This is a genomic window from Nitrosomonas sp. Is37 (assembly GCF_033063275.1).
GTDB lineage: Bacteria > Pseudomonadota > Gammaproteobacteria > Burkholderiales > Nitrosomonadaceae > Nitrosomonas.
In genome coordinates, this window is record NZ_JAWJYP010000015.1 from 1 (window position 1) to 57,671 (window position 57,671).

Genomic DNA, 57,671 nt, shown 5'->3' on the forward strand with positions numbered 1-57,671 from the left:
CGTAAGTCTTATATGTTTGTGCATGTTCATTTACAGTATTCTCCAGAATACTGTAAACAACGCTAGAAATTCTTACACCTTAAGTAAAGTAGCTTGGCTCAAGCACTACGGAAACGCGTGTGCTTAATGATGACAATAGCCAGTAAAGGCAGGATAAAACCAATAATAGTTACTGTTATCAATAGCACACCCAATTCACTATAATCAGCTGGAACAGATATTTCACCTGAAACTGGATCACTCACTTCGCGTGTAACAATAAAAATCTGATTCATATATTTAGTACTCAGTTGAGAAGCTGATAATGCAAGATTAGTAAACGATGCCATGACGGCAAAGAAAGTCGCTTTAAGTTTATCTGGTGCGGAGTTAGCGATCCATGCTAGCATAGGAATCATTGCAATCTGACCCAGTGGTGATTCCAGTGCCGTATCTATTATGGCGATAAAACGTGCGTCTACTATTCCCCCTGTTAATGCAGCAGTCCATTCGTGCAAACCAAAGTACATACCAACGATGGGAAGAGATAGTAAGGTACCAGCAATAGTAAGCATGCCAATGATATAAGCCATAGAGCGTTCTGCCATAAAACGGCGAAATATAAACATTCCCGCCAATGTTAACGCGGCACCTATCAATGACAAGGTAGCCAGAAATTGCTGATCAAAGCCCAGTTGATCGATCATCCACCAGGTAGCGCCCGCTCCTGGAGTAGGTAGCGCACGAAATATAAATATCAGAATGGCTGTACCCACCAACTGATTACGCGCATCTGCATCAAGCTCACTGGAAAGGCGCCAGATCAGAAAAAGCACGATGGCCATTGATAAACAAAAAACAATTTCCTCAGCAGCAGAAGAACCACCGAGGCCGATACTTAAAGATACAATTGTAAACACTGCACCACCGCCCAATATCCACCAATTAACCGGAGGTGCTTCGGCATGAATAGTCAACAATGCTTCAGCTTCTTTGCGGCTAAGCCCCTGTACCACAAAGCGTCTCATATTTCGCTGTCGCAACCAGCTAGCAAAAAATACTCCGCAAACTGAGATAAATGGAATCACCAAGGCAAGTTGATAGACCAATAAGTAGGCAGCGGTTCTACCTTCTTCTGGCATAGTACCAACATCGTGCATCAAAATAACGTTAGCAATGGAAACAAGTACACTGCCGCCAATAATGGCCACTCGGCCAAGAGTTTGCATCGTGACATGCATTTGTTTGCGCTTTTCTGAAGACAAGGGCTCCCCATTCTCCTCTACACGCGGAACGGCTTCCACTGTCATGGCATCGGCCACTACATCTTGGAGAACATAGCCAATCGGAGCAAGTAAGGCTGCTGCTACATACCAACTCTCTACCGAGGCAACACTTTGCATGGTATCGGTATATCCAAGCAATCCGATCATGATGAGCAGACTTACCATAATCAAACTCGCTCCCAGATAGACCAGCAGGCTTTTCCAGCGCCATATCAAGTCGACAAGATGGCCAATCGGCATTTTGAGTGCCCATGGCAATGCCATCCAGAATCCCAGCGTTGCCAGAAACTCTGCAGAAAGACCTAACCGCTCTTTAACGTAAAATGTGCCAACAATTCCAGTCAAGCTAGAAACACCAGCAGCAACGTAAACCATTAATGGAGGTAAATACGAAAGCCGCATTTCGCGACCCAGTGCAAATATATTGCTATCGAACCAACGATATAGGGCAGCTAGTGCCCTTGGATGTGGTGGTATAACCTTCATTTAGATTACCCTGTTTCTTCTGATCTATTTCTTCGAAAATATGGCTTCAGACATTAAGATCCAACCTGAGAAGCTTGTATGAGCTATTGATCCAAGCATGCTATCCCGATCAAGTGGGGCGTTTACCCACTTTAACTTTAACTGACTTTTCCGAGTTATTACGCAATATCGTTAAGGCAACTGTTTTACCAGGTGTTAATGCAGCAACCAAGTTGAGCATTTCGGAAGAATCTGCAACTGCTTTTCCATTCACAGTAAGCAGGATATCTCCGGGTTTTATCCCTGCTTCATCAGCAGGACCATTTTTCAGCACACCGGCAATGAGTGCGCCTCCAGATTTTTTCAGCCTAAATGATTCTGCAAGTTCAGGTGTAATATCCTGCATACTCACACCTAGCCAACCACGTGTCACACCCCCAGCTTCGATAATTTGTTCCATGATCTGTTTAGCTGCATTGGCAGGGATAGCGAAGCCTATTCCCAGTGATCCACCGGTGCGAGAATAAATAGCAGTATTGATTCCGATCAAATTGCCAGCCACATCAGTAAGTGCTCCCCCTGAATTACCAGGGTTAATTGCCGCGTCGGTTTGAATAAAATTCTCAAAAGTATTAATTCCTACTTGGGACCGCCCTAATGCACCGATAATTCCCATGGTAACGGTCTGCCCAACGCCAAAAGGATTACCGATAGCGAGCACAATGTCGCCCACTCTTGCTTGCTCGGATTGACCAAAAGTGATGCTGGGTAAGTTATCCAGATCAATCTTTAGTACGGCCAAATCACTTTCCGGATCAGAACCGATGATGCGTGCCTTGGCATTTCTACCATCAACCAATGCAACTTGGATTTCACTCGCAGCCTCCACTACATGATGATTAGTCAGGATATAGCCTTCTGGACTAACTATCACGCCTGAGCCAAGACTGGAAGTACGCCTTGGTCTGGACTCAAAACGCTCACCAAAAAAACGCTGAAACATCGGATCATCCAGTAGCGGATGTGAAGGCATCCTGACTTCCTTACTGGTAAAAATATTGACAACCGAGGGCATTGCCATTTCTGCGGCAGCATTAAAGCTACCAGGCCGAGGTGTCACTTCAACGGACGCAGTCTCTTTGACCGTAGCCAACTTGCCACGTGGCGTCCACGGCAATAACTCAGGTCGGAGTGTGGAAACAACAAAGAAAATCGCCAGTAATACTGTGACCGATTGCGCAAAAATTAACCAAAGTTTATTCATATCAGCATATTAATCAGAGGTTACAATATAAACAGATATATAGTGATCAGGAACAAAAATGCAACAAGATGAGCTTGAAAATTATCTGAATCAATTACTGGATATTTCGCGCTTCCATGATTATTGCCCAAATGGACTGCAAGTGGAAGGGCGCGATCAAATTCATACTATAGTGAGTGGTGTTACAGCATCAATAGATCTGCTCCAAGCAGCTGTAGCCTTGCACGCTGACGCTGTCCTCGTGCACCATGGTTATTTTTGGCGTGGCGAAGATAGGACGCTACGCAGTATAAGACATCGACGCATAGCCTTATTGATGAAACACGAAATCAACCTTTTTGCCTATCATCTGCCTCTGGATGCTCACCCCGAATTAGGTAACAACACTCAATTAGGACAAAAGCTCGATTTTGTGACAATAAGTCACTTTGGAGAACAAAACATTGCTTCATACGGCCAGGTTATGCACGATATTTCTCTCAATGAGTTAGGTGAAAAAATATCACTAGCATTGGCACGCAAGCCATTAATTATTGGCGAACCAACCAAACAAATCCGCCGCATCGCCTGGTGCACCGGAGCTGCTCAAAGCTATTTCGAAGAAGCTGTCCAATTGGGTGTCGATGCATTCATTACAGGTGAAATTTCCGAACAAAATGTTCATGCTGCACGAGAATCCGGGGTCGCATTTATTTCTGCAGGACATCACGCAACTGAACGTTTTGGTGTGCAAGCGCTGGGAGAACATATTGCTCGGCAATTTGGCATCAGACACCACTTCATTGATTTAGATAATCCGGTATGATCAATACGTTTACAGTTTATAGAGAATTTCAATGCCAAAAGCATAGTAAAAATATGTCTAAGACCAGTCATTCTCCCTTCTTCTTGTCTTTGTCTTTTTTCTTAGGCAGAGTCCACCAGATGATAAAAATAAATAATCCCAATGCCAATGCCGCTTCAACTGCTAATATCCACATATCTCTCAGCTTGTTGTATAGTCAGAATTTATCTAAAAGTTATAACCTTAATTAAAATTCGATGCAAAACCAATCGATCTTACTTATTCTTGCACTCCTATTGTGGCCGCTAACAGCCTGCAAAACAGAGATCATTTCGCCGGCACCTGTACCTGCCAAAACACCATCTTCTTCAAATACAAGCGAGCCAGCCAAATCCGCTATTGTATCCCAAGTATCCCCAATATCTCCTAATATCAACCAGCTAAAAGCAGCTGATTGGTCTCAATTAAAAGAATGGGAACAAGACACACTTTTGCCAGCATGGACTGCTTTTTTACAAAGCTGCAATGCTTTAAATAAGCAACTATTGTGGCGAGAAACCTGTAAAAAAGCCAGCACAATCAAGCAACCTACTGATAACACCATCAAACACTTCTTTAAGCACCATTTTACCCCCTATCAGGTATTAAATTTGAATGGTAGTACTGAGGGATTGATTACCGGCTACTACGAGCCACTTCTTAAAGGCAGCCGCACCCCATCACAGCAGTATCGCTATCCACTTTATGCGCCACCTGATGAACTTCTTGTTATCGAGTTAGCTGATGTTTATCCAGAACTTAAGAATCTACAATTGCGTGGTCGTTTAGAAGGACGCAAGGTGGTACCGTATTACAGTCGTGCAGAAATTGAGAATGAACCGACATCACTGAAGGGACGCGAGCTTATATGGGTCAATGATCAAGTTGAATTATTCTTTCTCCAGATTCAAGGTTCTGGTCGTATTATTATGGAAAATGGAGAAATTCTCAGAGTGGGTTATGCCGATCAGAACGGCTACCCTTATCAATCGATCGGAAAACTACTGGCTCAACGCGGTGAACTTCCCTTAGAAAGAGCTTCCATGCAAGGAATCAAGCAGTGGGGGCAGCAAAACCCTGACAAACTAACTGAATTACTGCATCAAAATTCACGGTATATCTTTTTCCGGGAGCTTCCTAACAATCTGTCTGGTCCAATTGGTGCGTTGGGTGTACCGCTCACCGCGGGTAGAAGCCTGGCTGTCGATCCTCGCGCCATACCGCAAGGCGCTCCCGTTTTTCTCTCTACAACCTGGCCTAACAGTAACAAACCGCTCAATCGACTGATGGTAGCACAGGATACCGGCAGTGCTATAAAAGGTGGAGTACGCGCTGATTTCTTCTGGGGATTTGGCCCGGAAGCAGCAATCCAGGCCGGAAAGATGAAGCAAAAAGGAAAAATGTGGGTATTGTTACCCAAAAACTTCTCCTCACAAATTCAGGCTCAGAAATAAAGAAAGAATAAGTTATTTACTATAAGTTGTTTACTGTTTTTTATAACGAGAGTAGCAACTATATACTTTCATTCACTCTATTTTTTTACCGTGTCATTGAGTCTTTTCTCAATCTCTTCTGCAGGAATCATGCCTGATACAACTGATCCATCGGCGAAGATAAGCGTTGGTGTTCCGGTTATTTGATTTTTCTGTCCTGATTGAAGCAGTGTGTTCAACGGTGTTTCGCAGTCTTTCCCCGCTGGCACAATACCTCGTAGCATAAAATCATCCCAGGCCTTTAGCCGGTCAACCGAACACCAAATTGCCGTTGCTGTTTGCATTGAGTTTTTTAAGATAGGGTAAAGCAATGTGTAAATGGTGATATCCTTTACCTTGGCAAGCTCTGCTTCCAATTTTTTGCAATAAGGGCAATGTGGATCAGAATAAACGACCAGCGTCCGCTTGCCATCTCCCTTAACCGCCTTGATCCCCAATTCCAATGGTAAAGTATCAATTGCTATCCGTCGTGCATCTCTGAGCTGCTGCATGCGTTCACTAGTTAAACTCACTCGGGTTTTAGCATCGACTACATGCCCCACGAAAAAATATTCTGCCTTCTCGTCTGTGTAGAGTATCTCTCCTCCAATCACAACTTCATACAAACCCATATAGGGCGTTTTACGAAGACTTTCGATCTCGGTACCAGGGAAATGTGTTTGGATCGTTTTTTTAAGCTGCGTTTCATCAGCCAAGGCGTGATCGGAAATGAAGCCTAGCAGCAGAAACATAAAAAAGTGATGTAAACGCATGATTATCTTACTCCTGTTTAAAAAATTGGGATTTGGTATGCTCATTTAACTCAGTGCATGCTGCATCAGTCTGTTTTTTAATAATGGCAAGCGATTGGTAATTTCAAAACCCAAGTTCCGTAAACGAATCAATATCGGGTCTGTACTGCTAAACAATTTTTCCAGACCATCGGTTACAAATTCCATCGCTAAAATATCTTCCTTGCGTGCTCGCTCATAGCGACGGAGTAACATAAAATCGCCACAATCTGATTGCAAGCCTCGATTCATCAGAATGGCAGCCAATTCACGTGCATCACGCAGACCTAGATTGACGCCTTGCCCTGCTAGTGGGTGAATACCATGTGCAGCATCACCAATCAGCACCAACCGTGGTTTCACGAGTGTTTTGACATGCACAAAATTCAGCGGGAAACCAACTGGGTCAGTTACCAGCCGAAACTTTCCAAGCGTATGATTTGCAGCTTCCGCTACCTGACAGCATAATGCTTCATCAGATAGGTCGCGTAATTTGCTAGCCTGGGATTCATTCGCTGACCACACCATGGATACCTGTTTATTGGGCAATGGCAATAATGCTAAAACACCATCTCGCCGGAACCACTGATATGCAGTATTATAGTGAGAAATTTCAGCATCAAAATTGGCTACAATACCCACTTGGTGATAAGGATGCTGCGCCACCTCGATTTCCGCTTGTTTCCTTACCCAGGAATTAACCCCATCCGCTCCTACGATTAAAGCTGCTTGTAGCAAACTACCATCTGTCAGTTGCAAATCAACCCATGATTCATGCCACGAGAGCGAAACACATTGGGCTGGACAGAAAACTGTTACATTTTCATCAGCTACACTTGTAAGCGCATTCCATACGGCAGTTTGTAATTGCCGATTCTCAGCAATAAACGCCAGCTCAGACAAACTACTCTCATAGGCACTAAAATCAAGCCTCGCAGCACCGTCATCGCCGAATACCTTCATCTCGTAGACTGGTGTAATGCGTGCAGCTTCTACTTGCTGCCATAAGCCAAGCGTTTGAAGAAAAGCAGCACTACCTGGGCTGATAGCATAAATCCTACTATCCCAGCTTTTATCATTTGGCAATGGAGTAGGCAAGCGCGATTCGATCAGCGCTATTTTTAGGCCACTTCCCTTAAGTGCGACAACCAGGCTCGCACCCACCAAACCACCACCGATCACAACAATATCGAATTTCATAATTGGATTATACAGACGCTTTATCCTTGGGAATACAACAAATATGTAAACAAAATATCAAGTCAATCTTGACAGTATTCCCACTCCAAAGGCAAAATGTGCGTTTTATCTCACGGCGAATTAGCTCAGTGGTTAGAGCAGCGGAATCATAATCCGTTGGTCCGGGGTTCAAATCCCTGATTCGCCACCATTTCTTCACAGTTAACAAGGGTTAAGCGGTATAAATGTAATGTTTCGTAAATACCGCTGACGCAACTCTTCAACTAATACCCAGACTTACTAGCCCGATTTAGCTTAGCATTGACCATGCTAACACAGCAGAATTTCTACAAATAGTAAAAGCAGAATAGCTTCTATACGACAGCTTAGTTGGCGTGAGGTGTGCCAAGATTTATATTATTGACACATTGGTTCGTTAATTTCAGAAATCTCTAAAACAAGCCATCAGCTAGAATTGATGGAAGTAAAAATAATACGCAACTGTCACTCTGTCATCAGATCTGGCAGACTGGCTGCGTTCTGTAATCAGAAAGTCATGCAGGCTAAAAATAATTAACCATTAAATAGATATAACCAATGACAAAAATAGCTGCAATAAATAATGACAATTTTTTTCAGCACTTCTATCACCTCCTTAGTTAATTATTGACATAATTTCTAATATTCTAACAACAAACACCAACAACGCTTTATTTTTTGACTATGCGAGAGCGCGCATGCCTAATTGTTAGCAGCCAATCGTTAAATCAGATAATCAGATATAGAATCATCTTATTTACAAAGAAAGCTGATCCTGTTATCTAAAGTCAATTTATTTATCCTGTAACTGTACAATCAATTGAATCTACTTAGAGCACTTGCTACAGTCAGTAGCATGACATTGGTTTCACGCATCCTAGGATTCTTGCGTGACGCACTCATCGCTAGAATCTTTGGTGCAGGGATGGCAAGCGATGCTTTCTTTGTTGCATTTCGTATTCCTAATCTCTTACGTCGATTATTTGCAGAAGGCGCTTTTTCACAAGCATTTGTTCCTATTCTTGCCGAATATAAAAACTGCCGCACAGAAGATGAAACACGCGAGCTGATTGATCATGTTGCGACATTATTGGGAATCGCACTATTCATAGTAACGCTGATGGGAGTGTTGGCTGCACCGCTCATCATTTATGTCAGTGCCCCAGGATTCTCGGTTGATCAAGAAAAATTTGCGTTGACGATCGAATTATTGCGCATCACTTTTCCCTACATTTTATTTATTTCTTTTGTCGCGCTCGCAGGAGGGATACTTAACACCTATAGTAAATTCTCAGTGCCAGCATTTACCCCAGTTTTATTGAATTTATCATTTATCGGTTGCGCACTTTGGCTTGCACCTCTGCTCGATCCCCCTGTCCTTGCCCTTGCTTGGGCAGTATTTCTCGGGGGCATACTGCAACTTGCATTTCAAGTTCCGTTCCTGATACATCTTAAACGAATGCCCCGCTTTTATCTGAAATCAAAAGATACGGGCGCATGGCGTGTACTCAAACTAATGGGGCCAGCAGTTTTTGGTGTATCTATAGGACAGATCAGCATGTTGATCAACACCATTTTTGCTTCATTGCTAGTGACAGGTAGTGTTTCCTGGCTTTACTATGCTGATCGGTTAATGGAATTTCCGGCAGGCCTCTTAGGCGTCGCACTGGGAACCATCCTGCTGCCATCACTATCCCGCCACTACGCGAATCACAGTAACGAGAAATACTCGCACCTGCTGGACTGGGGTTTACGATTGACCTTCTTGTTGACACTACCAGCAGCCGTAGCACTGGCATTGCTCGCTACGCCGCTTATTGCCACGCTCTTTTATTATGGCGCTTTTACAGCTGAAGATGTATGGATGACTCGTCAAGCGCTTATTGCCTACAGCATCGGCTTACTTGGGCTAATTCTGGTAAAAGTGTTGGCCCCCGGCTTTTACGCACGGCAAAATATCAAAACTCCTGTCAAAATTGCTGTTATCACACTTATCGCGACTCAATTAATGAATCTTGCTTTTATCTTTCCTTTGCAGCATGCTGGACTGGCATTGGCTATCGGTCTAGGTGCCTGCCTTAATGCAGGATTACTCTACTATAAGCTGCGCCATCATGATATTTACCAGCCACAACCAGGCTGGATAGTGTTCTTACTGAAAATTTTAACAGCACTAATCGTAATGAGCAGCACTCTGTGGTTTGCGGCGGGTAGTGACCTATCCTGGTTGCAAAACACTGCAATGGAGCGCGCACTACACTTGACCCTAGTTGTCTTCCTTGGTGCTGTTGCCTATTTCGCTACCTTATGGACACTAGGTTTCCGTCTGCGTGATTTTGCTCGACAAGGAGAAGAATAATATCGATAGTTGATTATAAAGTTTAGGTATGAGGCAGCACGTTGCGCTTATCCCGCTCGATCAACGCATAGGCAGAATGATTATGAATAGATTCGAAATTCTCTGATTCCACTACATAGGCATCAATGCGATCATCATTATTCAGCACTTCGGCTACATCACGTACAATATCCTCGACAAATTTCGGATTGTCATAGGCTTTTTCAGTGACATATTTTTCATCTGGCCGCTTTAGCAGACCGTAAAGTTCACAGGAAGCATTATATTCAGCTATTTTAATAATATCTTCAATCCAGACAAAATTATTGGTACGTACCGAGACGGTTACATGAGAGCGCTGATTGTGTGCTCCATAATCTGAAATTTTCTTGGAACATGGGCAAAGACTGGTCACAGGAACAACCACCTTCATAGTGAATTCATAGTGATTCTGTTTGATTTCACCAATAAAGGTTACTTCATAATCTAACAAGCTTTGCACACCAGAGATGGGTGCCGATTTGTTAACGAAGTAAGGAAAGGTCATCTCAATATGTCCAGAATCGGACTCCAGCCTTATTACCATGGCACGCAAGATATCCTCAAATGATTCAACGGAAATCTCACGTTCGTGACTATTCAGTATCTCGACAAATCGCGACATGTGCGTACCCTTGAAATTATGGGGTAAATTGACATACATGTTGAATACTGCAACAGTATGCTGTACCCCACCATCTTTATCGGCTACTTTGACTGGATGACGAATGGTCTTAATACCCACTCTGTCAATTGCAATACGTCGGGTATCCAACGAACTTTGTACATCAGCAATCGGTAAATCAGTTTGTTTGTTCATAGTGATTCCTTCTGGAGAGATAGAGGCAACCTGCTTCGCTACTGAAAGTCCTCAAGAATGATAACGTATCAGGTCTGAAAGAACTATCTAAGACTGACCAGGCGCTTTTTGATCAGACCTTCCTTTACAAAGTTGGTTCTAAGCATTGAATCTATTAAAAAACATCAATAGAAATCAATAGTTAACTCAGGTAGAGTCATTGTAAATACTTTACCAGCTATTCGGATAATTTTGCTTGGATGGATCTAATGATGCCAATTTTGTCTAAGCCGCAATCAACCAGCATTTGCGCAGGATCACCCTGATCAAGAAAAAGATCCGGCAACCCTAGCTGAAGCAGCTTAACGACCATTTTTTTACTTGCCAGTGATTCGATCACAGCACTACCAGCACCACCCATAATGGTATTTTCTTCAATCGTGACCAGCAATTCATGGGTCGCTGCTAACTCTGCCACCAAATCTTCATCCAGCGGTTTGACAAACCGCATATTGGCAACGGTAGCATCCAATTCCTCCGCTGCTTCCAGGCAAGGAGTCAGCATGCTGCCAAAAGCAAGCAAAGCGATCTTGCTACCTTTACGGCGAATCTCTCCACGACCTAATGATAATGCTTGCATCTCCTTTTGTACCTTTACCCCAGCTCCTGAACCGCGTGGATATCGCACTGCTGTAGGAGTATTCATCTGGTAAGCGGTATAAAGCATTTGACGACATTCATTTTCATCAGCAGGTGCCATGATCGTCATATTTGGAATACAACGTAAATAACTCAAATCAAAGCTACCCGCATGAGTAGGCCCGTCGGCCCCTACCAGCCCTGCACGATCAATAGCAAAAACCACCGGTAAATTTTGAATAGCTACATCGTGAATCAACTGATCGTAAGCACGTTGTAAAAATGTTGAATAGATAGCGACAACCGGTTTTAACCCCTCACATGCCGCGCCAGCAGCAAAAGTCACCGCATGTTGCTCAGCAATTCCTACATCGAAGTAGCGATTTGGATATTCCTGGGAAAATCTGACCAAACCTGATCCTTCGCGCATAGCAGGCGTGACACCAATCAAACGTGGATCTATGGCAGCCATGTCACACAACCAATCACCAAAAATTTGTGCATACGTCGGCTTACCACCAGATTTGGAGACAATGCCTTGGACCGTATCAAATTTTCCAACACCATGATACAAAATCGGATCTTCTTCAGCTGGCTTGTAGCCAGCACCCTTGCGCGTAACAACATGCAGGAACTGGGGACCATCCAGATGTTTGATGTTGCTCAGCGTCGTAAGCAGCACATCCAGATCATGTCCATCAATTGGACCGATATAGTTGAAACCAAACTCTTCAAATAACGTACCAGGGGTCATCATTCCTTTTACATGCTCTTCGGCACGCCTAGCCAGCTCCAGAACAGGTGGCACTACGCCCAACACTTTCTCACCTGCACGACGAGCAGTTGCATAAAATCTACCCGACATCAGCTTGGCTAGATAATTATTGAGCGCCCCGACCGGAGGGGAAATAGACATATCATTATCGTTCAATATCACTAGCAAATTTGTATCCATTACGCCGGCATTATTCAGCGCTTCAAACGCCATGCCAGCACTCATCGCACCGTCACCAATCACAGCAATGGCACGCCGATTTATGTCTCCTAATTGTGCGGCCACTGCCATCCCTAAAGCAGCGCTGATAGATGTGCTCGAATGAGCCGTACCAAAAGCATCATAGACACTCTCATCCCGCCGCGGGAATCCGGCAATGCCCCCATGCATGCGCAATTTAGCCATTCCTTCACGTCTACCAGTCAATATCTTATGGGCGTAGGTTTGATGGCCTACGTCCCATACCAGTCGGTCAAAGGGCGTATTGAAGATATAATGCAACGCAATGGTTAATTCAACAGTACCGAGGTTCGACGACAAGTGCCCGCCAGTTTTTGCTACGGATTCAATCAGAAATTGACGTAGCTCATCAGCAAATTGTGGTAACTGTTTACGCTCTAGCTTTCTTAAATCAGCGGGAGTATTAATACGATCAAGTAGTGGGTACATGCAAACTTAAATAGAAATTTTAGCTGATTAAAAAGAAAAGAATCAGAATTAAAACTCACGTTGAACAATGAAATCTGTTACCTGCAACAATCGATCAGTAGATTTTCCCAGATGTTCAAGTGTCTGATAGGCATCATGCTGCAGCTCTTTAGCCAATTCACGGGCCTGCCTCACGCCTAAGATACTGACATAGGTTGGTTTGTTTTGCTCGGCATCCTTGCCTGCAGTTTTGCCTAATGCCGCAGTCGTTGCTTCGGCATCAAGCACATCGTCTACTACCTGAAACGCAAGACCAATACATTTAGCAAAATGATCCAAATGATTCAACTGTTCTTCGCTCAATTTATTACCACAATACGCTCCCAGCATCACTGCTGCACGTATAAGCGCCCCCGTTTTATGAATATGCATGAATTCAAGCTCCGGCAAAGTCAGCATCTTGCCTACACTTTCAAGATCAATCGCCTGCCCACCGGCCATTCCGCGTGATCCAGCTGCTTGGGCAAGTTTCTGGATCATTTCCAACTGCTTTTTCGGATTGTCTGTCAAACTGAATTCAGCCATTAACTGAAAAGCCAGGCTTTGCAGGCTATCCCCTACTAATAATGCAGTTGGTTCGTCATATTTCATATGACAAGTAGGTTTACCGCGTCGTAGCGTATCATCATCCATACAGGGCAGATCATCGTGAACTAACGAGTAGACATGAATCAGTTCTACTGCTGCAGCTACAACGATTACACGCGATTCTTCTGCTCCATTCAATTCTCCGGCAGCAAAAGAAAGTAATGGGCGAATCCTCTTCCCCCCTCCAAGCACCGCATAGCGCATCGCCTCATGTAAGCGCTCCGGCGCATGATTTTCCGCAGGAAGGTGATTTTGTAGGTAAGACTCTATTTGTAACTGACGGCTTTTAACCCAGCCCTGGAAATCAGCGTTCATCGGTACCCGATGTAGAAAAATCTTTCAGCATGTCCGCCTCAAGAACACGTATTTGTTGTTGCGCATTTTGTAACGTAGTCTGACAATAATGCAATAATTCTACTCCGCGCTTATAAGCTGAAAGCGAAGCTTCCAACGTCATTTGTCCTGCTTCCATTGCGGAAACAATGCTCTCCAGTTCAGTCGACGCTGCTTCAAAGCTTTCTGGCTGTGATGAGATTGCTGTCGTAACTACTTCGTTGGATTTATTTTTCATGCTTTCTTCTTTTACTTTTCCAGAAAGGCAAAGTAGAACACAGTTTGTAAGGTTTATTTTGCTTAAAAACAGACAAAATATCGTAATCACTATAACTCGGTCAATCCTATTTTAACCTTTCCTTGATCTCTTATGATAAAGATTTAATAAATACCCGATCAATGAGATTCTATCAACCTATTGGATAAACCATTCCCCCTAGCTTTCTTTGTATACTTATACTATAACTATATCCTTGTATATTTTGATTCAAATAGCGATTGTCGAGATACATCATATTGATCCATGCGCTATCCTATGGCAATATCGGTTACAATTTCACTTAATTAAGCAAAGCGCTTAGTTTTCAAAGCATTTAGTTTTTTGTATTTTTAATTTCTAATTTAACCACTACGTTTAAGTCGAGGAAATTTTGGATAATTATCTAGATCAAATTACCAAGTATTTCACTACAGTACCAATGTGGCCATTTGCATTACTTGGCGTAATCATCGTTATTGCCATTGGTGTCGAAATTATTAATCGCCGGCGACGAGCAGATACCGTAGATTATTATGACACTACTTTCAGAACAGAACTTGTTGGCTTATATCCTGTTCCCACGCACTGGCCAGAAGATCTCTCAGCTCATTTACGAACAAGATTACCTGTCATGCGAGATGCTTTTGATAGTCTGAAGGGTTTTATTCCTCAAGATCAGTTGCGTGATTACAACATCGCCTGGAATAAATTCTACGATTTTTGTCGTATGAATGGTGTGATTGATGAAAAGCAAGCTGGTACAACGCCGTTATCTGAAGCAGAGCAAGATTCAAAGCAAGTCTTCCATCAGCTCGTAACCGATCTGTTGGCCTATACCGATCAATTCAAACGGTAAAGGCAAAAAAATTTTCTGTAAACCTGGCTCCTGAACTAGGGAGGTTATTGAAAACAGACAAGCTTTAATGGCAAGCTTGCCGGTACTTGCTCCGGTTTTGTTTTTTCCATTCAAACATCACCCGACGTTATGAAAAATTGCCATACGCTCTCATTGTTCTTGCAATATTGTATGAGCCTGCCGATCAGCTTTATATCATGAATGAACAAATAGATCAGCAGAAAAATAACCCTATTTATGTGCATCCTGTCACATCCTATCGTGAGATGAGCACATTTATCGACGTTCCCTGGCGGATATACGCAAATGATCCCCTGTGGGTGCCCCCACTTCGCCTAGAACGACGCTTGCATTTTTCCAGATTTAACCCTTTTTTAGAGCATGCAAAGTGGCAAGCCTGGATTGCTTACAAAGGCAAAGAGGCTGTCGGTAGAATCAGTGCACAAGTGGACACGCTCCACAGACAACGTTATGGCGCAGACACAGGTCATTTTGGTTCGCTGGAATGCATTAACGATAGCAAGGTCTTTGCTAAGCTTATGCATACCGCTGAAATATGGCTTACTGAACAGGGCACATGTCATGTAAGTGGACCTTTTAATCTTTCCATCAATCAGGAGAGCGGTATTTTAGTAGAGGGCTTTGATACACCACCGGTTGTCATGATGCCGCATTCACCCAAATGGTATGGTCCATTGCTGGAACAGTGTGGCTACCAGCCTGCCAAAGATCTCCTCGCTTATAGGATTGCAGTTGATTTTGAACCACCGAGAATCATGCGGACGGTTATTCAGAAATTTTCAAAGCAAATCAAGCTGAGAACTCTACGCCGTGATAAATTTTCTGAAGAAATGGAAATACTGCGCGATATCTTTAATGATGCCTGGTCAGAAAATTGGGGATTTGTTCCTTTTACTCAACCGGAATTTGCAGAACTGGGCAGCAATCTGCGCTGGCTAGTCCCAAGTGAGTATATCCAGATTGCGGAAGTAGAAGATGTTCCTGTAGCGTTTATGGCTGCCCTCCCCAACCTTAATGAAATTTTTGCCCAACTCAATGGCAATTTGTTTCCGACAGGCTGGCTTCGTTTAATTAAGCAGCTAAAATCCAACACAGTTCGAACTGCCCGCATTCCGCTAATGGGTGTGCGCAAGCAATTTCATAATACTCCCCTTGGCATGGCGCTGGCTTTCATGGTGATCAATGCGCCGAGGCAAGCTGGGCTTGCCAGAGGAGTCAAAGAAGTCGAACTGTCCTGGATACTTGAAGATAACAAGGCTATGCGCAGTATACTCGAAAGTATTGGCTGCAAAGAGTATAAGCGATACCGACTTTATGAAAAAACACTCTAGTTGATCAACGCAAGTGCCCTAGCATTTAATTGCGACACTCTTGGCTTAGAGGCAGTACTGAGCTATCTGCTCAGCTATCTGATACTGCCAATTATTTCAGTTGAGAGGTTGTAAAAAAATCGTAGCGAGCACCTAAAGCGCGAGGCAGACGGAACGGAGATACGAGACATATCAAATAGATAGGCGAGGATCGAGTACCGCCCAACACAGCGATTTGGGTGCGCAGTAGATTTATTCACAACCTCTGAAATGGCGTTTGTGTTCAGACGATTACACTACTCTTTCCAGGAGCAGGAATTGATGCTGACAAAGTTGACGACTGGTTGCTGGTAGAATTCATTTAGAAAATAGCTAAATAACTGCCATGGTTGAATTGCTGGGTTATGCGATGCGACCCTTCATTCTAGCCAGATCAATACTTATTTTCGAATAAAAATAATCTGATTTAATGAAAATCATCGAGAAATACATCACACGGGAGTTGCTCTTCCCTTTTTTTACCGTACTTAGCATTCTTGTGGGGCTTTTCGTTAGCTTCAGTATCGCCCGGTTACTGGCTAGTGCAGTCACTGAAACACTCGGCATGGTCGCCATGCTTCAACTGGTGATGTTAAAAGCGATCATTGCTCTGGAAGTGCTGATTCCTATCTCATTCTATGTTTCTGTCATTTATGGATTGAGTAGAATGAACAAGGATCAAGAGATGAACATACTGCGTTCTGTCGGATTCAGCGATTATCGTATTCTCTTTACAGTATTAATGATCGCGATTCCTGTTGGAATTATCAGTGGTGTACTCTCACTTTATGCACGACCCTGGGCTTATGCTGAAACCTACATCCTCGATGCGCAAGCTGAAGTCGAACTGAATGCCAACCGTTTCCAGGCAGGACGTTTTTATGGCAGTGAAAAAAGCGGCCGCGTGATTTTTGTACAAGCCAAGGATAATTCTGGCACACGTATGGAAGAAGTATTTCACTTTGTCAAGAAAGAGGGTATCAGTGAGATTGTCGTAGCAAAAAAAGCCTTTCAACAACAACAAATATCACTGGAGCAGCGACCACATACCGAATTGTTTGATGGCTATATTTATCGTCTTGCCTACCCAAAAGATGAAGACAGTGTAATTCAATATGAAAAAATGACCTATTTCATTGAAAACGAGCAATCAAAGTGGCATCGGCGCAAAGCTGCGCCAACACGTATGCTGTGGGAATCTGAAAGAACTCAAGATATTGCAGAGCTTCAATGGCGGCTTTCTCGTCCAATTGCAACCATTCTGCTGGCTTTGATCGCTGTCTCGTTCACACGCCTTTCTCCTCGTCAAAACAAAAGCGACAAAACCTTTCTGATTGCTGCCATCGTGTTTGCTATTTACTATAATCTCAGCGGCTTGGCTCAAACGTGGGTAGAGCAAGGAGTAGTCGGTGCTATGCCGGGTATATGGTGGTTATATCTGCTGCTTTTTATTTTCGCTGGACTACTTCTACCTGGCTCAAGACAAAAACTGTTTAGAAGACAATGAAAACTGCCTCCCGTTATATCGCCAAACAGATAGTGATGGCTATGACCATCGCTACCCTAGTGTTATTACCGTTATTTAGTTTCTTCGATTTATTGGATCAACTTGATGATGTCGGCAGAGGCACCTATCAGACGAGAGATGCTTTTCTGTACGTTGCCATGCTGATGCCACGCCGGTTTATTCAGATTGCGCCCTTTATTGCTCTGCTCGGTACAGTTGGTGCGCTAGGTAAATTAGCTATTAATCTGGAATTAGTGACCTTACGTGTCGCAGGATTGTCACCCGTTCAGCTTAGCATAGTGCCTGTTGGCATTGGGGTGGTATTAATTCTGATCATCGCTGTGATGGAACAGTTCATCGCTCCGCAGCTTCAACAAAAAGCCATTGCACTCCGAGCCACTGCGCTGGAGAAAACGGCTGAGCTTGGAAAGGGGCTTGGGATCTGGACACGCGATGAGCATAATATTTTACGCATCGGTGAAATCCTGCCTGGAAACATAGCAATTGATGTCGAAATTATGCATTTTAATGAACAGGGCTTGCTTGCTACGCACACGTACGCAAAGTTTGCGGATATCCTCAATGATGAATTATGGAGATTAAACGATGTGACTGTCAGAACATTCACAGAGAAAAACACAGAGAAAAACATTGCACTAACTACTGCCAGCACCGTAGAGTGGCAATCCTTTCTTAAAGCAGAAGATATTGCCACATTGACCAAGCCCCCCGAAAGTCTTTCCCCGGTGGAGTTAATACGACATGCGGAATTTCTGCAAACAACCGGTCAGAAAGCCGATGCCTATCTCATGGCTATATGGCGCAAAATAAGTAGCGCACTCATGATCATTGCCATGATATTGCTTGGCATTCCTTTTATTTTCGGTTCGGTCCGTGAGGGGTTGGGAGGCAAACTGACTCTGGCTACTATCATCGGAGTGGGTGTTTATCTGCTCGATCAAATCATTGCTAACGCTGGCTTGTTACTGCATTTGAATCTGGTATTGACATCCTTCCTTCCCAGCCTAACCCTTATTGCTCTGACCATTCTGTGGTTGCGGCGAATTTATTAATTTTTTATCTCACTTAGATTTCAATCCTAGTTCATGTCGACAATTTATATTTATATCCATGGTGAAAGCGAAATCAGCCTCTGGGGACTGAGTGGGCGCGAACGGCTGCAACGTACAGCAGCATCCCTCAAACAAACCCATTTGACTGATAACCCTGCAGATATTCCAGACGATGCGCCTGCGCTGCTGCTACGCGCTGATCATCTGTATGATGCCAGAGTGATTTCTGCTTTAATCAATTTGCAAGAAGACATCGTACTATGTAACCAAAGCAGCATCGCTGTTGCCATCCGCACCGTAGGAAAAAACGTCCCCACCCTGATTGAAGCTTTACGCAGCGCATATACGCCAGCACTCTCCAGTATCAAGCAATACACTCTGAAAGATTTGCAGCTAGGTATCCAGCAAAACCTGAAGAAAAAAGAGCCCCCTTATATCCTGTCGATCAGCACAATCAATCGCAAAGCACTTGAATGGGAATTGTTTGCAGGCTCTTATAAAGGTGTGACTGATCTGGTCACCAAGTGGCTATGGCCAATACCTGCATTTTGGGCAACCCACCTCTGTGTGCGCTGGAAAATAACGCCTAATCAGGTGACGCTGTTCAGCTTGCTATTAGCAGTTTTTGCAGGGGTTGCTTTCTGGTATGGCTACTACGCAAGCGGCCTGATCATGGGGTGGCTCATGACTTTCCTGGATACCGTGGATGGTAAACTAGCACGTGTTACGCTTAGTTCAAGCCGGCTGGGCGATGTGCTGGATCATGGCTTGGATATCATTCACCCACCGTTATGGTACCTTGCCTGGGGTATCGGCTTGACGACAACCGCAGTCCCTCTGGCGAATCTGGAATTATTGGTCTGGCTGATGTTTGCGGGTTACATCGGCGGGCGTATCTGCGAAGGATTATTTGAATTCTGGCTTGCGCCCTTTGTAATGTTTATCTGGCAACGGATCGATTCGTTCAATCGCCTGATTACCGCACGACGCAATCCCAATTTAATTCTAATGACTGTCAGTTGGCTAGCTGACCGACCAGATATCGGATTCTTGCTGGTTGTTGGCTGGCATGGTTTATCGACGCTTTTTCTGGCCTGGCGAGTGCTCGTTGCCTGGCAAATCCGACGCCAGGAGGGATCATTAACATCATGGATGGAAGCAATCGACCCAGTACGCGACAGACAGCAACTGGCCGTCAGAGCGTTCACCCGCGTTCCGCTCGCCGAGAAAAATGGTAGCGCCGTTGCGAATTCATAGCTTGGAAACAGGAACAGCCCGTATTGGGTTGATTCTCAATCCGTTAGGCGGAAAGGCACGCAAACGCCATCACGTGATCAAACAGATACTGGCTGGAATGCCTGACATCCACCAATGGGAAGTCAGCAATGCCTCTGATTTCGACACTTCAGTGAAAGCGCTCATCCAGGCAAAGATTGACTGGTTGATCATCCTGGGAGGAGATGGGACCTTGCAGGGAATACTCAATCGTCTGTTTGCCTGGTTACCTTCTGAGCAATGGCCGGTTCTGACCATTATTCCGGGTGGAACCACCAATATGACTGCGCTGGATCTGGGCATCCGCGGCAAACCGGATCATATCCTGCGTCGCTTAAAGCATTATTTGCAGCAATCCGCTCCACATCCAGCCCCTGTTCTTGTTGAACGGCCGGTGCTATGCATCGAGCAAGCAGGACGAGAGAAAGTCTACGGTATGTTTTTCGGGCTGGGATTGATTGCACGGGGGGTTAAATTCTCCCGCAGCCCAATCAAACAAATAGGTATCACTGGCGATATTTTTACGACACTCATCGTATTACGATCTTTATTAGGCACCTTTCTGGGCAAACCGCATCCCGAATGGGCACCGGTGCAAATTGCGACTGTAAACGAAAGAGGCGAAAGGCACGAGGAAAACTACTTATTCGTACTGGTCAGTGCGCTGGAACAACTATTAATGGGCATTCGCCCTTATTGGGGACATGAACCTGCACCCCTACATGTGACCTTTGTCCGACAGCACAGCAAAAAATTCTGGTGCTCAATTTGGCCGCTGATTGCGGGTCGTGGTCATAGCCTCAAGAAAGAGCATGGCTATGTTAGTTACAATACCGAGGTGTTGGAATTATTGCTGGATGATGAATATATCGTGGACGGGGAGCTGTTTCATGCCTCGCGCCAACATGGACCTCTACACATCTCGGTCAGCGGACCCATCACTTTTCTCGTACTGTAACTAGGGCTAACGATGAAAAAAAACAAGTTATCTCTCACTGAGCAAGCACCCGCACCGCTAGTAGAAATTATCGCTTCACAGAATGCCCAAGCGGTATCGCCGGATTTTAGGCATCTGGTTGAGGCAATTAAACAACATTTTGCTGCCTCACTGGATGCAGTCATCCTGTATGGCTCCTGTCTGCACACCAGTAATCTGAGTGAGGGCATCGCCGATTTTTACGCCCTGGTCAATGACTACCACAGCGCTTACCCGGAACGCTATCTGGCTCATTTAAATGCCTGGCTGCCCCCCAATGTGTTTTATCTGGAAGTTACCCAGCAGGAGAAAACCTTCCGAGCCAAGTATGCAGTCATTTCAACCGCCGACTTCGAATACGGTAATCAATTCTGGTTTCATCCCTATTTGTGGGCGCGCTTTGCCCAACCGGCACGTTTACTTTATGTGCGTGATGACACTATCCGTCAGCGCGTCAATATGGCTATGGCGCAAGCAGTAGTAAAATTTCTGAAATCCGGCCTGTTAGCGCTTGAGGCACGCGCAATAAAAGCTGAAGAAATCTGGACACAGGGTCTAATGCTGACCTACGCTGCAGAATTACGCGCTGAGCGGGAAACACGGGCACGCCATCTGGTCCAGCTCAATCTGGATAATTATGCTCGTCTGTCGGTCGCTGCCTTGCCTGCTTTGAATGGCTTGCTGACTGGACAAGCCGATGGGCATTATTACTGCCATGCCACGTCAGCGGATAACCGGCGCGCCCGCCTGCACTGGCGGTTAAGACGCTGGCAGGGCCGAATTCTCTCCATCCTGCGCTTGAGTAAAGCTACGCTGACATTTCACGACTACCTTAATTATGCTGCCTGGAAAATCGAACGTCACAGTGGTGTCCGGGTTGAAATTACACCCATGCTGCGACGCCACCCGATCCTTTGGGGATTCAAGGTCATGTGGCAATTGCTGCGACGGGGAGTGCTGCGCTGATTTTTTTATTGATTGATTCCTTTCAGGAGAGAACTTTATGACTCACTTATCTCGCCTCTTCACTTGCCTGTTGCTATTCACCCTCGCCGCCTGCTCTACCCTCTATTACAGTGGGCTGGAAAAAATCGGTATTCCCAAGCGTGATGTGCTGGTGCATCGGGTGGAAAAAGCGCGCGACACTCAGGAAGAAACTAAAGAGCAGTTCAAGTCAGCGCTGGAGCATTTCACCGCTGTAACCAACTTCAAAGGCGGTGATCTGGAAGCAGTCTACAACAAACTGAATGACGAATATGAAGCCAGTCTCGCCAAAGCAAACGAAGTCAGCGTTCGCATAGCCGACATCGAAGATGTCTCTCATGCATTGTTTGACGAATGGAGACAGGAAATCACTCAGTATTCCAACGCATCACTCAAACGCAGCAGCGAGCAGAAACTGTTGGCTACTCAAGCACACTACCAGCAACTGATCACCACCATGAAAAATGCTGAGAGCAAAATCAAACCAGTGCTGACAGTATTCAAAGATCAAGTCATGTTCCTCAAACATAACCTGAACGCACAAGCGATTGCCTCGCTGAAGGGTGAGCTGGGCACACTCCAGTCTGATATATCCTCACTCATTAGTTCGATGGAAAAATCTATCAATGAAGCTAATACGTTTATCAAGACTATGGAGAAGAAGTGATGGGTAGTATAAAAGCTAAATTAGCTAATTGTTAAGAAACATAAGAGGATATCGTGTGCCTTACCGGAAGCGGTGTCATTTTTGACGAATTAATTTATATAGCAGCGTCATTTTGAAGGTCTAATTTTAGTCAAGCATGGACAACGACTCCCTGATAGCGGTCGCTGAAGATCTTGAATATCTCTCGCAATGGGGATCTGAAATCTCCAATGCAGAAATACGTCGTGGTACAGCTATACTCCGCAGATTACTAGTTGAAGATGCATATGGTGTAGCGTGGCGATCTATTGGGAAAGCAAAACAACCTTCACTGATCGCTGTTGATTTATCGCTTTTGCTTGGTAAGCATGCCACCGAGGTAGTCTACGCACTAGCAGGTGGAGCGCTATTCCGTGGTATGTCTATGGCCTGCATGTTTCTTAATAAAGGAACCACTCCTCTTGGTGAAACACCACCCCCACCAATTCGAAAGAATGGCTACCCATTTGAACGCTTATTTACTCTTTCTGAATATCTCTCATCACTATCCGATGTCGTAGAAGGCCGGGAATTTAACCGGCGGGAAGTAATTAAGTATCTCGCTAACGTAAAGGGAGGAGTTCACCTGAGTGCTCAGCAACGAAAAACTGAAGAGAAGCTCATTGCACGACTGGGCAAGATCGAAAAGAAGATCATGGTCCACAATACCGACGGATTGCTTGTTGAAGCTGTCGCGATCGGTCAGTCACTTGGCGACTCGGAAGATGCAAGGCTCTTCATCAAAGAGATCAAGGCGCGATTTCATGCTCAGTAGCCACGCTATTGAATTCCTCCACCCCGCCGGCTCCAGTGGCTCCTGAATTTAAACATTAGACTCTTATATGAACCGCGATTCATACAACAAGATTGCCAGTCAATGGGATGAGGCCCGTAAGGAATTCTACGGACGGGAGAGAGATTATCTCGACTTACTGTTATCGGATTTATCGGATAACGCTTTGGTGATGGATATCGGCTGTGGTACCGGGCGTCCGATGACAGAGTATGTCATCTCCAAAGGTCACAGGGTCATCGGTATTGATCAGGCCGATGAATTTATCAGGCTAGCCAAGGCTCGTTTTCCAAATGAACAGTGGATGCTAGCTTCCATCGAGCAATTCGAATTCAACCTCGATTTTCATGCTGCCATCATGTGGGATTCTCTGTTTCATATTGACCGCTCAAAACACGCCACCATACTGCGCAGAGTTGTCGAGAAACTGCCAAGAGGCGGAAAGATTATGCTGACAGTTGGCGGTTCTGCACACCCACCATTTACAGACACGATGTTTGGGCAAACATTTTTTTACGATTCAAACACGCCAGAAGAAACTAGTCTTATTCTGCATGACTTGGGCTACCAAATAGTGATTGGGGAATTCATGAACAAACCCACCACAGGACGTGACAAAGGACGCTATGCGATCGTCGCACAGAAAGTCGATATGCAGCAAACTGAAGATATAAATTAAATAAAAAAACATGCGCTTACCTAAAACAGCAAGGAGAGAAGATTAATAGTAGTCGTATATACCAATTCCAATTTTCATCATATATGTTCTAATTATGAACATAAAAGCTCGGCACTTATCAATTTCACATTTTTTAGTTGCCATCCCTAATTCCCTTAAGTAGTCTGAACAAGGTGCTCAATAAAAGACAGCATCAGTAGCTCATAACAAATCAAGAATCCTGAGTTCATTCCCGTGTTTACCCATGATTTTCTTTTTTAGGAGATATTCAAATGAACAATAATCCAGTTGGGTGGTTTGAAATCTACGTGCAAGATATCGAGCGGGCTAAACGTTTTTATGAAGCTGTCTTCCAGGTCAAACTGGAACAGTTAGACAGCCCTCCCGGAATGGAAATAGAATTGTGGGCTTTTCCGATGGTAAAGGATGCAAGAGGAGCGTCTGGAGCATTGGTTAAGATGAAAGATGGACCTTCAGGTGGAAACTGCGTTTTGGTTTACTTCATGTGTACCGACTGTGCCGTTGAAGCTACTCGTGGCGGCTGCTGCCGGCGGGCAAATAGTGCGAGAAAAAATGTCTATTGGTCAATACGGCTTTATCTCTTTGGTTGTTGATACCGAAGGCAACATGATTGGGCTGCATTCGATGCAATAACATCATCCTGGAACGGATAACTCAGTAGTATTTCACGCCCGGCAAATACATTGGAGAAGTTTCTGAATAAGTCATGATGTCCGCAAGACATGCTAACCAGCTCATTGGTTTCCTGGGTTCAGGTGAGACTACCTATGCGGGAACGACGAATTGGCTTTATTCTGTATCCCCTTGGTCTGTGCCTGATTTATCAGTTACTGGGTTGTCCAGTTTATTAGAAATTAAGCTTGACTCCAAATTCTGAGCGATTTCAACCATAACAGGAGTGTGATCAGAAGGTCGTTCCAATTTTCTAGGCTCCTTATCGATGATGCAGCTTTTACAGATACTGGCCAGTTCATTACTGAGCATGATATGGTCAATACGCAACCCCCTGTTGCGGCGAAAAGCGAGCATGCGATAATCCCACCAAGTATATGATTTGTCCGGCTGATCAAATAAACGAAAACTGTCAACGAGACCAAGTTTTAATAATTCCTGGAAAGCATTTCTTTCAGGCTCACTGCAAAGCACATGGTCTTTCCATAATTCAGGATCATGAACATCGCGATCTTCCGGCGCAATATTAAAATCTCCGAGCAAAGCTAAGCGTGGATAGCGTTCCAGTTCCTTGCTGAGCCATTGGCTCAGCGCGGTTAGCCACATTAATTTATATTGATATTTGTCTGAATCAATACTTTCCCCATTGGGTACATACACACAGATCACGCGTACACCCTCATAAGTAGCAGCAATAATTCGCTTCTGCATGTCATCCAAATTGGGGATAGCCATGACAACATCAGTGCCGTTTTGTTTGCTCAATACAGCAACACCATTAAACATTTTCTGACCGACATAGATGGATTGATAACCAAGTGCAGCAATTTCAGTGGTCGGAAAATTATCATCCTGTAATTTGGTTTCCTGCAGACATAACACATCTGGTTGATTAACCTCTAACCAATTGATGACCTGTGGCAGGCGGACTTTCAATGAATTAACATTCCAGGTAACAATTTTCATAGTATTAATTCTTATTATTCAGTTAGTTTCTGCAAAACACATCATAGATTCTGTAGGCAATCCATCATAATGCACAGCATATAATTGATTCAACTCATTAACTTATTAAAGTTTACACATGATACATACTAATAGGCGTTAGCCAATTTAAGGTCGTTCCTATTAGAAATTACTGAGAAATCTGCTATTGAAACATTAAAATATGTATTTTTATAGCCTTATTTTGATTTTCTCACTGAGAAGACCGTCGACAAAGTAGAAGAGCATCCTCAATTTCTGATAAAATTTTAGGTTCTGAATTTTATAAGTGCCACGCAAGGAATTCCATCATGACTTATGTAGTAACTGAAAGTTGTATCAAATGTAAATATACTGATTGTGTCGATGTATGCCCGGTGGATTGCTTCCGCGAAGGTCCCAATTTTCTCGTAATTGATCCCGATGAATGTATTGACTGCACGTTATGTGTAGCTGAGTGTCCAGTAGAAGCGATTTATGCTGAAGATGATGTTCCTGACGATCAACGCGGCTTTATTGCGCTCAATGAGGAATTATCCAAGATTTGGAAACCTATCATCGAGAAAAAAGATGCACTTCCAGATGCCGACGAGTGGGCCAATGTTAAGGACAAACTGGATAAACTGGAGCACTAACTTAAATCTAGATACGCTGCTAATGCCGTCTTACTCATGACTATCTGTTCGACGGCATCTGCAGGATCATTGCATCAAACCCATCAAGCCGTTATCCCAACCAGGAATATTGGGCTTATTTAACAGAAACGCATTCCCTCATTACTCTGCCCACTGGTTTTTTCTAATCGATCTCAAAATTTTGCTCCTGTGCCAACCAATGCTGCTGACGCAATCTTGTAGGAAAAAGTCTGTGGCTCAAGGTTATCCAGTTGCTGCCCATCTATCTCAGCATGTGGATACAAGAAGAATGGCACTTTTCCTGTTTTGCCATTTTGGCCCAAGGAGATATTTTCGCCATGGTTAAAAGCTACCCAATTCATCTCCCAGGCGCCAAACAATTTCTCTCTCAAAGCGTTGACTTGCTCATGATTGCGAGGCAGACCTTCTAATGCGATTACCTTGCATACATCAGCCGGATCAGCGGGTACCCAACCAAGCCCGGCGAGATAAAATTCTGCACGACAGTGTTGCGCTGTACTGACATCACCAAACTTACCTAAATTTTTGTTTAGCACTGATTCGTTTATCCGAATACCAAATTGCTGTCGTGCAGGAATACCCGAAGCACGGGCCAAGCCAACGAATAAGGCATTAATGTCCGCACACTTTCCATTTAGGTTTTCACTTGCTAGCATCTGCTTAACATCACCCTTTCCTCTGCCACGCACTTTCTGGTCATGAGTAGCATTGTCAATTACCCAATCATAAATAAACCGGGCTTTCTGCAAAGGGGAATTGTTATTACTGTCTTTGGTAATGGAAGAAGCTGTTTTGCGTACAATACCATCTAATGGTATTTGTTGAGTTGATTGCAGAAAGCGCTTGATATTATCAGGAATAACTGCTTTGCCAGGTGCATTGTAGTACTGTAGATCACTTTGCCGTTGAGCGGTCTTGACGATGCTACTCACTGTAACTTGGCGTTCATCATTTCCATTCCATTCGGCATAAAAAGCCGGAAAATTCGTTTGAGGAAGGGTATAAAACTTTGCTGATTTAGCACTGCCATTCCAGACACTCCCTTGGGTAAACTGATAAGGCGTATCGTTGGTATCCGGTAGGGGCAACCATAGACGTGCATTCTTACCTGTTGCAGGCAAAGTCACTTGATATGACAACCGATAACTGCGCCATTTGCCAGGACTCGTGGTTTGCGCAAAAATTGATGGAGTAATAGGAAGCAAGGTAGCACTTGCACTGATCAGTTTGATAAAATCCCTGCGTTTCATACTCATCTCCTGTAACCAGTATAACTTTTGAAAATCTAATCTTATTACTTAATCAAGTCAATCAGCCTCCATCATGCCTACCCCTTCATCACAGCAACTTCCTGCAATTGAATTAGAAACCAGCGCACAGCCAACTCATACGATTTTGTGGATGCATGGACTTGGCGCTGATGGCAATGATTTCGTGCCTATTATACATGAGCTCGATCTACCACCTGACACCGCAATACGTTTTATTTTTCCTCACGCCCCTAAACAACCGGTAAGCATCAATCAGGGTCTCATCATGCGTGCATGGTATGACATCAAAAATATCAATCTAAATCAGTACGAAGATGAAGCGGGTATTCGTAGCTCCCAACATGCGATCACTGCAATGATTGAGCGAGAAAATCAACGTGGCATTCCCTCTACCAATATTGTGCTGGCTGGATTTTCTCAAGGAGGTGTCATAGCTCTGCAGGTTGGCCTGCGTCACCCAGACAAATTAGGGGGCATTATGGTGCTATCAAGCTATCTGCCGTTAGCGCATACACTTACCAAGGAAGCACATAATGCTAATACCCCCACCTCCATTTTTATGGCGCATGGTAACTATGATCCTATTGTACCGATCCACTTGGCAAAAACTTCCCATCAGCAGCTACTGGAGGCTGGCTACCAGGTCGAATGGCATGAGTACCCAATGGAGCATTCTGTATGTGTTGAGGAATTGGCCGATATTAGCAAATGGTTGCGACAAGTCTTGCGATGATAAACTAAATCGTAAATGACAACGATTTAATAAAGACTCGATCTATGCGTTTCTTGACAAAATAAACAGCATCTTTATAATCCACTTTTTATTGCTGAATTGTGTTCTTAAGTACGTAGAACTCAAGATTGCGGGAATAGCTCAGTGGTAGAGCACAACCTTGCCAAGGTTGGGGTCGCGAGTTCGAGCCTCGTTTCCCGCTCCAATATCGAGATAAATTGGATTTTTTATCTATTTGCTAAAAAAATCCATATCGCATTATTCATTGTGGTGTTACGATACAGACCACATTCTGATCATAAAAATGAATGGCGGGGTGGCAGAGTGGTTATGCAGCGGCCTGCAAAGCCGTCTACGCCGGTTCGATTCCGACCCCCGCCTCCAAAATCCAGTATATTTTGATTGCCCGGATGGTGAAATAGGTAGACACAAGGGACTTAAAATCCCTCGGACAATTGCGTCCGTGCCGGTTCGACTCCGGCTCCGGGCACCATAAATCAATGATTTATAAAAAATTATCCGCAATATAAAAATTCTGGTGCATCAGTCGTGCATCAAAAATTAACTGCTCTTTTCAATCTTCTGGTTTTCAACCAGCTTTCGCCCCAAGGGGTAGAGAATTGAACCTAAAAACCGTTTTTAGGTTGAACCCACAGAAATTAAAAAACCCGCGCGAGGCGGGTTATTGCAACAATTTACTCAAAACAATTTACTCAAGAGTGATGCAACGTTGCATTTTTTAACATCTAATCCGGTATCGTCTCCAGAACTCAACAATTTTATTAGAACGATTCTTTTATAAAGGGAATTGAATAGCTATTCTTCTTTTCTTCCTCTTTGCTTTATTCTTTTCAGATTGTTCAGCTTGTATTCATGATCTCCAGTATAAAGTTATCACCAACAGAAGAAATTCTGATCAACAAAAAAATCAAGGAGGTATAACATGAAAACAAGAACTAAAATGAACTCGTCAGTGAAATTATTATCTGCAATGTTGTTAAGCGTTACTTTAGCGACTCCAATGGTGGTTGAAGCAGGACGAGGCCATCATCACCATCATCATCGCCACCATCATCATGACCATCATCGCCACCACCATCATGACCATCATCGCCATCATCAACATCATCAACATCATCATCACAACACACAGAATATTTATTACAACCAACCCTATTATCCACCCGTATACGGTGGCGGCTATTACCGTCCAGCACCGGGTAACTTTTTCTTAGGAGTTAATACAGGAAATGTTGGTCTTATGTTGTCGGGCTATTAAGCCGGATATTTCACCAAGCGGATGTCTATATCGCGAGCATGAGTATCTTTACGGATAGCTTTCAAAACTATGAAAGTAACATTGGCTTGTATTAATAATTTCTATTTTATATGTGGAAACTTTATAAAATAAAGATTGTATCTAGATACAGAAGAGCGTGAAATTTTGCTCATCTGCTATTAAATAAATGGTGTGTATCTTGTAATCATCAACAAAAAGAAAATAGGATATGAAATTTATGAAAATCTTAACAGAATTAACCCTGATAGCATTACCAAGTTTGTCATTTACAAAAACACCCTATTGGGTTGAAGATTGGGACGATTGCGATGAGTGGGATGATTGCTGATCAGTTTATTAAAAATAAACTAAGTATCTGATATCCAGGAAGCTTTCTTTATTCTCTAGGAGCTATGTTCGTACTCCTAGACAATTATGCAGATAGGCACAGGATACTGTTTCATTTACGGAGTAACCCTAAATCTAATGATTTAATCGGCGCGCGCCTAACCTTTCTTTCCTAAATATTCTTAGGAAAAGTAAAAAAGTACTTATTGATATCTAGCAAGAAAAATTGACGGTATTTTTAAAACCCGAAGAATAAGAATCATTATGTTAGAATGTTTTTGTGATATTTTGCGGTTATAGCTCCAGCACCAGCTTAACATTCAAAGAAACTCAAAATATTCTATAATCCCTTAATATTCCAGGATTAGTTGATTATTTTATATGATAATCCATTAACTAATAATAACTGCCAACAAATTGTTGGTATATTTATTAGCAAATGCTAATATCAAAATTCAGATATCAACAAATTACCAAACCCTAAGCACTAGTAATATTTAGAGATTTTTATATTTTAAACCAGCCAACGTTTACTAATTTGCATCTAATATTTGAACGCTATTTTAATGAAAAGAGCATTTACAATGAAAAAATTACTTTTTGCCATTTTAGTTTCTATGATGTTTGCAAGTAACCTTTATGCAAAAAAAAGCAAGGGCAACGTATCAAAAGGTGCATTCAGCTCCAAGCAAAGCACTTCTCAATCTGCTCCCGCACAACAAAAGAGCACTAATACACCGAATTCTTCGGCATCAGCTCAAACGCAGGATACCGCGCCTAGCAAATCTGCGCCCTCACCAGCAACCAGTTCAAGCGCATCTACATCAGCACCAACACCTAGCGCACCAACATCTAGTGCAGCAGCACCTACCGCAGCGGCACCTAGCGCACCAGCTGGAAATCCATCATTACTTCAATCAATGATGCCAGCTTTAGTAGGTGGCGCAGTTGGAAGCTATGTCGGCAGCAAATTGGCCGATGATGGAGGCAATGAAAAACCAGCAGAAGGAAATGAAGCAAAGAAAGAAGAAGAGTTTTTAAAGCCATAAGCATATTATGGCATCACCCATTTGATCACGAAGAAACCACCAAGGAGGATATGCTTTCTTAGGTGGTTTCTAATCTGAATTCATAAAAAGGATTCAGATTAGAAATCAAGTTCTCGGATAGAATCAATCTGCTCAATGCTTGATAGCTGATGAGTTTTCGGAAGCAAAAGCGGCCTCAAGTCGCTGGATGACTTTACCACTTTCCAGTTCTGCGCTCAGCCAAGCATTCACCTTTGTAATCAAGTCTGGATCGCGTGCCAGTAAAAGCGCCTTATCATTCTGAGTGAAGATCTCAGCGGTCGCTCGGCACAGCCTGGGATCGCGCTGTGTCTGCAAATTCACCTCCACATCGTCAGTCACCATCACATCTGCCCGGCCGGTAGCGATTTCCTCAAATATTGTCCGATTATCGGCGTGCAAAATAGGCTGCACATTGTGCAAGTGATCTCGAACAAAGCGCTCGTTTGTCCCACCGGGATTTACGATCACACGCACACTCGCTTGATTGATCTCGCTCAGTAAATCAAATTGCGCCTCAGTTCCACATCGCACGATTGGTGTTTTACCACCCCGATGATACGGTATAGAAAACATCCCGATTGCGGCCCGTTCAGCAGTGACGCTGATTCCTCCGATCGCTAGATCGAAGCGGTCGTCCTGATAATCAGTCATCAACGTAGGCCAGCTCGTTCGAATGAATTGAGGCTCGGCACCAAGAAAAGCCGCAAGCGAAATTGCTGAAGCGACGTCAGCACCAATAAGCGCTCCCTTTGACTCCAGTGTAAAAGGCGCATAGTCACCTGTCGTGCCAATTCGCAGTATCCTGCTCGCTGCAATTCGCTTCAGCGCCGGAACCGGCGACGGTCGCAATCGCGAGAGCACATCAAACAGCGCGCTTATATCCCGTTCATCTACACTTCGCCCTGTAATGCTGCCCGCTGATCTCGCATAATAGGTATGGAAATCCTTTCGCTGAAATTCGGGCATCGCAAGATAAATGGCCTGCATTAGTCGAGCGCTTATCTCATTCAATTGCGGACGCAGCTCAGTATTCAGATCGCGCGGAGCTAGCGGGGGTGCAACATTTGCAGTGCGCCACTGATCGATGAACCGCTGTTGCATTTCACGCGCAAGTCGCATCTGCAAAGCAAACAGCTCCCGTGCTGGTTCGGCGGAAATACCGAGTATCTGTGCCTGCACTACAACCGCCTCGAGCACAGAGTGTTCACGAGCAACATCAAGAACTGGAACGTGGCGCAGATATTTCCATGCGGCGACCGCTTGCATCAGCTCAAGACGCTTGTCGATCAGAACGAAGACCTGCCGAACTTGCGCTTCATGGTCGACAAAGCCAACCTGGGCGGTTGCTGCGCCCGTTAGCGCAAGTAAGATACCCAGGATGCAGTAGATTTTTAAAACTGCACTACGCCAAATTAATGTAGCGCCTATAATTGATAACTGTTTTCTAAAGGATAAATCCATTTTTAGGGTAGTCACCAGCCTGAAACGAATGACGATTCATAGAAAATGTTCCTTTAACATAAAAGCCGCTTTTAGGTTTAACTGTTTGAATCGATATCTTGTAACAGCGTTGCCCGGGTAAACCCTTGCCAGTTACGCACGAACGCGTCGATAATCGCCAAAGTCTTCTCAGTCAGACTGGTAACAGCCGTAGTAAAGTTTTTCTCGAACTCGCTCGGTGAATCGGGATGAATGTCGATAAGATTGGTTACTGACTTGATGGCGAACATAGGCGTGTCAGTGATATACCCCACCCAAGCGACGGCAGTAGCTTCCATTTCCTTAAGAATCGCGCCGTGGGCTGCGATCGCCGCCAGATCCTGATCAATAAAATCAAGAGAGTTGCCGCTAGAAATATTGCCGAGCGGAAGACTAAGCTCACGTGCCAAATAGCTAACATCAAGTGACGGATAAGCGCCTTCCCCGAATTTATCCCACCCGGGAAGTGGAATGCGATGGTCATGAAAGTAAAAGGCTGAGTCGCTTAAATAAACCCTTCCTATGAAGGCTCCATGTTTAGCAAAACTACCGGCTGTACCGGCGCTCACCAAAATATCGGGCTGAAATTCCCTTACAGTTGCAAATGCAGCGACCGCTGCTGGCTCTGTGCCGATGCTATCAACTTGATAGCGAGGATCCTTTCCTGGAATGGTAATAGTGAGTTCAAAGGAACATGTTGAGTGATCTTGATAAATGCCTCGGTAGAACTTCAGCGGTAGACGTTTATAAAACGACTGTGGAACAAATGGTCTCAATCCCAAAGCATCGATCAAACCCTGTGCCTCGGATTCCATCGCCATGATAAAGGAAAGCTTAGGCATACGTGCAATTAGTAGCTGAAATCAGGCGGAAAAAGAACAGAAAAGCGTGAATGACTCAGGTTAGCAAACGATCCTATTAGTCTATAGGAGAAATAAGCACCTTTTTACTAAACTGCTAATGAATCGATTCAATAATGACTACTTTTAAAAGAATGGCGCGCCCGGCAGGATTCGAACCCACGACCACTTGGTTCGAAGCCAAGTACTCTATCCAACTGAGCTACGGGCGCTATCTTTTCCTCAATTCTATACAAATATTATAGCAAGTATCTTGCTTGGCAAAAATTAAAGTTTTTCTGAGATTGAGCGAGCGGACATCAGGCAGCAGCTGTCCGGCATAAATAACTGGTGGTATGGCTACATTCCCGACGCCGAACTGCCGTCCTCGCCTTGAACTTAGATTTCTCGGCTGATTGCGCACATTCTGAGCACCGGACTGCTACTTACCTCCAGAGTAACAAGCCGCTGAATACACCTGAATTGCCTTGTAAAAAATGTTTAGTAAAATCTCCCTACTTAAAGCGCAAAATTACCGCTTCAGCGTGAGCGTCCAGTCGTGAAGCGCTTTGAGTAATCCCCGGATATGCTCGCGCGCTGCTTCGTCAATTAATCTGCCATTCTGATCAAAAACATTCTGTGCATTGCCAATCATCACCTCTGGTCGGTTAAGCAATCGCACATCCAGGTATACTACAGTTTGACGCAAATGATATTGAGCGCGTGCCGTGCCGAAACGGCCGGGGCTGGCGCCCATTACCGCAGCAGGCTTACCAGAAAAAGGCTGTTCGGGTGGACGCGAGACCCAATCAATCACATTTTTGAGCACACCAGACATGGAGTAGTTATATTCTGGCGTCACAAAAAGCAGTGCATCAGCAGCCCGGATTTGCTCTCGCAAGCGCTCCACTGGCGAGGGGAATCCCTTAGCGTAGACATCTTCGTTATACAGCGGGATTTCTGTGATATCCGCTATGGCAATATGCATCTGCGCCGGCGCAAGATGCATTGCCTCTCGCAGGGCTGCGGTATTATAAGAGCCTTGCCGCAAGCTGCCAGAAATACCCCAGCACATTGATTTCATTTGATCTCACTATGATTCTCCTTCGTTAATATGCTAATGATCCTAACAGCGATTTTTAGGATAATCCTTCAGCGTGAGAAAGAGAGCCCTTCACGACTGAATTTCAGAAAAAATAACCTTTGCGGCTGAACCCTTGCTCAGCCACGGTTCGAAGCTATGCTCAATTCATTCACTTATTCGCCTTGATTGCAGTATAAGCAGTGAAAAGATTACGGTAATCGGGAATATGATTAGAAAACAGGGTGCCGGGACCATCTATGTCATTTCGCCAGTCACGGTGCAGCTCACAAGCCCCCCAAACCAGCTCATCAACTGGGCGCCTGCTGCTGCATGCAGCTCTACGCTGCCTCGCGCGTCACCTCATTGAAAGTACCTTAGGCATCCGTCACCACAAATACCTCAAGTCCCTCTTCCAAAGCAGAAAGCACAGGAAATGCCACACAAACTTCAGTCACGACGCCAGCGATAATCAACTGTTTTCTAGCCGTTTGCCTGACCGCTTTAACAAAATCTTCGTTATCCCATGCATTAATTTGTCCTGGGCGTGCGATGTAGGGCGCATCTGGAAAGGTTTGTCTTAATTCCGGCACTAGCGGGCCATTTGGGCCATCCTCAAAACTGGTGGTTAGTATGGTTGGTAATTTAAAATACTTGGCTAAATCAGCTAAAGCCAATACGTTATTCTTGAATCTATCCGGCTCGAAATCACGTACCAATGACAGCAACCCGGCCTGATGATCGACCAGTGCGACGAGCGCATTGTTTTTATCGAGGCGATAATAAGTATTACTCATTTTATTCCTCCTCATAATGTATAAAAGAAGACAGTATCAACGCTGAGAATCCATTAATTCACCCTCTCTGGCGACTTGTTGCGCTTTCTGGTAACTCTCGATCAATAGCTGATAATGGGGCATAGCGCCTGAGTAAACTTGAGCCCACTCCATGGCATTTGGTCGACTCCATGATTTTTGTAATTCTGCCAGCACTGCCATGGTATCGATCGGCACTACGCCTACCTGGGTTAAACGAGCGACCGTCACATCCGTTGCCATTTGAGACACGCTACCCGAGGCATCGATTACCGCGAAAACCCTATATCCCTCATGAACCGCACTGAGACAGGGAAATGCCAGGCAAACGCTTGTCAGGGTGCCCGCTATGATCAGTGTTTTGCGTTTGGTGGCTTTTACTGCTGCAACAAAATCAGGGTTATCCCACACATTGACCTCACCGCGGCGAGCGATGTATTGGGCATGTGGCGCAAACTGATGAACTTCTGGAATAAGTGGTCCGTTTGGGCCTTGCGGAACCGATGCTGAGGTGATGACGGGAATTTTCTCCGCAGTCGCTGCCTTGGCCAGAGCGGTGACATTAGCTCGTAGCGCAAGAAGGGGAATATCTTTGACAATCTGAAACAAACCGCTTTGATGGTCAATCAGTAACATTGCCGCATCGCTTGGATCAATCTTCGGTATTCTTCCATCGAAATTGAGTGGTATATTCATTGCCATATCTCCTTCCAATTAAATTATCCCAGTGAATAACCCTCTCAGCTAACTGACTGAGAGGGAAAAGCCTAATGGGGTAACTGCCCGAAATGTCCGCTATTAAAATCTGCGATCGCCTGATCGATTTCAGCCTGACTATTCATAACGAAAGGACCTTGTCCAACAACCGGTTCATCAATCGGTTCACCACTGAGCAGAAGCGCCACCACATTCTCCTGGGCACTGCTAATCGATAGCGTTTCACCACTGCGATCGAGCGATACCATTTGCGCTGCTTTTACTTGCGTTTTTCCGTTGACCAATACTGCTCCATGCAAAACGATGAGTGCTGCACTCCAGCCCTCGGGTAATGATAACTCGGCTGACTTTTCGTGGTGCAAGCGCAAGTCCCAAACATTCATGGGTGTAAACGTGCGCGCAGGTCCTGCATGACCTTGGTAGTTGCCGGCAATCACGCGCACAATTCCTGCTTCCTCAGGTAGCATGACCACTGGAATGTCTGTTTTGAGGAGCGTCTGATAGTGCGGTGCAGTCATTTTGTCCTTGGCAGGCAGATTGACCCAGAGCTGCACCATCTCCAGCCGGCCGCCCGCACGTGTAAATGACTCGGAGTGAAATTCTTCGTGCAGAATACCCGAGCCCGCAGTCATCCATTGCACATCGCCAGGGCCAATCAACCCACCCTGGCCGGTTGAATCCCGGTGCGCTACTTCACCATGGTAAACAATGGTGACCGTTTCAAAACCACGGTGCGGATGTTGCCCTACCCCACGCGGCCGCTCGGCAGGCGCAAGATCAATTGGACCTGCATAATCCAGCAGCAAAAACGGACTTAGTAATTTTCCATGGTTACGATAAGAAAACAGCGATCGTACCGGGAAACCGTCGCCTACCCAATGGAGAGGAGGCGCATCATAAACACTCAAAATAGTTTTCATAGTCATCTCCTGCATTGTTTGTTCGGTATTTGGATAAGATCAATGTACAGCAGAACAATCATCTGTCACGTCAAAGGCAAGAGTACTGCAGGCCTCCAGGCACTTGCAATACAAAACGCAACTATTTCAGATCCAATTCCTTTTAGCGAAGGTCGCATAAAAAAAGCGAGTGGATTCCTCCACCCGCTTTTTGTGTAACTAACTGAGTCTGATTAATGACCCGTTGTAGCGAACCAGGCACCAGTAGGAGCAGGTTCGGGGTTACCCACAAAAATGATTGGTGCGATACAAGGTTTAGGCAGCTCAACCTGTGCTTCGATTTTTGCATTTCCGGCTGCAGTAGCTGGGAAGGGAGCAGTCATCATATTAACCATTTCTGCGTTACCCATGGCATCCTTAGTCATGCAACTCACAATGGCTACGAAATTTGGAATGGGGTTTGTACCGCCAGTGCCAGCTTGCATGACTGCTTGATCAGTCGGGTCAAGTACCAGCCCGGTAACTGTAATCTCAAGTCTGCCAGTAGTTGTCAATTTGCCGTTGGCTGCAGCTATCATCCAGGGTAACCCACCACCAGGCACACCGCGGATCGCGTGCATTGGACCTGTGAAAGGCCTGGGAACAGCAGCCATCGTCTGAAACTCCAAGATATTAAGTACCGCGGGAGCCATCCCGGGGGCACCAGGTTGCGCGGGAGCACCAGGTTGCGCAGGGGCCATAGGTGGAGCTACCTGGGCCACAGCTAGCACAGATAGCATTATACCAACCAAGAAAGCGCTCAAAAATAGGATTACAGATGATAGTGGACTAAGTAAACGATTTTTCATGTCATTACTCCTTATATTTTGATATCAGGATAATAAGTCCTGTATTTTTAGGTATATCACCAAAATCAGTTTTGCATCTCTTTCGATCGAATTTCAGATATCGTTTTCTTCCTTAGTGATCGGATCAGCAAGTAAAAGAAACAACCAACGAAGCAGATCGGCATCAGAAATAGATCAAAAGCAACTGATCAAACCAGTCCAGCTTTTATTGCCAGACAATGTTAAGGAATAACAAATAGGTAAACAATAATGCATGTGCATACAATTTTTATTCCTCAGTAGCGGCATATCGAAAAAACTATGCCATTTGGCTGTTGCATGATTAATCCATCCACATAAAGTGAGAGTGAGATAATTCCATTTCTAAATCAAACTTGACTTTGTTGGCTTCTCCCTGCCGTATTATTTATACTGTTGCGGCTCGCCTTCGTATCATGTTTAATTTGCAAATGGAATAAGCTGGTCTTTTTGTAGTAATAAAAGGAACGTCTACTACTCTTTTTGGCTGCAGTACAGGTGGTGTTTTGGGAGACTCACAACTCGTTGCGCCAGATCTGGTCATCACTGTCAAACAGGCGATTGGCTTCTGCTAGCCCCCAGCCTCCCACTGAGTAAGCGAAAATGAATTCACTTCCACCAAAAGGATTGATGCAACAGGCGATTGAGCATCTGCACAGATTCGAGGTCTTCACCAAAGGTTTTTTCGATCATAACCCGGCTCATGCCGCGCGGCTGGCGCAAAATCGATTGGACCTGCATAATCCAGCACAAAAACGGACTCAGTAATTTTCCATGGTTACGATAAGAAAACAGTGATCGCACCGGGAAGCTGTCACCTACCCAATGGAGAGGAGGCGCATCATAAATACCTAGAATCGTTTTCCTCACCACCTCCTTACATGGTTTATCTGATTAGAAAACAATAAGCAATCAATGCCTGAGTCCTATCAGATAGCTCGCTTTTCTTTCATCAATCATGATGGTTTTTGGGAATTGCTTGCAAATGTTTGCCTGCAAGTGGCGTTACAGCGTGCGTCACGCGCGGTGGCGTTGCGCCACGGTGCAAGGCAACGATTTTATCTTGCAGGATTTTGTCGGCGGCGGATACACGGGCATGCTGGCGCAAATGCGCAAGCCAGGATTCAACCGTGAACATCTCGATAAATCGTCCATGATCCTCGACATCCTCAAAAAATCCCCACTGAATAGCACCGTCGCGGCGGCGGATAATCCCCAGCTCCCGTATCAGCAAGCAAAACGCATCACGATCCGCATCGTCGATACGATATTCCAGCGTGACCAGAACCGGCCCATGATCGTGTGAAACGAATGTGCTCACAGCAGGTTCGGTCCAATGACCAGACGGTGTATGATCATGATATTCGCCCAGATTAAGCTTGAACCGCACTGTGATAGGAATCAGAAAAAGGGCCAGCAATCCTGACACTGTTAGGGCCAGCGACAAACCGGCAACGGCTGCTGCCTGACCCCAACCCAGCGAACCAGCTGTCATCGCGCCAAAAAGCACCATCTGAAAAATGGCCAGGCCACGCGCGCGCACCCAATCTGGTAGCGCCACCTGCGCTGAAACGTTCAACGATGCCACTGCTATGATCCATGACACGCCGCCTATCAATCCGGCGGCAATACCGATGCCTGTGTATTCACCATAGGCGAACATGAGCAAGCACAGTGCTGTTCCTGCCGTCGCCAGCATCATGACCTTATCCGCACTTACATGTTTTTTCATCACCGGCAGCAGGAATACGCCTGCTACTGCGCCAATTCCCAACGCAGTCAGAAAAATGCCATAAAGGCTGGGGCCGCCCTGGAACATATCTTTTGCCACCAAGGGCAGCAATGCCCAGTAAGCAGAAGCGCAAATGAAAAAGGCCAGAGCGCGAATCAAGGTATGGCGCAGCGGCGTGCTATGCAGCGCAAAGCGAACACCTGCGCGCATGGCGCCGGCCAAGCGCTCTCGCGGCAGCGTATCGGTTTGCGTCGCGGCGGCATGCCACCATACCAATGCTGCCACCACAGCAAGATAGGAGACGGCATCAAGCAGCACCGTCGCCACAGCGCCTGCCGCCGCTATAATAAAACCACCCAATGCAGGGCCGATAGCACGGGCGGCATTGATACTTACCCCATTCAAGGCGATGGCGGGAGCCAGTGCATCCCGTGGCACAAGGCGCGGAATGATCGCCTGCCATGCGGGTGTGGCGAAAGCCGATCCCGCACCGGTTATGAAAGTGAACAACAGCAAGACCCAGGCATTGACACCGTCTTTCCATAGCAGGCCGGCAAAAAGAAAAAGCACCACTGCCAGCATAATCTGTGACCATAGCAACAACTTGCGGCGATCAAAGAGATCGCCCAGCGCCCCTGCAGGAAGCGCAAACAGGAAGATTGGCAAGGCTGTTGCCGCCTGCACCATCGACACCATCAAAGGTGATGGCGACAGCTCTGTCATGACCCAGCCGGAAGTGACATTGAACATCCAGGTGCCGATATTCGAGATCAGCGTCGCTGTCCACAACACCGTGAAAACGCGATGTTTGAATGGAGAAAATGCCGATCCACCCATTCCCCCTCCTCCTGGCATGATCAATAGGCAAAGCAGCCGCAGCCGATAGCCCACGGATGGTTAAAGCTGGGTCTCTTCTGTTGCCCCTGTTGTCCTCTAAGGCCCAGCCAGTAGGACAACTTGCCGTCATGTCCATGCACGTGATCATGACGACACCCTAACGCCATGGAGGCGCTAGCAATGACAGACGCAGAACTGGCATTAGCCTGCTGATAGCCACCAAAATGGCGCACTGGTGACCAGTCGGGGCTGACCGGTGGTAAAGGCATGTCATGTGACTTGAATTCCGCATCGGCATAGACGATTTTACCGCCCACCACGGTCATGACAGCAGTGATGTCCTTGATGGCTTCCTCCGGCACCGTCATAAAATCATGTGACAGCACTGCGAAATCGGCATATCTGCCAGGCATCAAAGCACCCTTGACCTTTTCCTCATTAGATTTATAGGCATTGCCCAGTGTCCAAAGACGCAGTGCTTCTTCGCGCTCCAGCCGATTGGCATCGCCATAAAGCGGCAGGCCGCCGACCGTCTTGCCGGTCACCAGCCAGTAGAGCGATACCCAGGGGTTATAGCTGGCAACGCGCGTCGCATCGGTCCCGCCACCCACTGGGATGCCCATAACGAGCATTTTGCGGATGGGTGGGCTGTGCTCTGCGGCAAGCTTGCCGTAACGATCAACAAAATACTCACCTTGAAAAGCCATGCGGTGCTGCACAGCAACGCCGCCATTCAAACGTTGAATACGTTCCAGATTTTTTTCACTAACGGTTTCGGCATGATCGAAGAACCAGCGTATATCACCAAATGGGGTGTCCCGGTTGATCGTTTCGAAAACATCCAGAGCGCGACCGATGGTTTCGTCATAGGTCGCATGCAGACGGAATGGCCAGCGATTTTCCACCAGGAAGCGCACGACCTCGCCTAGTTCTTTTTCCATATTGGCTGCCATATCAGGGCGTGGTTGCAGGAAATCTTCAAAATCGGCAGCTGAAAATACCAGCATTTCACCCGCGCCATTATGGCGCAGATACTGATCGCCGCTATAGGGCTTGACCATTCCTACCCATTTTTTGAAGTCCGCCAGTTCGCCGCTCTTATTCTGTGTGAATAAATTATAGGCAATGCGTACTGTCATCTGCCCGTCTTCACGCAGTTTCTCAATGACTTCGTAATCCTCCGGGTAGTTCTGATAGCCACCACCCGCGTCAATGCAGCTCGTCACACCCAGGCGGTTCAATTCACACATGAAATGGCGTGTTGAATTGATCTGGTCGCTCATCGGCAACTTGGGTCTCTTAGCCAAGGTCGCATACAGAATTAGTGCGTTCGGCTCGGCGATCAACATGCCAGTCGGATTGCCGTTCGCGTCACGCTCGATGCGGCCGCCGGTGAAGTCTGGCGTATCCTTCGTGATCCCTACTGCCCGCAGCGCCGCCCTGTTTAATAACGCACGATCATACAGATGCAGGACGAAAACGGGCGTATCTGGTGCAACCGCATTAATTTCCGCCAATGTCGGCATACGGCGCTCTTTGAACTGGAATTCGCTCCATCCGCCGACTACGCACACCCATTGCGGCGCAGGCGTGCGATCAGCTTGGATTTTCAGCATCGCCAGCGCATCCGCCAGACTGCGTACCCCATCCCAAGCGCAGCTCCATATTGTAATTCAGCCCACCGCGGATCAGATGCAAGTGGGAATCGTTAAGGCCGGGGATAGCGCGTTCATCCCTCAGGTCGATCATTTTCGTATCTGGCTTCGCCAGCGCATGGATCTCCTTATCCGAGCCAATGGCTGACACAAATCCGCCTGTCAACGCAATCGCCATTACTTCAGGGTGGTTCTCGTCCAGTGTGGTAATCTTGCCGTTGTAAAAAATCACATCAGGTTCACTATTTGCCATAGCATGGACCTCCTTTGAAAACAGATTGAGATAGCGCTCCGTCAGCAAGCCTGTCCCCAGCAGCATGCTGCGCTGCATAAAAATTCTGCGTTTCAGGTTGTCGATAAAAGGATTTTTTTCATAAGTGATTCTCCCTCAGGCTCAGAGACAGATGAATGATATGAATCATGATCTGGACACTAGAATAACTGAAAAAGAATGATCAAGGAATCTGAATCGCAGAATTAGAACTTATAGGTAAGCCAGGTCGTGAAGAAATCGACCGAGCTATTTCCTGGACTGGTATCGAAGAAGGGTCCTGGAAAAAAGTGCACATAGCTGGCCAGCATAGTCACGTGCCGCGTGAGATCCCAGGTCACTGTCACTGCAGGGGAGCTGCCTGAGAACTGCTCCTGATTAGGCTGAACTGAGCGAATGGGCAAAGTTGCGATCGAATAGAGTGCATCATGAGGGCTTTCTCGTCAGAAGAATCCCCAGTCCAACGTTAATCTGAGTTTCTTAGCAAGATATATATCCACAGAGGGATGCACATGAATAAAATTCAACGGCCCCAGCAAGTCAGCGAGATTAAAGTACGCCCCAGTCGGAAACAGTGGGTTGTATGTTTGGAGGTTTGCTGAGGCTGGATTCCGATCCCCGCTGGTGATATCAACCGTCAGCCCCAGTCGGGGGCGAAGCGGCAAATTGCTCAAGTTATAGTGCAGATTGGTCGCCACTGCCCAGGCCTCAATACTTCCGGCCCCGAACCGGCCGAACTGCCAAATAAGCTCAATGTTATACTTCCATGGCAGGGGTTGCCCCACAGCCGAGTACCAAGCGTGTGACGTACTTCGTGTGCGGTGCCCTGAGCAAACACTCCTTGCTTATTCTCAAAGCCCAGGTAATACAGGTCGGCGTGCCCATCAGGCAGAAATGAATGAGAACGAACAGCATACACACCCCACAAGGACTTATTGGGATCCGGATCATCGTCAAACACGCTGAAACGATTACGAACCGGTTTACCCCAGAATCCATCGATTGCCCATTTATTTACTCGAAAGAGTAGCCGGGCAGCATCAAATGAGCGGCGCGTGTTCGGAACTTCACGAGCAGAAATGAGCCGACCTGAGCCATATTCAAATTCCTGCCGCCCAAGCCGCAAAGTGAACGGCATCATGTCCTTGAAGAGAATGACAAGATCCATGAATCCCTGATGTACGTCGAATACATTTCGGTCTACTTCCGGGCGTGGACCGCCGATCCGGCCGTCTTCGAGGCTTGACATAAACTGACCGAAAAAACGGAGGTGCTGCCCCAGATGTAGGTCAGCATGCAGGAAATATCGTTGCAGTAAATAGTCGTTGTTCCCCCGACTATCTGATGGGCCAGTGCCGAAGTTGGGGTTGTGATAGAACTCGTATCGTTGTCGCATTTCACCCCCGATTGAGAGAAACCAATTTTCCCGATCTTTGATCGGAATATATTTAATGGAATCCCAAAAGTCAGATTGACGCTGGGGCTCGTGCAAGTATCGATAATCCTCATCATAGCGCAACGACTTGAATGGCGGCGGAGCATGTGGCGTCGGCATGCTCTTTTGAGTGGCAATAGATTGAGCGTTCTTGGATAAGGGTAGATCAACATCACCCGTCATCGCGTGCAGATGATTCCCAGCAAATGAACGAATTTCAGGAGCGACCGCTTTTTCAGGCTGAACAAGCGGTAATCCTTGAGCTTGGCTCGTTGCCATGAACAGAGCAGCACAGGCAAAAATGACTGACCAGCTTCTTCGTGGAAACATCATCATAATTTCATGCCCCGAACCCGATAAATTGATCGCAAGGACGGTTGCAGCAAAATAAGCCTGCTCTATTTTACATAACAAGCATAGAGGCAAGTGGATAAGCGCAGGACTCCTTCACCGCAGCCGCACGGACGTACCCCATGAAAGATCCCCAGAAAAACTCACAGCTCGTTGCGCCAGATCTGATCGTCGCTATCAAACAGGCGGTTGGCTTCTGCCGGACCCCAACTTCCGGCCGGGTAGGTTGGAATAAATTCGCGCTCGACCAGCCAATGTTTTAAAATGGGATCGACAACCCGCCACGCCCATTCCACCTCGTCAAAGCGGATAAATAGTGAACGGTCACCCTCGATCACATCGAGTAATAGCGTTTCATAAGCATCGAGCGCCTGCTCGTCAGTTTTAAGGAAACTCGCGTTCAGCTGCATCACGCGCGTATCCATGTCGAGGCCTGGCTGCTTGACGTGAATTTCCAAGCGCATTGATTTCTCGGGTTGGATCGACAGCAATACCCAGTTCGGCGCGATGGATTCCAGCGGCGTCTCGCGGAAAAGCTGTTGCGGCGGGTGCCTGAAGCGAATGGCGATCAGCGAAGTTTGCTTCGCCAGTCTTTTGCCTGTGCGCAAATAGAACGGCACACCACGCCAGCGCCAGTTGTCGATGTAAAACTTTACGGCAACAAAAGTCTCGGTGAGGGAGTTGGCCTCGACATTCTCCTCCTGCTGGTAACCCACCACTGCCTGTCCGTCGATGTTGCCAGGCGCATATTGCGCGCGCACTGCGTGTGCATGGATCGCGCGCTTGGCAATCGGGCGGATCGAGCGCAATACCTTGACCTTCTCGTCGCGCAGCGCATCTGCCTCGAGCGCGGCCGGGGGCTCCATCGCCACCACAGTCATCAGTTGCATGAGATGGTTCTGCAGCATGTCGCGCAGGGCACCGGCACGATCATAGTAGTCGGCGCGCTTTTCGATGCCAATCGACTCAGCCACCGTGATCTGCACATGATCGATGAAATTACGATTCCACAGCGGTTCGATCAGTGTGTTGGCAAAGCGAAACACGAGCAGGTTTTGCACTGTTTCCTTGCCGAGGAAATGGTCGATGCGATAGACCTGCTCCTCATCGAAATACTGATGCAATAGACGATTCAGCACTTGCGCAGATTCGAGATCTTCGCCGAAGGGTTTCTCGATCACTACCCGGCTCATGCCGCGCGGCTGGTTGAGCTTAACCGCTTCGAGGTTCTGGATAACTGCAGTGAAATCAGCGGGTTTGATTGCAAGATAAAACACTGTGCGCGAACACGCCGATTCAGTCGGCAGATTGGCTGCTAGGGCTCGGTAGGATTCTACGTCGTTAAGGTCGCCCTGCTGGTAGCGGAAGCGAGCGAGGAAGCGCTCGAATACCGATCCTTCGAGCTTATCCTTGGCTTCGTCGGCAAGCATAGTACGCAGGTGTTCGCGCCAGCTGTCAAGAGTCCAGTCGCGACGTGAGAAAGCAACGATAGTGAGGTTTTCCGCCAGCCGTGTGGCCACCTCCAGATGAAACAGCGCTGGCAAAAGCTTGCTTGAGGCAAGATCGCCGGTTGCACCAAAAATCACGAATGAACATGGCAAATTCTCCGATTGACGCTCCTTCGGGTCATTCATCTCAATTCTCCTTGACCGCATGACCGCCGAAACCCTGCCGCATTTTAGCGAGTAGCCTGGCAGCATAGTCATTCTTGCCCTGTGTTGCGAAACGCATCGCCAGCGCGAGCGTCATGACCGGCGCCGGAATACCCTGTTCGATTGCAGCCAGCGCCGTCCAGCGACCTTCGCCTGAGTCGGCCACGAATGGTTCGATACCATCAAATATTTGATCCTCCGCCAGGAATTCGGCAGACAAATCAAGTAGCCACGAGCGCACTACGCTGCCGTGCCGCCATAGCTCGGAAATTGCAGCAAGATCAAGCGCAAAATCGGATTTATCCTTCATCAACGCGAAGCCCTCGGCAAAAGCCTGCATCATGCCATACTCGATGCCATTATGAATCATCTTCACATAATGACCAGAACCGACTGGACCGGTGTGCAGCCAGCCGGTCGTCGGTGTCGGTGAGAGTGCCTGCATGTACGGCTGCAGGCGTCCAGCAACAGCATCCGATCCACCAAACATGATGCAATAACCGTTTTCCAATCCCCATACTCCGCCCGAGACTCCCGCATCGACGTATTCTATGCCGAATTGTGCACAGTGCACTGCACGAGGCCTATCATCCTTGTAGTGCCCATTTGAGCCATCCACAATCAAATCGCCAGACGACAGCAATGGCAGCAATACAGACAATGCCGCTTCCGTTACCTCACCAGCCGGCAGCATCAGCCAGACGATACGTGGCGCCTCGAGTGCGGTAACCAGGCTCGTATAATCAACACAGGCCAGGTGTCCGGTTTCCTTGACCAGCGCCTCGGTCACGTCGAAAGAGCGGTTCATCACCGCGATTTTTATGCCTTGCCGGGCAAAACGGCGCGCCATATTACCGCCCATCCGCCCTAAACCCACGATGCCGAATTCCATGCTTTTCTCCTGTGATATAGTTCGATCAAGCCGCAGGCTTATCGGGTTACGTGGTTACCTATATACCTAAAGCCTGAGGATCTCTCACTGCTGCAAGATAATGAATCAATTTTATATCCAAGCACTATAGAAGCATACAGTGTCTGTTCTCTAACTTAATCTGCTTCACGTTCCAAATTACAACAATGCGGCGCCGTTTGTTCTTGTTCTATCTTGCTGAGAACAGTGCCGGTCACCGGATTAGGGCGAAAGGTCGTGCAGCCTTTCAGACCAAGGCTATAGGCTTGTTGATAGAGATTACGAAACGCTACGAAATCATAATCTGTCGGCACATTAATCGTTTTGGAAATGGCCTGGTCAACATATGGCTGAATGGCTGCCTGCATTTGCAGGTGATCAGTTGGCGGAAGCTGGTAGGCATTGATAAACGCCGGAGGTAAAGATTTACTTTCTTCCCCTTTGCGCCAAGAAGCAACCGCATAATCGACTACTTGATATTCCGAGTAACCTCCATCCAACCCCAATACACGCCGCGTGTACTCACTATCAAAAACTGGCTCCAGACCGCTTGAAACATTATTTGCAAGAAGACTGATCGTACCAGTTGGTGCGATAGCTGTCAGGTGACTGTTACGAATGCCATATTGCGCAATGCCCTGGCGGATAGCTTCGGGTAAGGAACGCACAAAAGTACCGGCAAGATATTTTTCCTGATCGAAGGATGGAAACGATTCTTTCTCCCGAGCAATATCAACAGAAGCTTGGTAGGCAGCATGACAAATAGTCTTCATGACTGATTGCGCAATCTGCAAGGACTCTTTGCTGCCATAAGGTATATTCAGCATCATCAGTACATCGGCCAGACCAGTGATCCCTAGCCCGATACGTCGCGAAGAATACGCCTGCACAGCCTGGCTGGGTAACGGAAAATTCGAGACATCTATGACATTATCCAGCAAGCGCACTGCAGTCCTTGCAGTTGCGCTAATACCTTCCATATCAAGATGCGCTTGCTCTGAAAAGGGCTTATGAACGAATTGCGTAAGATTAATAGAACCGAGATTGCAAGCACCATAGGGAGGCAACGGAACTTCGCCGCAAGGATTGGTCGAATGAATCCTCTCGCAATAATAAAGATTATTGTGCTGATTGATACGATCGATAAACAATACCCCTGGCTCAGCATAATCAAATGTAGCACGCATGATCTTTTCCCATAGCTCACGTGCACGAATACGCTTGTATACCTTGCATGGAACAGGTTGCTCGTAACCTGGCCAATCTCGCATCAGCACTTCACCACCCATTACATGCTCACTGACCGGAAAGACCAGCAGCCAATCTTCATCCTTACTTATCGCGGTCATAAAATCATCACTGACCAATACTGAAACATTGAAGCGCCGTAACTGAGTTCGATCCTGTTTTGCGGCTATGAATTCCTCGATATCGGGATGATCGCAGCGTAACGTTCCCATCATGGCACCGCGCCGAGCTCCGGTCGAAAGAATGGTAGCGCACATACTGTCCCAGATATGCATGAAAGAAATGGGGCCAGATGCAACTGAACCAACGCTATACGCCTGCGTGCCACGCGGGCGCAGTGTGGAAAAATCATAACCGACGCCTCCACCTTGCTGCATCGTCAGCGCGCCTTCCTTAAGAGCATCGAAGATTCCATCCATCGCATCGGGGATGGTACCCATCACAAAACAATTAAAAAGCGTAACCTTGTGTACAGTCCCTACGCCGGCCTGGATACGGCCTCCTGGTAAGAATTTAAAATTTTGTAGAATGTCGTAAAAACGCGCTTGCCAATGTTCTCGATTACTTTCTTCCGCAGCCAGAGTAGAGGCAATGCGCCTCCAGCTATCGCTAATCGTGGCATCATAAACTACATTATCTTTACGATAGCGGTATTTAGCTTCCCAGACATGCTGGGCAATTGGTGTGGTGAAATAGAGATCGTTCATGATTTTGAGATTAACATCGACTTGGTTTATCAGAAAAGTAAAGAGATGAGCAGTGCGATCAAAATCAATGTGTTGAGCATAAAATCATTCAATTAGCATCGATACAAGCACTCCCACGCATAAAAATGTCACTATCGAACCATAGAACCTCAACCATATAAATTTGACAACGCTGCTGAGATTTTGTTGAATCAATACCGCTCTAGCCCATAATAATGCTCACGGACTCAGGCAAAGAGATAAGCTTCCGTATTGGCCAGTCTCTCAGAACGACTCAAAAAGTCTTTTCGTTGAGTCAGATCACCAGCAATGATGTAGACAGCGACCAATTAATTTTGACAAAGCCGTACAGCAACGCGCAGACCTAGGAACCGTCATTCGAATTTTTAACCTAGCCCTCAATTGGGCGGAATGGAGTGTGTAATTTTGTGAGTGCAGGACAAAGCGCAACGATGCGGAATGGTCGTTTCATTCCAAAGAGTTGCAACGCAGCCATGTGCTAACAAAACCGCGCAATCCTTCACGGAACGGAAACACCCAGATGGCGGGAATGGGATTTATAGAAAAGGCTATTATATTCACGACGTTAACACCGCAAGGAGGTGATTAACTGAAGAATCTAGGTTAAAAAATACATACCAACGTGTTATTAAGAGGCTGCTGAAAAACTATCTACGTTGCCGCTGCGGTGCTAAAAACAAGCTCAAAATGCTCATTTATCAGGTATAAATTCCACTTTTTTCGCCTGTTTTTGCCTATCATCGACTACCTCGAATACGTTTTTCAACAGCCTGTAAAACTCGACCAGATGGAATCAATGAGTATGTGCGCCCGATGTATTCACAACTTCTTCAACTTCCATCATTCCCAAATCCTCATGATCCAGAATATGACAATGCATAACAAATTTACCAATGTAATCACGATACTGGGTATAAACATTGGTAACAGTTGGTCCCTGCACCAATAGTGTATCTTTCCATACCAATTGATCACTGCCGTCTGGCCCTTTACGCACCCATTGGAATGGATTGACATGGATATGGAATACATGCGGCGGTGGTGAGGAAGGTGGCTGACCGATACCATTCGGTACACCGCTAGGATCACCTACCGTCGTCAGCGCCCACATATCGGTGGCGTTCAGCGATAATTGGCGCACGTGATCAGGGTTATAAGCCTGATAGTTGACTTGGAAGTAATTTTTTTCACCCTTCATATCTTGACCGAGCTTGTAGACGACTTCCTGCACACCCAAAGCAGTCTTTCTCAGATCAGTGTTGCCAAACGGTGCCAGTGGAGCCATTTCCTCTTTGGTCGGTAAAACCATGTCCTCGATCTCATTTGTAACCCTGAGAATGGCCAGCAGGTTCTCCGACTCCTCTACTTGTCGCAAGGATCTTTTTGATGAAGTAGGCTGATCGATGATGCGATAATCGCCGGCTTTCATACTTGCTTTAATTAAGATATCGCTACGGTAACCCGGCTGGAGATCAATCGGTGTTCCTGCCTTCCAAGTATCGACTCGACCCAGGTAATTACCGTCCAGGGCAATTTCGTGCAGATCATGACCTTCTACCCCGAAAGCAATGGACTCACGGAAGGCGGTATCAATCAGACGCCAGCGCTGTACTTCGCCACGTTTCATGGTGATAACGGGAACGATCTGGCCGTTGATGGTAATCCGACGGTGCGAGCATGGCCAAGTACCTTTATTACTTGCCGTATTACAATCCTTGGGGTTAGGGTTGGATGGTCCAGGAAAAAGGCTGGTTATGTTGTTGAGTTTTCCTTTTTCGTCATAAAGAATAGTTTGTAGCACAAATATTTTCTCATTAGCATTGGCAGCAAGCAGAGCCTTCGGTGTAGTCTGTGGATCATCTTCTATGACGATAGCTCCTGCCATGCCGCTACCCACCTGAATAGACGTGGAACCATGAGCATGGGCATGATACCAGTAAGAGCCAATCGGATGGTTGGCTGGCAGTTTCACCTCATATTGGAATTGACTTTGCGGTGCGATATCCAGCAAAACATTATCACTATTGCCGGTAGGCGAAACATGCAAGCCGTGATAGTGTATGTTGGTAGTATTGAAAGAAGCTGGTTTGGTGCTGAGATAAGCGTTTCTATTTTCTTGTTCAAACTGCACCTGAATTTCATCTGCCGTCTCTTTTGGCAACTGATTGCTGAGCAGCAAATTGATTACATCTCCTTGATGGACGCGCAGAGTGGGACCAACCAACTGACCGTTGTATGTACGTAGAGTAACCGGGCAACCGGCAATAGTTGTGGTAGCGGGATCAGTATATTGCGCATTGAAGCTGGTATCCAGCATGCCATCTTTGGAACGTATGTCAGGGGGATTCTGGAACGGTGCGTAGCCGTATTTCTGAATATCGATATCTTGGTAAGCACATGCTGGAATAACGGGCTTGTATTCAGCTACAGCCGTGCTTCCGCAGAGCGACAAACCAAACGCAATTATCCCAGCAGGGATGAAGGCGCGTTGCATAAAACTCTCTCCTATTGTTAGTGGGATTATTGTTTTTGGAACCTTGCCCGACCTCTTCGGCCACTTACGGCATCAAATGCCTCAAAGTAAAACTTTTTACTCGATAACTATGGTAGTAGGTAGTTAAGTATCTATTTATCTCCACTTAGCAATCGAACGAATAGCACAACTTTATTGCTTCTTTTATTAAATAGAGTAGTTTTTTTATGGAAATTTTATGCAAGCTTCATAATTACTCCAAATACTCCATTAGGAAAGCTTAGAGACCATTAGAATAAGTTAAAAAAGGATATTTAATAAAGTAGCATAGTTTGATTTGGGAATGGAATAACGGCTTGGGGTGGCATGGGGTTAATGAAGCGGATGCTGGACCGGATTGAATTCGATATAGCTATGGAAAGATGCGGTTTACCACAGCCAGGCAGCAGTCGAGGTTATGCAACGATTTAATTGCTCTTGCAGTTCATACTTTCAATATGGTGTGGAACAGACTGTTTTGAGTAGATGGAAATTACTCAACATGATCCCGATGACCAGTTTGTTCCAAGGGATAGGTAATCGTCTTTGCCTGCACTACCATACCGATATTGGCCCATCTTTCAGCAATCGGTGGCTTTGCAGCTAAATACTCAGTTGGAAGATTCTTCAAATTCCCTCCTTGCTTATTGGGATTGTCGAAAAGTAGCATTTTTATCGAAAATGCTACTTTCAAGTTATTGGTTAATTAATAACTGATTTTCATGAAATCGCTGCAGACAATTAAGCCAAGACAAGAATATTGATTTTGCTACAAATGAGTCATCATTTCTGCATCAAGCTGTTTTGCTAAATCCTGCAAGGCGGTCGAAATCGTGACCGGATAGGCGAAAGCTGTCTCTAAGGCTGTCATAACTTTTGGTAAGTGAGTGTAGCCTGCTAATGTCTGCTGGCGTATGTCGTGCAAAGGTATTTTTGGATGAGTGCGATTTCCTGCCAGCATAACCCGCTCAAGCAATGGTTGCCCTTCATAAGGATCATTTTCTGCTAGCGCCACAATGTCATGACTCATCTCACCCTGTGATGTGTAATAACGGTAAACCTGCTTTCTTCCCGGCCAGGTTGCCTTGCCTTCTGAGCGTTTACGGCGTGGCTTGCCAGCATATTCCTGCAGCTTATAGGCACAATCAAATGCAGGCGCATCGCTGGAAATATCTAATGCGGTACCAATGCCAAAACCATCTATCGGCGCCTTGGCTGATAGCAAGGTTTGCAGTCGGTATTCATCCAGGTTACCGCTGGCAAATATGGTCGTGCTCTGTAAACCTCCTTGATCAAGAATCTGGCGCACGTTGTAGGCATGCGCCGTTAAATCGCCACTATCCAAACGAACACCCTTGATATTGATTTGATCTGCAGTAAGTTTCGGTGCTAATGTGACCACTTTTCTTGCTGCGGCTTCGGTGTCATAGGTATCAATCAGCAAAACGACGTTATCCGGATTGGAGTGGGCAAAGTGTGCAAAGGCTGTAGTTTCATCTGCATGTGCCTGAATATAGGAATGCGCCATGGTTCCAAATAAAGGAATGTCATAAAATGCGCCTGCCAGAACAGTCGCTGTGCCAGTAAACCCCGCCAGATAGCTTGCTCTCGCTGCCAGTAAAGCTGCTTCGGCACCATGTGCTCGACGCATACCAAAATCGACCAATAACTTATCAGGCGCGATCAGCACTGAGCGTGCGGCCTTAGATGCGATCAGTGTTTCGAAATGAAGAAGATTGATAATGCGCGATTCGATCAATTGTGCCTGGGGTAGCGGCGCAGTTATTCGCAAGATAGGTTCATTGGGAAAAAATAGGGTGCCTTCAGGCATAGCGTGTACATCGCCACTGAAGCGAAACTGTTCAAAATAATCGATGAGTGAAGGGTGAAAACGTGTCGCGAGCCAGTCGAGTTCCGCAGATGAAAATTTTAGGTTTTCAAGATAATCCAGTGCTTGTTCTAGTCCAGCCGCAACCATGAAATTTCGACCAGGCGGCAGCTTACGGATAAACAACTCAAAGACAGCCGTTTCTTGCATGTCTTGCTCAAGATAACTTTGCAACATCGTAAACTGATAAAAATCAGAGAGCAGCGGGCTGGAAAGTGGATTCATGCCCATGCAGCAGCTACCTCAAATTGAATAAGCGCTGCACCAAGACGCTCCATTTCCTCCTGCGCATGTAAACCATCTTCAGGCTTTAGATTGATTGCACAAATCGCGTCCTTAAGAACAAATGTAGTGTAATGATATTGTAGTGCATCCTTCACAGTATTGAGCACGCAGTATTCAGTCGCGACACCACCGACAAACAAGCGGCGAATACCCAATTCTTGCAGTAATGTATGGAGCTGAGTATCAGTAAAACCTGAGTAAGCATCTTTCTCTGCCGTTGTCGCTTTGGAAATAACCTGAGTATTAATAGGAAATTCTATCTCCGGGTGAAACGCTGCCCCTGTTGTAGTTGCTATGCAGTGCGGGGGCCATGGACCCCCTTGCTGCTGGAAAGAACAGTGATCAGGAGGATGCCAATCGCGGGTTGCAAAAACCGGCAGGCCGTACTCATGAAAAAGCTTCAGGTAACGATTGATCACAGGAACAATCGTATCAGCCATCGGTACAGCCAAGCTTCCACCAGGCAGAAAATCATTCTGCATATCGATGATCACGAGTGCATCTCCGCTACCTAGTCTCACTTCCATGTTAGCTACCTCGTATCAATAAAACGGGTATAGATGCCGTACGCACCATCCCCTCAGCAACACTTCCCAATAGTAGGCGACTGAAACCAGTTCGACCATGCGTGCCGATGACAATCAAGTCAGCTTGCCAACGGTCAGCTTCCGCCACAATAACATTGGCAATACGCTGACCTTTTGCCTCAAGTAATTTTGTTTCAGTTGTCAATCCTGCTTGCTGCACTAACGCTTGTGCCTCGGCCAGTATTTTTTCACTACTTTCTCTGATGGTTTCTTGCAGTTCGGCGTAATTGATATAGCTTTCATCTACCCAATAAAGAATATCTTCAAATACATGCACAACTTCCAGTTGTGCATGATGCTGCTGCGCTAGTTTGATAGCTTCCTGCAGCGCACAATTTGAAGTGGTACTACCGTCAACTGGAACGAGGATTTTTTGATACATGATGTCTCCTGTGGCAAATCATCCTTTTACACAAGCCAGGGGTTTAAGAAAGGCAACTCTACGAGCAAGCTTGGCCTGCTCTGTTGCTTCAGCGACTAAGTCAACATCCTTGTATGCACCCGGTGCTTCCTCAGCTACCCCACGCATGGAGCGGGAACGGATTAAGATACCCTGCTGGGCAAGTTCGCCAATTAACTGTTTCCCTTGCCAGCGGGCTAACGCCTGGTGACGACTCAATGCACGACCCGCCCCATGGCTGGCCGAGGCGAATGCGGGATTATCGCTATTACCCGCAAGAATGTAAGAGCCAGTACCCATACTCCCACCTATGATCACTGGCTGACCTACCGCACGATAGCGTTCAGGCAATGTGTCATGCCCCGGACCAAATGCACGTGTAGCACCTTTACGATGCACATGCAGCACTCGAGACTTGCCATCGACTTTATGTTTTTCTATCTTGCAGGTATTGTGCGAAACATCAAACAGCGTTTCAAGCTCACTATTTGGGAAAACTTCCATAAATATTTCACGGGTCAGATGAGCCAAAATTTGCCGGTTAGCCAGAGCGCAATTGATGCCCGCATTCATTGCACCAATATATTGCTGTCCTTCTGGAGATTTGATCGGGGCACAAGCCAGTTCACGGTCGGGTAAATGAATGCCGCAGCGCTCAGCAGTCTTGGCCATTGAGACGAGATACTCCGTACCAATTTGATGTCCCAGGCCACGCGAACCGCAGTGTATCGAAATGATAATTTGCCCTTCCTGCAATCCAAAAGCCTGTGCGGCTGCAGGGTCAAGAATACGATCTACTACTTGGACTTCGAGATAGTGATTGCCTGAGCCAAGAGTACCCATTTCACCGCGTTGGCGCTTCTTGGCTAACTCGGAAACATTTGCTGGTACCGCGCCTGCCATGCAGCCTCGCTCTTCGATAAATTCCAAATCTGCTTCGCTGCCATAGCCTTGCTGCACTGCCCAGCGCGCACCGCCAAGCAGGACTTGATCAAGCTGTTTCGTATCCAGCTTGAGTAAACCTTCCTCACCTACACCAGCCGGAATAACCTTGAACAACCTCTCAGCAAGGGTCGAAAGGTGTGGTTTCACATCCTGTAAATTCAAGTTGCTGCGCAAGCAGCGGATTCCGCAGGAGATATCAAAGCCAACACCACCCGCAGAAATGATGCCACCTTGCTCAGCATCAAATGCTGCAACCCCGCCAATCGGAAAGCCATAGCCCCAATGTGCGTCTGGCATGGTCATCGCAGCACCCACCAAACCAGGTAGCGATGCGACATTGGTGATTTGCTCAAGCACTTTATCGTCCATGCTTTCCAGTAAAGGCGCACTACCGTATAGTAATACCTCCTTCCGGCTCTCGCCTGGTTTCAGGGGAAGTGTCCATAGGTAAGACTGAATTTGATGTAATTGCTGTAAATCCATCTTATACCTCCTCTATCTTATTCCATTTCCAAATCAAACATGACGCAAGAGCGAACCGCAGACAGTATAAATAATACGGCTAAGGGAGCCAACTAAGTCAGGTTTGATTTGGAAATGGAATTATACGTCCACCACACAACGCGCTTCCCATATTGCGCCGATTTGCTTTACTGAAAGCATCGTCAAAGTCGCGCCTTTAACCTCCACCCCGCGTTCTAAATCCGCATGCCATTTTTCACCCATTGCTTCGGCGTACCATAAATTACCCTGTCGGCGAATGCGAAAGCGGCAAAAAACCATACCTAACTCACGTGCTTTTCCCAGCAACAAATTTAACCAAGTCACTAGTGCGAGTTCGAGATCTTCTTCTTCAAACTCAAAAGCTATAGAAATATCAGGCTGGACCGTTTCAAGATTGGTCACAATAGCAAATACTGCCTCAGCTGCTGACTCAAATGCTTGCTCGATTGTTGATCCATGACCAATAATGCCGATATCGGCATCATGTTCAAAATAGGATGAAGTCATTTTTTTATTTTTAGACAAGACGCACCTCATTTATCTTAATAATGAATAATGCAACCTGAAAAATACACGGCATAAATTAAAAATAATGCCTAATAAGAAACATCCTAACATTAGATAGACTTGCTAAATGTATAGTTGCACAGGCAATGACAATTCATTCCGATTTCAGTTAGAATCGATGCTGAATCATTGTTATCACTTCTTGTAGAAACTATATCAGGCATTCTTTATGATTCTTATTCTGAAACCAGACACTCTTTCTGAAAGCCATGAATATAAGCAATTACTTGCACACCTCGCTAATCTTGCAGGTATTACCGTGCGCGCACATACGGAGATCGGCATTGAACAAACGTTGACGGAAATCTATTTGATCGGTAATACCAAAGCATTATCAGTTGAAGATATGCAAAGTCTACCGTGTGTCGATCGAGTAGTGCGTATCTCCGAAGAATATCGTGTTCTTGGGCGACATGAAAATGATGATCGGCCAACCCATTTCGATTACAACGGTGTGCGTTTTGGCCAAGATACATTAAATGTATTTGCTGGACTATGTGCTGTCGATACGCTAGAGCATGTGGAATTAATGCTACAAGCATTGCGTGATCATGGCCAGGTTTGTACACGCATGGGTGCCTATAAGCCTCGCACGAGCCCCTACTCATTCCAGGGGCATGGCAAAGCCTGCTTGCCTTATGTATTCGATCTCGCCGGTAAGTATGAGATCAAAGTGATTGCTATGGAGGTAACTCACGAATCTCATGTGGAAGAAATTCGGGAAGCACTCTACCAAACTGGCTCTTCGACGGGTGTGATGCTACAAATTGGCACCCGTAATACCCAGAATTTCGAGTTATTGAAGATCGTTGGCCGTCAGCAGGATTTTCCAGTACTGATCAAGCGTGGTTTTGGTATTACCCTGGATGAATCTCTTAATGCAGCAGAATATCTAGCCTCTGAAGGAAATCGGAAAGTGGTTTTTGGCTTGCGTGGAATGAAAACCAATATGGGTGATCCTCATCGTAATTTTGTGGATTTTGCACATGTTCCTGTGGTCAAGCGCCTGACACGCATGCCGGTTTGTATTGATCCTTCACACTCGATTGGTACTCGAACAGGCTCACCAGATGGCATCCTTGATGTCATGCATGCAACTGCCCAAGGAATTATCGCAGGCGCCAATATGGTGCTGGTTGATTTTCATCCGGTACCCAGCAAGGCGCTGGTTGATGGCCCTCAAGCATTATTACTCAAAGAATTACCTCTCTTTCTAGAAGATGTTCGTATCGCTCGCGAGGCCTATGAAAAACGAGTGGAGCTAGCCAAACGATATCAGGAAGCCGGATAGATTGTTCGTATCAATAACTAATTTGAACGCTCACGATTAGGCTTGCGCGTATTTATTATTGAAGCGTGTGCGCCAATGATTCCAGAAATTTTTTTTACCTAGATGCCTTATAATCACCTTAAAGTGTGTTAAGCCGAATTATTATGGATGAACGAATGCCTAAAATTAT

Annotated in this window: 49 protein-coding genes, 5 tRNA genes and 3 pseudogenes; 23 read left to right on the forward strand and 34 right to left on the reverse strand. The window is 46.0% G+C overall.

What is annotated here, in order from left to right; all coding sequences use genetic code 11:
• Positions 1-98: 98 nt before the first annotated feature.
• Both R2Q26_RS08385 and R2Q26_RS08390 read right to left on the reverse strand, forming a co-directional pair.
• Positions 99-1,751 carry a hypothetical protein gene (locus R2Q26_RS08385; protein ID WP_317535852.1) on the reverse strand — a complete coding sequence of 551 codons (1,653 nt, stop codon included), beginning with the start codon at positions 1,749-1,751 and terminating at the stop codon, positions 99-101.
• Positions 1,752-1,860: 109 nt separating this feature from the next.
• Complete coding sequence (locus tag R2Q26_RS08390) at positions 1,861-2,994, reverse strand: Do family serine endopeptidase (RefSeq protein ID WP_317535853.1); 1,134 nt, start codon at positions 2,992-2,994, stop codon at positions 1,861-1,863.
• 58 nt (positions 2,995-3,052) lie between these two features.
• Here R2Q26_RS08390 and R2Q26_RS08395 point away from each other — a divergent pair, with 58 nt between their 5' ends.
• Entirely contained in the window at positions 3,053-3,799 is a 747-nt protein-coding gene (locus R2Q26_RS08395; RefSeq protein WP_317535854.1) for a Nif3-like dinuclear metal center hexameric protein, read from the forward strand.
• A gap of 236 nt (positions 3,800-4,035) precedes the next feature.
• Complete coding sequence (locus R2Q26_RS08400; protein ID WP_317535855.1) at positions 4,036-5,271, forward strand: murein transglycosylase A; 1,236 nt, start codon at positions 4,036-4,038, stop codon at positions 5,269-5,271.
• Between the two features lie 77 nt (positions 5,272-5,348).
• Here R2Q26_RS08400 and R2Q26_RS08405 read toward each other — a convergent pair whose 3' ends face one another.
• Positions 5,349-6,062 carry a DsbC family protein gene (locus R2Q26_RS08405; RefSeq protein WP_317535856.1) on the reverse strand — a complete coding sequence of 238 codons (714 nt, stop codon included), beginning with the start codon at positions 6,060-6,062 and terminating at the stop codon, positions 5,349-5,351.
• A 45-nt stretch (positions 6,063-6,107) separates the two neighbouring features.
• Complete coding sequence (locus tag R2Q26_RS08410) at positions 6,108-7,280, reverse strand: UbiH/UbiF family hydroxylase (protein WP_317535857.1); 1,173 nt, start codon at positions 7,278-7,280, stop codon at positions 6,108-6,110.
• 114 nt (positions 7,281-7,394) lie between these two features.
• Here R2Q26_RS08410 and R2Q26_RS08415 point away from each other — a divergent pair.
• Together R2Q26_RS08415 and murJ are read left to right on the forward strand one after the other, a co-directional pair.
• Positions 7,395-7,470, forward strand: a tRNA-Met gene (locus R2Q26_RS08415).
• A gap of 648 nt (positions 7,471-8,118) precedes the next feature.
• Positions 8,119-9,657 (forward strand): murein biosynthesis integral membrane protein MurJ, encoded by a 1,539-nt coding sequence (gene murJ, locus R2Q26_RS08420; protein ID WP_317535858.1) that lies wholly within the window; start codon positions 8,119-8,121, stop codon positions 9,655-9,657.
• Between the two features lie 22 nt (positions 9,658-9,679).
• Here murJ and folE2 read toward each other — a convergent pair whose 3' ends face one another.
• From folE2 to R2Q26_RS08440, 4 genes are all read right to left on the reverse strand, one after another.
• The gene (folE2, locus tag R2Q26_RS08425; RefSeq protein WP_317535859.1) at positions 9,680-10,495 is read right to left on the reverse strand and encodes a GTP cyclohydrolase FolE2; all 816 of its coding nucleotides are present in this window, start codon (positions 10,493-10,495) and stop codon (positions 9,680-9,682) included.
• A gap of 217 nt (positions 10,496-10,712) precedes the next feature.
• Positions 10,713-12,557, reverse strand: coding sequence for a 1-deoxy-D-xylulose-5-phosphate synthase (dxs, locus tag R2Q26_RS08430; RefSeq protein ID WP_317535860.1), 1,845 nt, complete (start codon positions 12,555-12,557; stop codon positions 10,713-10,715).
• Between the two features lie 48 nt (positions 12,558-12,605).
• Positions 12,606-13,499 (reverse strand): farnesyl diphosphate synthase, encoded by an 894-nt coding sequence (locus R2Q26_RS08435; RefSeq protein WP_317535861.1) that lies wholly within the window; start codon positions 13,497-13,499, stop codon positions 12,606-12,608.
• A complete protein-coding gene (locus R2Q26_RS08440) occupies positions 13,489-13,755 on the reverse strand; it encodes an exodeoxyribonuclease VII small subunit (protein WP_317535862.1) in 267 nt (88 codons plus the stop codon). The genes R2Q26_RS08435 and R2Q26_RS08440 overlap by 11 nt, the downstream gene beginning before the upstream one ends.
• A 412-nt stretch (positions 13,756-14,167) precedes the next feature.
• Here R2Q26_RS08440 and R2Q26_RS08445 point away from each other — a divergent pair, with 412 nt between their 5' ends.
• The 11 genes from R2Q26_RS08445 (at position 14,168) to R2Q26_RS08495 (ending at position 24,588) form a co-directional block, all read left to right on the forward strand.
• Entirely contained in the window at positions 14,168-14,632 is a 465-nt protein-coding gene (locus tag R2Q26_RS08445; RefSeq protein ID WP_317535863.1) for a hypothetical protein, read from the forward strand.
• Positions 14,633-14,829: 197 nt separating this feature from the next.
• Complete coding sequence (locus R2Q26_RS08450; protein ID WP_317535864.1) at positions 14,830-15,984, forward strand: N-acetyltransferase; 1,155 nt, start codon at positions 14,830-14,832, stop codon at positions 15,982-15,984.
• A 448-nt stretch (positions 15,985-16,432) separates the two neighbouring features.
• Positions 16,433-17,509, forward strand: a complete 1,077-nt coding sequence (lptF, locus tag R2Q26_RS08455) for an LPS export ABC transporter permease LptF (RefSeq protein WP_317535865.1) — start codon at positions 16,433-16,435, stop codon at positions 17,507-17,509.
• The gene (lptG, locus tag R2Q26_RS08460; RefSeq protein WP_317535866.1) at positions 17,506-18,582 is read left to right on the forward strand and encodes an LPS export ABC transporter permease LptG; all 1,077 of its coding nucleotides are present in this window, start codon (positions 17,506-17,508) and stop codon (positions 18,580-18,582) included. The genes lptF and lptG overlap by 4 nt, the downstream gene beginning before the upstream one ends.
• A gap of 33 nt (positions 18,583-18,615) precedes the next feature.
• Positions 18,616-19,839 carry a CDP-alcohol phosphatidyltransferase family protein gene (locus R2Q26_RS08465; protein ID WP_317535867.1) on the forward strand — a complete coding sequence of 408 codons (1,224 nt, stop codon included), beginning with the start codon at positions 18,616-18,618 and terminating at the stop codon, positions 19,837-19,839.
• Complete coding sequence (locus R2Q26_RS08470) at positions 19,814-20,815, forward strand: acylglycerol kinase family protein (protein ID WP_317535868.1); 1,002 nt, start codon at positions 19,814-19,816, stop codon at positions 20,813-20,815. Before R2Q26_RS08465 ends, R2Q26_RS08470 begins: the two co-directional genes overlap by 26 nt.
• A 12-nt stretch (positions 20,816-20,827) precedes the next feature.
• Positions 20,828-21,799 (forward strand): hypothetical protein, encoded by a 972-nt coding sequence (locus R2Q26_RS08475; protein ID WP_317535869.1) that lies wholly within the window; start codon positions 20,828-20,830, stop codon positions 21,797-21,799.
• A gap of 37 nt (positions 21,800-21,836) precedes the next feature.
• Positions 21,837-22,484, forward strand: coding sequence for a DUF2959 domain-containing protein (locus tag R2Q26_RS08480; RefSeq protein WP_317535870.1), 648 nt, complete (start codon positions 21,837-21,839; stop codon positions 22,482-22,484).
• 136 nt (positions 22,485-22,620) lie between these two features.
• On the forward strand, positions 22,621-23,277 hold the full coding sequence (locus R2Q26_RS08485) for a hypothetical protein (RefSeq protein ID WP_317535871.1): 657 nt from the start codon (positions 22,621-22,623) through the stop codon (positions 23,275-23,277).
• A 67-nt stretch (positions 23,278-23,344) separates the two neighbouring features.
• Positions 23,345-23,974, forward strand: coding sequence for a class I SAM-dependent methyltransferase (locus tag R2Q26_RS08490; RefSeq protein ID WP_317535872.1), 630 nt, complete (start codon positions 23,345-23,347; stop codon positions 23,972-23,974).
• 272 nt (positions 23,975-24,246) lie between these two features.
• Positions 24,247-24,588 carry a VOC family protein gene (locus R2Q26_RS08495; protein WP_317535873.1) on the forward strand — a complete coding sequence of 114 codons (342 nt, stop codon included), beginning with the start codon at positions 24,247-24,249 and terminating at the stop codon, positions 24,586-24,588.
• Between the two features lie 196 nt (positions 24,589-24,784).
• On the opposite strand, the gene xth is transcribed toward R2Q26_RS08495, so the two are convergent.
• Positions 24,785-25,633 carry an exodeoxyribonuclease III gene (gene xth, locus R2Q26_RS08500; RefSeq protein WP_317535874.1) on the reverse strand — a complete coding sequence of 283 codons (849 nt, stop codon included), beginning with the start codon at positions 25,631-25,633 and terminating at the stop codon, positions 24,785-24,787.
• A gap of 329 nt (positions 25,634-25,962) precedes the next feature.
• Here xth and fdxA point away from each other — a divergent pair, with 329 nt between their 5' ends.
• The gene (fdxA, locus tag R2Q26_RS08505) at positions 25,963-26,286 is read left to right on the forward strand and encodes a ferredoxin FdxA (RefSeq protein WP_090570956.1); all 324 of its coding nucleotides are present in this window, start codon (positions 25,963-25,965) and stop codon (positions 26,284-26,286) included.
• A gap of 173 nt (positions 26,287-26,459) precedes the next feature.
• Here fdxA and R2Q26_RS08510 read toward each other — a convergent pair whose 3' ends face one another.
• Entirely contained in the window at positions 26,460-27,557 is a 1,098-nt protein-coding gene (locus R2Q26_RS08510; protein ID WP_317535875.1) for a transglutaminase domain-containing protein, read from the reverse strand.
• Between the two features lie 73 nt (positions 27,558-27,630).
• Here R2Q26_RS08510 and R2Q26_RS08515 point away from each other — a divergent pair, with 73 nt between their 5' ends.
• From R2Q26_RS08515 to R2Q26_RS08540, 6 genes are all read left to right on the forward strand, one after another.
• Entirely contained in the window at positions 27,631-28,311 is a 681-nt protein-coding gene (locus R2Q26_RS08515; protein WP_317535876.1) for an alpha/beta hydrolase, read from the forward strand.
• 130 nt (positions 28,312-28,441) lie between these two features.
• Positions 28,442-28,516: transfer RNA gene (locus R2Q26_RS08520), tRNA-Gly, on the forward strand.
• Positions 28,517-28,621: 105 nt separating this feature from the next.
• A tRNA-Cys gene (locus tag R2Q26_RS08525) sits at positions 28,622-28,695 on the forward strand.
• A 20-nt stretch (positions 28,696-28,715) separates the two neighbouring features.
• Positions 28,716-28,804 (forward strand) — tRNA-Leu (locus R2Q26_RS08530).
• A gap of 450 nt (positions 28,805-29,254) precedes the next feature.
• Positions 29,255-29,590 carry a hypothetical protein gene (locus R2Q26_RS08535; RefSeq protein WP_317535877.1) on the forward strand — a complete coding sequence of 112 codons (336 nt, stop codon included), beginning with the start codon at positions 29,255-29,257 and terminating at the stop codon, positions 29,588-29,590.
• Between the two features lie 899 nt (positions 29,591-30,489).
• Positions 30,490-30,987, forward strand: coding sequence for a hypothetical protein (locus tag R2Q26_RS08540; RefSeq protein ID WP_317535878.1), 498 nt, complete (start codon positions 30,490-30,492; stop codon positions 30,985-30,987).
• 132 nt (positions 30,988-31,119) lie between these two features.
• Here R2Q26_RS08540 and aroQ read toward each other — a convergent pair whose 3' ends face one another.
• The 24 genes and pseudogenes from aroQ to R2Q26_RS08660 form a co-directional block, all read right to left on the reverse strand.
• Entirely contained in the window at positions 31,120-32,469 is a 1,350-nt protein-coding gene (aroQ, locus tag R2Q26_RS08545) for a gamma subclass chorismate mutase AroQ (RefSeq protein WP_317535879.1), read from the reverse strand.
• 77 nt (positions 32,470-32,546) lie between these two features.
• The gene (locus R2Q26_RS08550; RefSeq protein WP_317535880.1) at positions 32,547-33,329 is read right to left on the reverse strand and encodes a hypothetical protein; all 783 of its coding nucleotides are present in this window, start codon (positions 33,327-33,329) and stop codon (positions 32,547-32,549) included.
• Between the two features lie 153 nt (positions 33,330-33,482).
• A tRNA-Arg gene (locus R2Q26_RS08555) sits at positions 33,483-33,559 on the reverse strand.
• 299 nt (positions 33,560-33,858) lie between these two features.
• Positions 33,859-34,410: an NADPH-dependent FMN reductase gene (locus R2Q26_RS08560; RefSeq protein ID WP_317535881.1), complete on the reverse strand. Its 552-nt coding sequence runs from the start codon at positions 34,408-34,410 to the stop codon at positions 33,859-33,861.
• A gap of 169 nt (positions 34,411-34,579) precedes the next feature.
• A pseudogene (gene ycaC, locus R2Q26_RS08565) lies at positions 34,580-35,204 on the reverse strand (isochorismate family cysteine hydrolase YcaC).
• Between the two features lie 36 nt (positions 35,205-35,240).
• On the reverse strand, positions 35,241-35,918 hold the full coding sequence (locus R2Q26_RS08570) for an isochorismatase family protein (protein ID WP_317535882.1): 678 nt from the start codon (positions 35,916-35,918) through the stop codon (positions 35,241-35,243).
• 71 nt (positions 35,919-35,989) lie between these two features.
• Entirely contained in the window at positions 35,990-36,859 is an 870-nt protein-coding gene (locus R2Q26_RS08575) for a pirin family protein (protein WP_317535883.1), read from the reverse strand.
• A gap of 212 nt (positions 36,860-37,071) precedes the next feature.
• On the reverse strand, positions 37,072-37,686 hold the full coding sequence (locus tag R2Q26_RS08580; RefSeq protein WP_317535884.1) for a hypothetical protein: 615 nt from the start codon (positions 37,684-37,686) through the stop codon (positions 37,072-37,074).
• A 627-nt stretch (positions 37,687-38,313) separates the two neighbouring features.
• Positions 38,314-38,445 carry a hypothetical protein gene (locus R2Q26_RS08585; protein ID WP_317535885.1) on the reverse strand — a complete coding sequence of 44 codons (132 nt, stop codon included), beginning with the start codon at positions 38,443-38,445 and terminating at the stop codon, positions 38,314-38,316.
• Positions 38,417-38,574, reverse strand: a pseudogene (locus R2Q26_RS08590) (pirin family protein); the annotation flags it as partial. The pseudogene R2Q26_RS08590 and the gene R2Q26_RS08585, both read right to left, overlap by 29 nt.
• 82 nt (positions 38,575-38,656) lie before the next feature.
• Complete coding sequence (locus tag R2Q26_RS08595) at positions 38,657-40,327, reverse strand: MFS transporter (RefSeq protein ID WP_317535886.1); 1,671 nt, start codon at positions 40,325-40,327, stop codon at positions 38,657-38,659.
• Complete coding sequence (locus R2Q26_RS08600; RefSeq protein WP_317535887.1) at positions 40,294-41,889, reverse strand: amidohydrolase; 1,596 nt, start codon at positions 41,887-41,889, stop codon at positions 40,294-40,296. Before R2Q26_RS08600 ends, R2Q26_RS08595 begins: the two co-directional genes overlap by 34 nt.
• Complete coding sequence (locus R2Q26_RS08605) at positions 41,870-42,259, reverse strand: amidohydrolase family protein (RefSeq protein ID WP_317535888.1); 390 nt, start codon at positions 42,257-42,259, stop codon at positions 41,870-41,872. The genes R2Q26_RS08600 and R2Q26_RS08605 overlap by 20 nt, the downstream gene beginning before the upstream one ends.
• 383 nt (positions 42,260-42,642) lie before the next feature.
• A pseudogene (locus R2Q26_RS08610) lies at positions 42,643-43,970 on the reverse strand (alginate export family protein).
• 158 nt (positions 43,971-44,128) lie between these two features.
• A complete protein-coding gene (gene zwf / locus R2Q26_RS08615) occupies positions 44,129-45,619 on the reverse strand; it encodes a glucose-6-phosphate dehydrogenase (protein WP_317535890.1) in 1,491 nt (496 codons plus the stop codon).
• A gap of 1 nt (position 45,620) precedes the next feature.
• A complete protein-coding gene (gene gnd, locus R2Q26_RS08620) occupies positions 45,621-46,529 on the reverse strand; it encodes a phosphogluconate dehydrogenase (NAD(+)-dependent, decarboxylating) (RefSeq protein WP_317535891.1) in 909 nt (302 codons plus the stop codon).
• A gap of 155 nt (positions 46,530-46,684) precedes the next feature.
• Positions 46,685-48,502, reverse strand: coding sequence for an adenosylcobalamin-dependent ribonucleoside-diphosphate reductase (locus tag R2Q26_RS08625; RefSeq protein ID WP_317535892.1), 1,818 nt, complete (start codon positions 48,500-48,502; stop codon positions 46,685-46,687).
• Positions 48,503-49,316: 814 nt separating this feature from the next.
• Entirely contained in the window at positions 49,317-51,017 is a 1,701-nt protein-coding gene (locus tag R2Q26_RS08630) for a multicopper oxidase family protein (RefSeq protein WP_317535893.1), read from the reverse strand.
• A 511-nt stretch (positions 51,018-51,528) separates the two neighbouring features.
• Entirely contained in the window at positions 51,529-51,666 is a 138-nt protein-coding gene (locus tag R2Q26_RS08635) for a hypothetical protein (RefSeq protein ID WP_317535894.1), read from the reverse strand.
• Positions 51,667-51,804: 138 nt separating this feature from the next.
• Complete coding sequence (locus R2Q26_RS08640; RefSeq protein ID WP_317535895.1) at positions 51,805-53,154, reverse strand: nicotinate phosphoribosyltransferase; 1,350 nt, start codon at positions 53,152-53,154, stop codon at positions 51,805-51,807.
• The gene (locus tag R2Q26_RS08645; RefSeq protein WP_317535896.1) at positions 53,145-53,735 is read right to left on the reverse strand and encodes an isochorismatase family protein; all 591 of its coding nucleotides are present in this window, start codon (positions 53,733-53,735) and stop codon (positions 53,145-53,147) included. Before R2Q26_RS08645 ends, R2Q26_RS08640 begins: the two co-directional genes overlap by 10 nt.
• A gap of 1 nt (position 53,736) precedes the next feature.
• Positions 53,737-54,177, reverse strand: a complete 441-nt coding sequence (locus R2Q26_RS08650) for a universal stress protein (RefSeq protein ID WP_090569145.1) — start codon at positions 54,175-54,177, stop codon at positions 53,737-53,739.
• Between the two features lie 18 nt (positions 54,178-54,195).
• Positions 54,196-55,623: an RtcB family protein gene (locus tag R2Q26_RS08655; protein ID WP_317535897.1), complete on the reverse strand. Its 1,428-nt coding sequence runs from the start codon at positions 55,621-55,623 to the stop codon at positions 54,196-54,198.
• A 120-nt stretch (positions 55,624-55,743) separates the two neighbouring features.
• Positions 55,744-56,169: an archease gene (locus R2Q26_RS08660; RefSeq protein ID WP_317535898.1), complete on the reverse strand. Its 426-nt coding sequence runs from the start codon at positions 56,167-56,169 to the stop codon at positions 55,744-55,746.
• 211 nt (positions 56,170-56,380) lie between these two features.
• Between R2Q26_RS08660 and R2Q26_RS08665 the strand changes: the two genes are divergently transcribed.
• On the forward strand, positions 56,381-57,502 hold the full coding sequence (locus tag R2Q26_RS08665) for a 3-deoxy-7-phosphoheptulonate synthase (protein ID WP_317535899.1): 1,122 nt from the start codon (positions 56,381-56,383) through the stop codon (positions 57,500-57,502).
• Positions 57,503-57,671 lie beyond the last annotated feature (169 nt).

Bases quoted from the DNA above. Each gene is read 5' to 3' on its own strand.
- R2Q26_RS08600 (WP_317535887.1), bottom strand. From the start codon at position 41,889: ATGCTGAAAATCCAAGCTGATCGCACGCCTGCGCCGCAATGGGTGTGC.
- R2Q26_RS08435 (WP_317535861.1), bottom strand. From the start codon at position 13,499: ATGAACGCTGATTTCCAGGGCTGGGTTAAAAGCCGTCAGTTACAAATA.
- R2Q26_RS08650 (WP_090569145.1), bottom strand. From the start codon at position 54,177: ATGTATCAAAAAATCCTCGTTCCAGTTGACGGTAGTACCACTTCAAAT.
- R2Q26_RS08570 (WP_317535882.1), bottom strand. From the start codon at position 35,918: ATGAATATACCACTCAATTTCGATGGAAGAATACCGAAGATTGATCCA.
- R2Q26_RS08490 (WP_317535872.1), top strand. From the start codon at position 23,345: ATGAACCGCGATTCATACAACAAGATTGCCAGTCAATGGGATGAGGCC.
- folE2 (WP_317535859.1), bottom strand. From the start codon at position 10,495: ATGAACAAACAAACTGATTTACCGATTGCTGATGTACAAAGTTCGTTG.
- R2Q26_RS08485 (WP_317535871.1), top strand. From the start codon at position 22,621: ATGGACAACGACTCCCTGATAGCGGTCGCTGAAGATCTTGAATATCTC.
- zwf (WP_317535890.1), bottom strand. From the start codon at position 45,619: ATGAATGACCCGAAGGAGCGTCAATCGGAGAATTTGCCATGTTCATTC.
- R2Q26_RS08450 (WP_317535864.1), top strand. From the start codon at position 14,830: ATGAATGAACAAATAGATCAGCAGAAAAATAACCCTATTTATGTGCAT.
- R2Q26_RS08630 (WP_317535893.1), bottom strand. From the start codon at position 51,017: ATGCAACGCGCCTTCATCCCTGCTGGGATAATTGCGTTTGGTTTGTCG.
- R2Q26_RS08550 (WP_317535880.1), bottom strand. From the start codon at position 33,329: ATGCCTAAGCTTTCCTTTATCATGGCGATGGAATCCGAGGCACAGGGT.
- R2Q26_RS08605 (WP_317535888.1), bottom strand. From the start codon at position 42,259: ATGCAGCGCAGCATGCTGCTGGGGACAGGCTTGCTGACGGAGCGCTAT.
- R2Q26_RS08480 (WP_317535870.1), top strand. From the start codon at position 21,837: ATGACTCACTTATCTCGCCTCTTCACTTGCCTGTTGCTATTCACCCTC.
- R2Q26_RS08495 (WP_317535873.1), top strand. From the start codon at position 24,247: ATGAACAATAATCCAGTTGGGTGGTTTGAAATCTACGTGCAAGATATC.
- R2Q26_RS08645 (WP_317535896.1), bottom strand. From the start codon at position 53,735: ATGGAAGTGAGACTAGGTAGCGGAGATGCACTCGTGATCATCGATATG.
- R2Q26_RS08395 (WP_317535854.1), top strand. From the start codon at position 3,053: ATGCAACAAGATGAGCTTGAAAATTATCTGAATCAATTACTGGATATT.
- R2Q26_RS08585 (WP_317535885.1), bottom strand. From the start codon at position 38,445: ATGCAGGTCCAATCGATTTTGCGCCAGCCGCGCGGCATGAGCCGGGTT.
- R2Q26_RS08440 (WP_317535862.1), bottom strand. From the start codon at position 13,755: ATGAAAAATAAATCCAACGAAGTAGTTACGACAGCAATCTCATCACAG.
- R2Q26_RS08560 (WP_317535881.1), bottom strand. From the start codon at position 34,410: ATGAAATCAATGTGCTGGGGTATTTCTGGCAGCTTGCGGCAAGGCTCT.
- R2Q26_RS08535 (WP_317535877.1), top strand. From the start codon at position 29,255: ATGAAAACAAGAACTAAAATGAACTCGTCAGTGAAATTATTATCTGCA.
- lptF (WP_317535865.1), top strand. From the start codon at position 16,433: ATGAAAATCATCGAGAAATACATCACACGGGAGTTGCTCTTCCCTTTT.
- R2Q26_RS08385 (WP_317535852.1), bottom strand. From the start codon at position 1,751: ATGAAGGTTATACCACCACATCCAAGGGCACTAGCTGCCCTATATCGT.
- gnd (WP_317535891.1), bottom strand. From the start codon at position 46,529: ATGGAATTCGGCATCGTGGGTTTAGGGCGGATGGGCGGTAATATGGCG.
- R2Q26_RS08390 (WP_317535853.1), bottom strand. From the start codon at position 2,994: ATGAATAAACTTTGGTTAATTTTTGCGCAATCGGTCACAGTATTACTG.
- R2Q26_RS08405 (WP_317535856.1), bottom strand. From the start codon at position 6,062: ATGCGTTTACATCACTTTTTTATGTTTCTGCTGCTAGGCTTCATTTCC.
- R2Q26_RS08465 (WP_317535867.1), top strand. From the start codon at position 18,616: ATGTCGACAATTTATATTTATATCCATGGTGAAAGCGAAATCAGCCTC.
- R2Q26_RS08515 (WP_317535876.1), top strand. From the start codon at position 27,631: ATGCCTACCCCTTCATCACAGCAACTTCCTGCAATTGAATTAGAAACC.
- R2Q26_RS08510 (WP_317535875.1), bottom strand. From the start codon at position 27,557: ATGAAACGCAGGGATTTTATCAAACTGATCAGTGCAAGTGCTACCTTG.
- R2Q26_RS08400 (WP_317535855.1), top strand. From the start codon at position 4,036: ATGCAAAACCAATCGATCTTACTTATTCTTGCACTCCTATTGTGGCCG.
- R2Q26_RS08625 (WP_317535892.1), bottom strand. From the start codon at position 48,502: ATGAACGATCTCTATTTCACCACACCAATTGCCCAGCATGTCTGGGAA.
- R2Q26_RS08580 (WP_317535884.1), bottom strand. From the start codon at position 37,686: ATGAAAAATCGTTTACTTAGTCCACTATCATCTGTAATCCTATTTTTG.
- R2Q26_RS08410 (WP_317535857.1), bottom strand. From the start codon at position 7,280: ATGAAATTCGATATTGTTGTGATCGGTGGTGGTTTGGTGGGTGCGAGC.
- R2Q26_RS08575 (WP_317535883.1), bottom strand. From the start codon at position 36,859: ATGAAAACTATTTTGAGTGTTTATGATGCGCCTCCTCTCCATTGGGTA.
- R2Q26_RS08655 (WP_317535897.1), bottom strand. From the start codon at position 55,623: ATGGATTTACAGCAATTACATCAAATTCAGTCTTACCTATGGACACTT.
- R2Q26_RS08470 (WP_317535868.1), top strand. From the start codon at position 19,814: ATGGTAGCGCCGTTGCGAATTCATAGCTTGGAAACAGGAACAGCCCGT.
- dxs (WP_317535860.1), bottom strand. From the start codon at position 12,557: ATGTACCCACTACTTGATCGTATTAATACTCCCGCTGATTTAAGAAAG.
- aroQ (WP_317535879.1), bottom strand. From the start codon at position 32,469: ATGGATTTATCCTTTAGAAAACAGTTATCAATTATAGGCGCTACATTA.
- fdxA (WP_090570956.1), top strand. From the start codon at position 25,963: ATGACTTATGTAGTAACTGAAAGTTGTATCAAATGTAAATATACTGAT.
- R2Q26_RS08665 (WP_317535899.1), top strand. From the start codon at position 56,381: ATGATTCTTATTCTGAAACCAGACACTCTTTCTGAAAGCCATGAATAT.
- lptG (WP_317535866.1), top strand. From the start codon at position 17,506: ATGAAAACTGCCTCCCGTTATATCGCCAAACAGATAGTGATGGCTATG.
- R2Q26_RS08640 (WP_317535895.1), bottom strand. From the start codon at position 53,154: ATGGGCATGAATCCACTTTCCAGCCCGCTGCTCTCTGATTTTTATCAG.
- R2Q26_RS08475 (WP_317535869.1), top strand. From the start codon at position 20,828: ATGAAAAAAAACAAGTTATCTCTCACTGAGCAAGCACCCGCACCGCTA.
- xth (WP_317535874.1), bottom strand. From the start codon at position 25,633: ATGAAAATTGTTACCTGGAATGTTAATTCATTGAAAGTCCGCCTGCCA.